Consider the following 49,266-nt stretch of genomic DNA (forward strand, 5'->3'; position numbering starts at 1 on the left):
AAACCAGCGGTCATGCCATAACCGTAGGAACCGTAACCGTAAACCAGGGCACGATGGGAGCCATCCTTTACCAGACCTTTGTTATGAATAATGGTGACCGGAATACGCTCACCGTCCCGGGCGGTGGCATACTCCCGCCTGACCTCATATTTTTCCGGGTCAAAGCTGGGTGTTTCCCGGGTATAGACCGCTGTGGTTTGCACGGTCTTCAGATCCAGCTCAAGAACGGTACTGGGCATAACCGGTGAGGAGTAATCCAGCCGGACGGTTGTGGCGTTATGATTCCAGTCACCGGAAAAATCCAGTTCATAGGCTTCGTCAGGCATGGATACCCTCTGCCGGTTACCGGATACCATGTCCTGCACCACCAGCTCATCCAGCGCTTTATCGTTATTTTTCTGCTCAATAATCAGGTAATGATTGTAGAAATGAATATCGGTAAGGCTGAGCGTGTTGCTTTCCGCCTGAACCAGATGCCAATGCTCCTGCTGCCACTGGTTTACCGATGTTTTATACAGCTGGAAGTTATTGGCACCATGAAGATTGGTGAGAATATAGAAGTCATCACTGTCGCCATCAAGATAGTGATCAAGGCTGAACACCACATCATCAGTGCCATGGGCAAACAGACGGAAATCGATCGCAGCGCGGGGAGAAACATAAACCACCTGACTGGAGCCGCTGTTGAGATACACCATAACGTATTCACGGTCGGTGGTTTCTGCCAGCGAAAGAAACATCCCGTCAAACTCATCAGGTTTGGAGAACACCAGCGCTTTCTTTTCCGGTCCCTGATGGATATTGATTTTATAGACATGTTTACCACGGGCCTGCTCATCACGCTCCACCACCAGAAGGTGCTCATCATCTATCCAGAGTATGGAGCCGGTACTGTTATGGTAGGTCCACTCACTGTCCTGCCCGGTCGCCAGATTCCGAACCCGAATGCTTCGCTCCATGGAGCCGGTGAGATTATAACCATAAGCAAGAAAAGTATTTGCCCGGTTGGTGATGGACGGGCCAAACATATAGAGGTCCTTGCCATCTGCCTCCTGGTTAACGTCCATATAAACCACTTCAGGCAGATCCATCGAGCCATGGCGACGACAGAGAATAGGATAGTTCTTCCCCTTCTCTTCACGGTAATAATAGAGAAAATCTCCCTTTTTAACCGGCCAGGACTGATAGTCTTCTTTTATCCGGGACAGAATTTCCTGATAAAGCTGCTCCTGAACGACCTTGCTGTCTTTCATTTGGGCATCTTTATAATCACTTTCAGCGTTAAGATAGGCCAGCACCTCCGGGTTTTTAAAATCCAGATCGCCTGCCACAATCTTCTGCCAGTGCTCATCCCGCAACCAGTGGTACTCATCGATACGGGTCTGGTCGTGCTGAATAATGGAGTGTGGAATTTTTTGAGCGACCGGTGCTTTCAAAGGGATCTCCTCAGAGGCAGATAATGTCAAAGCCAGTGTCAGTAAACACAATAAACGGTTTGCCAGCATAACACGGCCTATGAGGAAAAAACTCAACAGTTAAGAGCAAATGAGTTTGATGCGTACAATCTCCTTTCAAGAGCAAATGAGTTTGATACGTACAATCTCCTTTCAAGAGCAGATGAGTTTGAAGCGTACAATCTCCGTTCACCCTGAGCAGAGTCGAAGGGTGATTGGCACAGTCTTTATTAAGGGTATTGTTGAATGCCTTTCGTCCGTGCATCCTGAGCGGAGCCGGAGGACGCTCAGGGTGAACGGAGTTTGGATGTCAATGGAAGAGGCCCATCAATTACATTGAAGCCGTCCACCAGTTAACGGCGATATACAGAGATAGAGAGATTAGGAAGAAAGCATAGAATATATGATTGGATAATATCATTCAAAACCACGACAACACTTTCTCATTATCAATACATAATGAAACAAAGCGATCATAGTTGATGACTTCAAACGGCGCAGACACCACCACCCCGCGGGCCTTTGCATCAATATCCAGCACATAAACAGCGCAGCCATCCGGCAGAGCATTCAACGGGCTTGCCGGTGACAGCAGTTCATAAACAGCGTCTTCAATCAACAACACAGAATCGCCGCTGACAACAGCACGAACACAGAGAGCCATCGCCTGACCAGGCTTATTAACGGTATGCAGCGTACTCATCAGAAATTAAACACCCTGGAATGCTGTTGGATAAACAGAGACAACTCGCCCCCGGCAAGCACTGCCACCCCTGCCTGAAGCGCATCAGGACTGATACCCCGTTCCTCCAGAGACTGCTGATCCACATAAATGGTATCTATGCCATACAGAGGCAGCACCTGAAGCATGGCAGCAAGATTCTTACGGGGAATGTCACCGGCCTCCTGCCCTTGCAATAACTGATAGACCCCATCGCCCATCAGTAAAAGGCTGGTCTCAATATCATAAGAAGCGGATACCAGTGCCGTATCAAGCGCCTCACGGGCCGACTGCCCACTGTAAGGAGCCCGGCTGGAAATAACACACACAGAATGACTCATCTCAGGCTCCAAAGGTGATCAGGCGATCGGCCATCAGTGCGCCATCAAGCAACTGCCCCAGACCGGAAAGCTCATACCCCTTGCGGAGATTATGACCAGGCAGATCATAACGGTCAGATTCTGCCTGATCCACAATACCCCGCCTTAATGCCGCCGCAATACAAACCACGGCATCCAGATTATGCGCCTGGATAAACTGCTGCCACTCTTCAGGTAGGTTGGACTCATCCTGGGGTGGCTGGGCAATGGCGGTCGCCGTATTCACCCCATCCTGATAAAAAAACAACCGGACAATTTCATGCCCCCCGGCCACCACCGCCCGGGCAAAGTGCAATGCACTTTGTGGTGCCTGACTGTTGGCCGGAGCGCCATACACGGCCAGTGCAAACTTCATAACAATAACCTTGCGTTAACAGGAAAAAAATAGCCAAACAAAAAAAGCCCCACCAAATGGCGGGGCCCGCTAAAAGCAAAATCAAACATCAGTCGTCACTACTGGCACCCAGCAGGTGGAGCAGCGCAGTGAACAGGTTATAAATATCCAGGTAAAGGGAGACAGTGGCACGGATATAGTTAGTCTCACCACCGTGGATAATACGGCTGGTGTCAAACAGGATAAAACCGGACATCAGCAGTACAATCAGGGCAGACAGCGCCATGCTGGCAGCAGGGATATTAAAGAAGATCAGGGCAATACTGGCGACCACAGCGACAATCAGGCCAACCATCAGGAAGCCACCCATAAAGGAAAAATCTTTGCGCGTGGTCAAAACATAGCCAGAGAGGGCAAAGAACACCACGGCAGTTCCACCCAGGGCCTGCATGATCAGGGATGGACCATTGGCCATACCCAGGTAATGGTTAAGCATTGGCCCCAGGGCAGCACCCAGCACACCGGTAAAGGCAAAAACAGCGACAATACCCTTGGCAGAATCAGCGGTCTTGTTAACCACGAACAGCAGGCCAAAACCGACCAGAGAGAGAACCAGTGCCGTCATCTGGCTGATCTGCAGAGCCATGGCAACGCCGGCGGTGACAGCACTGAATAGCAGAGTCATACCCAGCAGCATATAGGTATTGCGCAGAACCTTGTTGATTTCAACGCCTGCACCCAGGCTGGTAGAAGCAGCGGTCATTACGGGTTTGCGATCCATCTTTGTCATTCCTCTATATAGATGTAATACCAGTCATTATATCAGACCAATTTACTGGGGCTATAGTTTTAACAATTCCTGACATTTTGCCTCCTAGTACATGGTTTCAATGAGTTTGACGTGTACAACCTCCGTTCACCCTGAGCGGAGTCGAAGGGTGCTTGGCACGATCTATCAGAGTCCGGAGTTTCCGCCCTTCGACAAGCTCAGGACGAACGGAGTGCGGAGGCACGACAACCCGTCAAACTCATTGAAACCATGTACTACATGTACTAGATGCTATCTACTATTTTTCAAATTTCCTGAGCTGGGAGCATAGAAAAAGATTACCGTTTATCAAGGCGTTGACAGAATTCTGATTTCAGGTACTATTCCTCTCGTCGCGGAGGGATGGCTGAGCGGTTGAAAGCACCGGTCTTGAAAACCGGCGAGGGTTAATAGCCCTCCCAGGGTTCGAATCCCTGTCCCTCCGCCATATCAGCACTCTTTTCTTTCATTCTTCGTGACAGAAAAATCATCCTTGGAGGGATGGCTGAGCGGTTGAAAGCACTGGTCTTGAAAACCAGCGAAGGTTAATAGCCTTCCCAGGGTTCGAATCCCTGTCCCTCCGCCACTTCTTAATTCCCCGGCTTTATCAGTCATAACCTTCTGAATTGCAAGACCTCTTCACCCCCCATCACTGTACACCACCCTATCTCGCTATATGTTTTACCCCCCCTATACCACTGAAACCCCCTTTACGGTAACCTAACGACCATTTACTACTAATGGGCCGACAGAAGCACCAGGTTAACAACCCCCCCGCTTGCCCGCCCCGCCACCGGTTACCCTTTATGTCGCAAAAACTCACCCTCGAAACCCTGGAATCCTGGCTCTGGGAGTCCGCCAATATCATGCGCGGCTCCATCGACAGCTCCGACTTCAAGAACTACATCTTCGGCCTGATCTTCCTCAAGCGGCTGAACGATGTATTTGAGGAGCGTGTCGCCGCCATCATGGACGATGAAGACTGCACCCGTTCAGAGGCCATGGCGATTGAAGAGGAAGAAGGTGACTACTTTGTGCCGCTGAATGCCCGCTGGGATTACATTATTGAGCGCACCGAGAATATCGGCGAGGTGATCGACGAAGCCTTTGGTGATATTGAAGCCCGCAACAGCTACCTGGAAGGTGTGCTCACCGCCATTCAGTTTGGTGATAAAGCCAAGCTTGGCGATGATTTGCTGGCCCGTCTGCTGCGCCATTTCAACCGCTACAATCTGGGCAACCAGCACCTGTACAAGGCCGATATGCTGGGCGATGCCTACGAATACCTGATCAAACAGTTTGCCGACGATGCCGGTAAAAAAGGCGGCGAGTTTTATACCCCGAAGCCGGTCGTGCAGCTGCTGGTGAGGCTGCTGGACCCACAGCCCGGCCACACGGTGTACGACCCCACCTTTGGCAGCGGCGGTATGCTGGTGGAGAGCGCCCACCATGTGGCCGAACTGCCCGGCGGCCAGATCATGGGGCGGCCGAACGTGGCGCTCTACGGTCAGGAGCGCAACCTGGGCACCTGGGCCATCGGCAAGCTGAACCTCTACCTGCACAATATGAACGCCGACCTGCGCCGGGGTAATACCCTGGTGGAGCCGCTGCACCTGGAACAGGACAGTGTGCGTGTATTCGACCGGGTGATTGCCAACCCGCCGTTTTCCGCCAAACAGTGGTGGACGCCGCTGGAAGTCAACCTGAAAACCAAAGTAGGCAAAGACGGCAAAGAGAAAGAGGTGGCCCCCAACTACAAGAAAGAGGTCTACGACCGCTACGGACGCTTCGGTTACGGCATCCCGCCCCGTGGCTATGCCGACCTGGCCTTTGTCCAGCATATGCTGGCCAGCCTGAAAGACGATGGTCGTATGGCGGTGGTACTGCCCCACGGCGTGCTGTTCCGTGGTGGTGAGGAGGGCAAGATTCGCCAGGGGCTGCTGAAAGGCACCAGCGAACAGCCTGGTGATCGGATTGAGGCAGTGATTGGCCTGCCGGAGGCGCTGTTCTATAACACCGGTATTCCTGCCTGTGTGTTGGTTATCAATAAGCAGAAGCCCGCCAACCTGAAGGACAAGGTGATCTTTATTGATGCCAGCGGTGAGTTTGCCGAGGGCAAGAACCAGAATAGTTTGCGGGTGCAGGATATTGACCGTATTGATGAGGCGCATAGTGCTGCTTTTCATAATGGTGTGGAGGAGGAGAAATATTGTCGTCTGGTGTCGATGGGTGAGATTGCTGGTAATGATTACAACTTGAATATTGCGCGGTATATCGATACTTCGGTGGCGGAGGTGCCGGTGGATATTGGTGCGGTGCTGGGTCAGTTGGCAGTTATCAGTGGGCAGTTGGCAGAGGTTGATGTGGAGTTGGATGGGTATTTGGCTGAGTTGGGGCTTTTGGCTACGGCGGATATGGAGCTGGTGTCATGACAGTGAACCGTCTCTCAAGCAAACCCATAGATTTCGTAGTGCAAGACTGGGACGTGGTACCGATTCGCACCTTTGTGAAAGAATTAATCTCTGGCACCAGTGTAAACTCCGAAAACCGACAAAAGTCTCAGAATGAAAAGGGTGTGTTAAAAACCAGTGCTGTCGGTCACGGCAGATTTTACGCAGGCGAACATAAAGCTGTTCTTATTGACGAGGAAGGGCGGTTAAAAAATTCCGTAATTGCAAGTCGTATAATCATTAGCAGAATGAATACACCGAATCTGGTGGGTGAATCAGGCTATGTGGATGCGACCTACTCAGATTTGTTTCTCCCAGATCGCCTTTGGATGACCGAACCCTCAGAAGTTAAACACTGCACCAAGTGGTTAGCTTATTGCCTGCAATTCCCGCCAATTAAACAGACGATACAGGCATCAGCATCAGGTACAAGCAATTCGATGAAAAATATCTCAAAAGATAATTTTTTATCGACTGAAGTACCTATGCCCCCACTCCCCGAACAGAAAAAAATCGCCCGCATCCTGTCGTCCGTCGATAGCAAGCTGGCCCTGATCGACCAGCAGATCACCACCACCCAAACCCTGAAAAAGGGGTTGATGCAGAAGCTGTTTACCCAGGGTGTCGGCACCCAGGATACTGATGGCCGGTGGCAGCCGCATACCGAGTTTCAGGAAACGGAGATGAAACTTGTAGAGAATGGTCTGATTAGTAAGACAGCCAGCAGAATCCCTGATGGCTGGAAACCCCTTAAATTGGGAGATATTTTCAGCGTTAAAAGCGGTGATTTCCTGCCCAAGAATAAAATGGAGCCAGGAACTGTGCCAGTTTACGGTGGAAATGGTATTTCCGGTTATCATGCCCAAGCTAACACTCAAGGACCAAAGCTAATTATTGGTAGGGTTGGTGCGTATTGCGGAGCGGTTTATTTGTCAGGAAGCAATTCTTGGATCACTGATAATGCGCTTTTTATCAATGAAAAACATCAATCATTCGATGATAAGTTTGGACTCTTCCTTTTGGAGCACTTAAATTTGAATTCCTATGCGGCCCAGAGTGCCCAACCACTTATATCCGGTAAGTTATTATTGGAAATTAAAGCAAATCTTCCCCCTCTTCCCGAACAACAAGAAATCGCCCGCATCCTCTCAACCGTTGACCGCAAACTGGATCACCTGCAAACCCAAAAAACCCAAACCCAACACCTAAAAAAAGGCCTGATGCAAAAGCTCCTGACCGGCCAAATCCGCGTACAGCCGGACCCGCAGGATAACTAATCATGGATAACCCGGAACTTGAAGGCGTGGAAAAACCCGCCATTGCCTGGCTGGTCAAACTCGGTTACACCCATCTCAGCGGTGCCGAGGTGGGCCGCCAGCAGGCCCACCGTCACATGGCACCCATTCTGGAGGATGTGCTGGCTGAACAGTTGCTGCGCCTTAACCCGTGGTTGGCGGCGCTGCAAAAAGAGAGCGGCAACAGCTCCACCGCCACCGTCCTGCGGGAGCTGCGCAAATTCTGGCAGGAGAACCTGTTGGAAGCGAACCAGAATGCCTGGGCGTCGGTGATTCATGGCAGCAATATCCAACTCAAGGATGCCCGTGGCCGCGCCCACAGCGTCCGCTTTATGGACCAGAGCAACCCCACCGCCAACCGCTTCCATGTGGTGGATCAGTACATTGGCAGCAACAGCGAGGGCGATGAGTTCCGGCCGGATCTGCTGCTGTTTATCAACGGTCTGCCTCTGGCAATGATTGAGTGCAAGGCCAGCCATATCAAATTGAGCAAGGGCATTAACCAGCTGCTCGCCTATCAGAACAGCCACCCGCGCCACTTTGTCTTTAACCAGGTCTGTGCGGCCATTAACCGTGGTCAGGCCCGTTACGGGGCCATCTACACGCCAGAAGCCTTCTACTTTCGCTACCGGCTGGACGACGCCGAAGAAGCCATCGTACAACAACTGCTTAGCAAAGAACCCAGCGAACAGGATCGTCTGCTGTGGGCGCTGTTTGAGCCGACCCGCTTTGTGGAGCTGGTCTGCCAGTTTGTGCTGTTTGAAGTGGAAGATGGTCGCACCATTAAAAAGCTGCCCCGTTACCAGCAGTGGCGGGCGGTACGCAAGACGCTGGCACGGCTCACCAAAGCTGACGGCAACGGTGTGGTTGGTGGTGATGGCACCGGCGGCGTGGTCTGGCACACCCAGGGCAGCGGCAAGTCGCTGACCATGGCTTATCTGGCCCGCTACCTGCGGGCTGAAAGTGTTGGCCTGAATAACCCCAGCATTCTGGTGTTAACCGACCGCACCGACCTGGACCGGCAGATTTTCAACACCTTCACCAATATCGGCCTGCACCCCCTCAAGGCACCGTCGGTGGCGGGGTTACAGCAGATACTGGGCAACGACTACGGCAGCATTTTCACCAGCACCGTGCAGAAGTTTCAGGAGCACGATGGCAAACCCATCAAAGCTGCCCGGCACGACCCGGAAGAAGACAGTGCCGACCACAAAACCCGTATCCGCCGGGTAGAAGACGGTGGCGACTATTTTATCTGTGAAGACAGCAACACTAACTTCGGCCAACTGGACAACACCGGCACACCTCTGCCACCGCTCTGGCAGGAGATCAGCCGGGAAAAGGTCGATTTTCTGGTGCTCTCCACCAAGCCCAACTTTTATGTGTTGGTGGATGAAGCACACCGCAGTCAGTACGGCTTTCTGGCGGCGTTTATGCGGGCCAGCCTGCCCAATGCCAGGTTTATCGCCTTCACCGGCACCCCCATTGCCAAACACGACAAAGACACCCTGCGGGAGTTCGGTGCCGGGGACTATATCGACACCTACCGCCTTGACGAAGCCGTGGCCGATGGTGCCACCCTGCCCATCAAATACCAGGAGGGCATGACCGAGCTGACCACCGATGCCCAGCTCGATAGCGCCTTTACCGACACCTTCGGGCAGGAGGACGAAGGTCGGCAAGCGAAACTGAAACAGTCACTGTTGAAGAAACGACGCACGGCAAGTGATCGTATCGAGGCCAATACCCGGCATCTGGTTGATCATTTTCTGTCGTCGGTGAAAGCCCGGGGGTTCAAGGGCTTGCTGGTGTGCAACGGCCGGGAGATGGCGGTGCGTTATAAAGACACCCTCGACCGGCTTATGGCGCAACGGGCCGCCAATGGCCAGGAGACTTTCGAGAGCCGGGTGGTGATCTCCCTGGGCAATATCACCGAAAGCCGCACCGGTGCCGATCAGGTGCAGGAAGCCGCTGGCCAATACCAACTGGATAAGGAATTGTCCTTAAATAATTCCGACATTTTAAACTCGGTCTCCGTTCATCCTGAGCGCCCTTCGACTCCGCTCAGGATGAACGGTCGAAGGGTGACTGGCACGATAATCGAGGCCGGAGTACACGCCCTTCGACAGGCTCAGGACGAACGGAGTTTCGAGGCTCAGAAATGTCGGAATTATTTCGGGCCAATTCCTAAAAAGCCGCTGCAAACCATCGAGGAGCGCATCAAGGCAGAGCGCAATGCCGGTCAGGTGCCGGTGGCGGTACCCAGCGATGAGATTCCCGCGCTGGTCAACAACCTGTTCAAGAAACCCTACGGCGATGAAAGCCAGAATGACAGCAATGCGCCCGATGGCCAGGGCATCCGGTTTTGCAATATTGGCCTGCTGATCGTCTCCGATATGCTGCTGACCGGCTGGGATGCGCCCATTGTCAGCACCCTGTACCTGGACAAACCCCTCAAAGAGCACACCCTGCTACAGGCCATCGCCCGGGTGAACCGCACCCGTAAAGGCAAGAATGCCGGGTACATTGTCGACTATTACGGCGTCGTCGAGTATCTGGACGATGCCCTGAAAATCTACAGCGGCGACGTGCAACCGGAGCAAATCTGGACCGATATCAACAGCGAGCTGCCAAAGCTCGAAGCAGCGCTGCAAAAGGTGCTGGACCTGTTGCCGAAAAAGCATGATCCGATCCACCAGCCGGAACTCTTCAAAAACGACGCGGAGCAATACCTTGACCCGGACGTACGACTGGATGTGGTGGATGACTTCCTCGCAGCCTTCAAGGCGTTTAATGCCCGCCTCGATACCGTACTCCCCGATCAACGGGGTGCCCGCTACAAACCGTTCTTTCAGGTGCTGGCAGCGATCAAGGATGCGGTGCGCCAAAGCCTGCCCGATGACGCTTACCAGCAGCCACTGAGCCAACTGGAGTCGGCCCTGCTGCAACAACTGCTGGATGATTACATCGCCACCGATGAGGTTCGCAGCCTGATCGGGCGAGAAGTCTCCATTCTGGATGCCGGTGATATGGAGCGCCTGCGCAAGCTCAAGGCCGCAGGCAGTCAGGCGCTGGTGATGAAGAACCAGCTTAAGCACACCATTGCCGTGGGCATGCGCAAGAACCCCGGCTTCTTCGGAAAATTGCAGGAGGCACTGGAGCAACTGCTGGCGGACGAAAAAGCCAACCGCATTGAGCAGGCTGCGTTTTTGCTGCAACTGGAGCTGTTCTGCCAGCAGGTGCGGGAGAAAGCAGCGGGCGGTCAGCAGGCCGGGTTCAATACCCCGGCCAAGGTGGCGGTTTTTGACTATCTGCGCAGCCAACTGAACGACGATGGTGAAACCGCTGCCGTGTGGACACAAGCGCTGTTTGCCGATCAGGAAATCAGCCAGACCATCGCCAGCCCGGTATGGCAGGAGAAAACGGAGATTCACAAACCACTGCAAACCTGTATTCGCAAACAGCTGCGAACCCTGGCCGGCTGGGATATGACCGTGGCTCGTCAGCACGCCACCGAACTGCTACATATATTGCTGAACAACTGACAGGACGCCCACCACCATGCCGCTGATTGCTTACGGGACAACCACCATCGAGTGGATTTTTCAGGCCGAACCGGGGCTGAAGCGGCACTACATCACCGTCGAGCGCGGTCGGCCGGTGTTGTTGCGAGGCAGAGCCATTCCTGAAGCCGAACAGCGGCAGTTAATCCGCCAGCGGGCCCGCTGGATTCGGGAACGATTGAAGGAAGTGAACCAGCCTTGCAAGGAGATGTACGTCACCGGCAGCCGGATTCTCTACCGGGGCAAAACCTGGTACTGCCAGGTGCAACCCGCTGCGGAACTGAGCAAGCCGGTGATCCGCTTCAGTAACAGCCGTTTCTTTATTCAGTCGCCCCAGGGGTACAGCATTTCCCGCAAAGCCCTGAAACCGGCGCTTGAGGGGTTTTATCGTGATAAAGCCAAAGAGAAACTGATGCCCCGCATTCGTCACTGGCAACGGGCAACGGGTTTGCAGGCGGTCTCGGCCCGGCTGTTCAAGTTCAAAGGCCGGTGGGCCAGTTGTTCCGATGATAATATCCTTGAGTTTCACCCCCGCTGTATGGAGTTGTCTCCGTCAGTGTTGGATTACGTCATTGTCCATGAACTGTGCCATACGGTGGAAAAGAGCCATAATCCGGCATTCTGGCTACTGGTGGAAAAACATTACCCACACTGGCAGCGGTGCCATGGGGAGATTGAGCGGTTGGGGGTGGAGGTTTAAACAACCCCTCACTGCTACGACAACTGAATTGTGCGCTCAATTTTAACTGCCGATTTATTCTCACAATCCTGCTTGTTAATTTCAAAGCCGCCAATCATCAATCCTTCACGGCCAAAGTATGAAAAAGCAAAAGTACCACCAGCATCCATAACTCTATTGATATCTGCATCTCTGCAAACCTTAAGGCGAACACTGGTAAGCAAATCTCCATACAGCCAATCAGGGTCAATTTCAGCCGCTTTGTAGTTAACAAACGTATGACAATAAATGAATTTTGCAGCAGGTACTGCCTTTATCCGGTCTGACCGTGTTTCTTTATTGATCATCACAGGAAGACCAATGACAGCATGGATAGACAGACCAACAGTCCTGTTTCAGCGTCTTGAACAACTACCCTGACTAATCACCAATAGCATGACATCCGTGCTATCATGTCAAAATGATCATTTCTTTCAGAGATAAGGCCACTGAGGATTTGTTTAACGGCATCGCGTCCCGTCATGCTCGTAAAGCCTGTCCTCAGTCACTGTTACGTCTTGTTCGCCGCAAGCTGGATCAGCTTGATTCGGCGGTATCGCTTGATGACCTGAAAGTGCCGCCAGGCAATCGGCTGGAGGCATTGACCGGGGATCGCAAAGGCCAATACAGCATCCGGCTTAACGATCAATACCGGATTTGTTTTGTCTGGAGCGACTCTGGTCCGGCTGATGTTGAAATCACGGATTACCATTAGGAGGCTATGATGACGCGTATTCCAACCAACCGAGCGCCCACTCATCCTGGCGAAATGTTGCGGGAGGAGTTTCTACTGCCAATGAACATCACCCAGCAAGAGCTTGCTGCTGCGATTCATGTCCCTTATCAGCGGGTTAATGAGCTAGTCAATGGCAAACGGGGGCTTACCCCGAGTACAGCCCTGCGCCTTGCCCGTTTTTTTGGCATGTCCGCAGACTTCTGGCTAAACCTCCAGCAACGATGGGATCTGTTCAAAGTACAGCAGGCTGAGCAGGATGATATTGAGCGTATAGAACCCGTCCAACAACAAAAGCAGGCCTGAACTTTTCGTCTTTATACCAGAGAACTACTAAAGATTACTGTTCGATAGTACGATGAAAGACTAACAAACCTCATGGAAAGAGATAATGAAAATAACAGAGAGAACCGAAGCCGCCAGAGGAGTCTACGCGGAAACTTTGCAGTCGCACAAAGGCCCTATGAAAAAAATGAAGGCTCTGGCCAGTGCTGCGAATTGCTTCTTCAACCGTCGGAAAGTACAAAACTGGCAAAAATCGAATACAACCACTATTTCTCAGGCTCCCACAGCTCAGGAGCCAGAAGCGCTGGTAAAGACAAACATCAAAGAGCGCACCGCAGCCCCTTCAGATATGCAGGCTGAATTAAAATCGGTATTGGCAAAAAGAGCGTTAACCGGGGAATCGCAGGGCAGTGACAGCGAGTTCGAGGCTGAATATGATTCTGCCGGTACAAAAGAAGACAATCAGGAAGCGTCTGTTACGGAACCAGAGAAAATAACGAAACAGCCTGAATCCGCAGACGACAAACTTATACCCGGCGGGGTGGAAAGGCTTAATCACCAGGCTGCGCATGACAAAATTAAAGTTCGCCCGCAAAAGCGCAGACCCCCTACCCGCAATCCCGGCCGTCACTGATGGACAAAAGGCAGGGCTTTAAATTATGAGCATTGATAGAAGAAAAATAACGTTAAGCCCCATAGGCAGCACAAAAGAGAGCAACAAAAACAGCACCTGAACGAACAACAAAGGCAGCGCCAAAGGGTGCAAGAAGGCTGCTTAGTAAAAAATCCCGTTTACGCAGAGCACTGAAGGACTCACCGAAGGGTGTTCCATAAATAAGGAACTTTAACAGGATGAAGTGGTCTTAACCTATAATTCAATAATCCAATGAACATATTTAACCCAGACCCAAATAATATTTCTGGAATTTCCTATTTTCAGGAGTTGCCGGGAAATTACTTACCAACAACTGTAGCTTCAGGTTCACACTTGGTCTGGCATGGGAATTGTGCAAAATCCATCAAATCTGGAAGGTGACAACATCTATCTTGATATAAATATTGATTGGACTGGCTCAGGCAGCAACTTTTATAATAAAAGTTGAATGGAAGCAGCAATTCAATTATTAGATAATTCACTAGATATATTTACTTTTTCTATTCAATCCTGCGCATCAACTACAAACAGCCCGCGATTCAATCTTGCACCCATATCCAACCACTCTCTTATTAAATAAGGTCTGTCATCCTCATTTATTGTCCTGAGTAATCCATCGTTCAGCTCAGCTTGTATATCAAAACAAACCTCCGCACCCAGTTCGAGGAGACATCTAGCAGAATCAGGACGATTATTAAGGATTTTTGTTAGGAGCATTGTATTAAGATCAGCCTGACTGTAAGGGTTGTTTGCACCGCAACTCACCCATTCTTTTACACCATGGGGATTATTACCTTCCGCATAACTCCGGGCGGCAAGATTTATAAATTGATTGGTTTTATCGGTTTTTTTGGCACCCAGTTCCAGCCAATGCTTAAATTGCACAATGCTATTTTCCTGGGCAACTCTTTCCAGATTTGAATCAAGAATTGTTTGAAATTCAGGTTTAATATCCGCACCAGCTTGTTTTAAAAAGATAACTTCTGTCGAGTCAGGTCTATCTTCATGAAGCTTACTGGCCAGAAGATCGTCAAGTTGTTGCTGAAGATTTTCTATGGTGGCCCCCATTGCCACACAATCTTTTACGTCAGATACATCTTTTTGCTTCAGGGATTGTTTTAACCATTCATTTAATTTCAGTTGAACGTTAGTATCTATCGAAGCTCCCAGATCGCACCATTCTTTCGCTTTATCCACTGTAGTAGCTGTTTTTAAACCTTCATTAAGTTTCTGCTGAAGGTCGGGTATCATTGCCCCCAGAGACAACCAGCCTCCGGCAAAAACGGGCTCATTACTCTTTATCATTCTTTCCAAGCCTGAATTCAGTTTATTTGTGACTTTAGCATCTATTTTCGCCCCAATATCCAGCCATACTTTCGCATGAAATGGATTTGGATTATCTTTAGCAAACTCTCGATTCAAACCGCCATTTATTTTGCGTTGAATATCATAACCATACAACCCTGAAGTATTGAGAACCACTTTTAATACACCCGGCAACTCCAGGTCTTCTATTAGAGGAACAGGAACATATTGACAGTTAGTCATAGTATCGAACTTTTTATTAACATAACTGATTGAATATTCCTCAAGCGATTTAACATGTATTTTTTCTAATTCATCAACAAGATATTTAGATAATTCCGGAGTTATATCATCAGAATCCTTGCTTAACTCTTTATACAATATTCCCTGAATACATTCTCGATAAGCTATATTACCAAGCATTATTGCCACCCTGTCATATTAATTTTTGCGTAATAATTGATATATAATTTCATTTGGTTAACTACTTAAAGCTGCTTTCACATAAAGCCAACCAACCAGTTATATTTTTACCAGAAGCCCGGATAAGGTATTTGCCAGAAAACCGGTAAATACCTTTTCCAGTCAGCTATAAAAACTTTTGTGAGTGAAATCTTAAGTGATCCTCAATAAACGTGGCAATAAAATGATAGGAATGATCATATCCCTCCTGCATTCTTATGGTCATTGGATACCCTTTGTCTGCAACTGCTTTTTTTAATGCATCCAGGTGCAACTGTTCGTGCAAAAAGGTATCACTGCTGCCCTGATCCACCAGTGTTGGAACTGCTACAGGTGATCTTTTCAACAGCTCACAGGCATCATAGTGTTTCCATTGCTCGCGATCATTACCAAGATAGCCCATAAATGCTTTTTGTCCCCATGGCGCATTGACCGGATTGCAGATCGGACTGAAAGCAGACACCGATGAGTAACGATCAGGGTTTCGCAAAGCAATCACCAGTGCACCATGCCCCCCCATGGAATGGCCGGCAATACTCCGTTTATCATTTACAGGAAAGTGCTGTTCAATGAGTTCTGGCAGCTCAGAAACCACATAATCATACATTTGATAGTGCTGACGCCATGGCTGCCGGGTAGCATTCACATAAAACCCGGCACCAAGCCCGAAGTCGTAGGCAGCGTCAGGATCATCTGGAACGTCATCCCCCCTGGGGCTGGTATCCGGTGCAACAATCGCAATGCCCAACTCTGAAGCTACCCGCTGGGCTCCCGACTTCTGCATAAAATTCTCATCGGTACAGGTCAGCCCGGACAACCAGTACAGAACGGGCACCGTTTTGCTCTGGCTTTCAGGAGGCATGTAGATGGCAAAACGCATGTTGCAGTTAAGGGTTCGTGACTCATGGGTGTACTGTTTATGCCAGCCACCAAACAGCTTATTACTGCTGATATTCTCCAAAGACATAGACCTTGCTCAATACGGGACAGGCCTTACTGAAAAAACCGTAAAGCCCCGGTGAAAAAAATAACCGATGGTGCAGTTATTGCCGGTAATGGATCACAGAGCGAATACTCTCTCCCTGATGCATCAGATCAAACGCCCTGTTAATCTCCTCCAATGCCATGGTATGGGTGATAAAATCGTCGAGTCTGAATTCACCCGCTAAATATTGCTCGACAATGCCCGGTAGCTCAGAACGGCCTTTCACCCCTCCAAATGCGGATCCACGCCATACACGCCCGGTCACCAGCTGGAATGGGCGGGTGGCTATTTCCTGGCCAGCACCGGCAACGCCGATGATAACCGACTCCCCCCAGCCTTTGTGACAGCACTCAAGTGCAGAACGCATGACGTTAACATTCCCGATACACTCAAAGGAAAAGTCAACACCACCATCGGTCATCTCGACGATCACATCCTGAATCGGTTTATCAACCAATGTTGAATTGACACAGTCAGTGGCTCCCAGCTTTCTGGCCAGTTCAAATTTTTTCTCATTAATATCAATCCCGATAATCCTGCCAGCACCGGCCATTCTGGCACCAATGATGGCCGATAGACCAATACCGCCAAGACCAAAGACTGCAACGGTGTCCCCGGGCTGTACCTTTGCGGTCTTTAATACGGCCCCCATACCGGTAGTGACTCCACAACCCAGCAGACAGACTTCTTCCAGCGGTGCATCAGGGCTGACTTTTGCCAGTGAAATCTCGGGTAACACGGTATACTCGGAAAATGTCGAACACCCCATGTAGTGATAAATGGGCTGACCATCCTTATAAAATCGGGTCGTACCGTCGGGCATCAGCCCCTTTCCCTGGGTTTCACGTATTTTCTGGCAGAGGTTGGTTTTACCTGAACGGCAAAATTTACACTCACCACACTCCGGTGTGTAGAGTGGAATGACATGATCACCAACAGCAACGCTGGTCACGCCCTCCCCCACCTGTTCGACAATCCCGCCACCCTCATGACCAAGAATGGCAGGAAATACCCCCTCCGGGTCATCACCGGACAAGGTAAAGGCATCGGTATGGCAAACACCTGTAGCAACGATGCGAACCAGCACCTCGCCAGCCTTTGGCAACATCACATCAACCTCTTCGATCGACAACGGTTGGCCTGCCCCCCAGGCAATGGCCGCTTTTGATTTAATAAATTGATCTGACATTACTATTTCCCAATATCGCTTATTGTTAGGCCACTGCCGAAAACCGTAGCTGAAACCAACAGTGTAACAATGGCAGGAGACGCTGCAAGGGGAGATCAGGATAACGGCTACGGCGGCTCAGGGTGAGCATATCATTATGCTCGCCTGACTGGATAATCGAGTGCTTGTACTTGCCTGCAGGAAGATGACCACAAAGACTATGGCTACTCTCTACCTGATAACAGGAAAACCATCAGGACAATTTTTTCTGCTTCTTATTAATGACAAAGGCCACCTTTCGGTGGCCTCCGGGACGTTGAATCCAAACTCAATTCATTACTGATTATCAAGCAGGATCTTTACCTTACCTCTCTCCTTCAGACTGGCAAGGTACTCATCAAACATTACGCGCCCATTGCCTGCTGCAATAAACTGACCCAGCCCTTTGAGCTGCTCAGGATTTGCTACTGCTTCACCGGGGTAGATGGCGCTCAGGCCAACCACTGCATAATCACCATTTGCCAAAGTGACTGAACGATAGGCGACACTGTTTCCGGGATGAGGCATTTTAAAGGCTTCCTGCAGGAGCTGTGCAGGCACACCGGGCATATTCCTGCTGGTTGCAGGACTCTCAACCACGTCCAGCTTCTGCTCATCAGCCAGCACGTTCAGCGCTGTTCCGGACTGCAGGGTCGTTACCATCTGTTCTGCACGGCTGGCCAGCTGTTCCCGGGCGCGGCTGTTCTTCAGGGCATTAACGATGGTTTCCTGCACATCAGCAAGGGGTATAAGCTCAGGTTTTTTGTGCTCCTTAACCCGGACCACAACAGCCTGTTCCGGAGTAATCTCAATCAGCTCACTATTGGCACCGAGATCCAATACATCTTCGCTGAAAGCCGCTGCTGATACGCGGGGATCGGCGGCAATACCCGATTCAGCACCCTTTCGACCAAAGGGCTCACTGGTCAATACGGTCAGGCCCAGCTGCTCTGCTGGCTGAGCCAGGTCAGAAGCCTCAAAGCTGATATCCGCGAGCTGCCTGGATTGTTCAATGAACAGGGAGTCAACTTCATTCTGCTTGAGTGCCACTTCAATATCTGCGCGCATCTCATTCAGCGATGGCACATCCGCTTTATCACGGGAAGTCACTTTCAGGATCTGTATACCGAAATCCGTTTCAATAGGCTCAGAAACCTGGCCAACGTTCAAACCTGCAACGGTATTGTCAAAAGCATCGCCAAAGAAGCCCGGCTCAACAGCCCCCAGATTACCGCCGTTCTCAGCGGTCATCGGATCATCAGAATAGGACCTGGCTAACTCGGCAAAATCGGTTCCGGCTTGCAGTTTGGCAACCACTTCATTGGCCCGTGCTTTCGCTTCATCAAGGGTGCGATCTTCACCGGTCTGAATCAAGATAACGGAAACATGGGCATTATTGCCAGACTGTTGCTGCAACTGTTCGACACGGTACTGGTATTCAGCTTCAATATCTTCAGCAGAGACGTCGATACCCCTGGCAATATCTGCCTTGTTCAGAACCACGTAGTTTACGACAACCTGCTCAGGCGTCATGAACTGATTCGAGTTGGCCTGGTAGTAAGTGCTGATCTCTTCTTCGGAAGGCGTAATGGCCTGACGAACCGGTTCCGCCGACAGCATAACCCAGGCGAGGTCACGGGTCTGACCTTCAAGACTCTGCAGTCGTTTAAGTTCTTCTGCAGTCACAAATTCGGTATTGGCAACCCCGGCGCGTAATTGCTGCAAGAGTGTTTCTTCGCGGATGGCGTCGCGGAACTGCAATGGTGTCATACCATAACTGCGAACCATCATCTGAAAACGGTCGGCATCAAAGCGGCCATTTTGCTGAAACTGCGGCATGGATACGATCAGCTTATCAATCTCGGCTTTGCCAATATCCATTTTCTGATCTTCAGCGTTTTGCAGTAACAACTGACGATCAATCAGGGCTTCAAGAACCGAGCTTTGCAGTAACTGATCGTCCAGCATGGCAGGATCAAACTGACCGCCCATTTGCTGAATCAAAACCCGCCGCTGCTGGTCAACAGCCTGAGCCAACTCTGCCCGGGTTATATCCTTACCATTGACTGACGCCACTTCCGGGTTGTTTGGATTGGGCGCAAGCGTTTCCAGACCAGTAATGGCCATCATAAAAGCGATGATGCCGACGACAACAAATGTCACCCAACTCTTCGCTTTGTCCCTCATCGATTGCAGCATAATAACCTCAGGTACCAGGGCCGCTGAGACAGCAGAGCATATCCCTTGTTCTTCTCACCCAGCCTGATGAAGACCAGGTTTAAAAAAAAAAGCGCATCATCGGATGCGCTTTCTGGTGAACCGGCAGACAACTCCCCTGGAATAATTCATGTGGAACCCTGCCTTGCCCACCTGATGAAATAGAACCGATTAAAGCACTATAACAGTGAACCGTACCAGATCAGTTCACGGCATCCTTAAGAGCCTTACCAGCTTTGAAGCTTGGAATTCTGGCAGCGGCGATTTCAATCGGCTCACCAGTCTGTGGGTTACGGCCGGTACGAGCGGCACGCTCTTTCACAGAAAATGTGCCAAAACCTACCAGAACAACCTGCTCACCATTTTTCAGTGCACCAGTGACAGAGTTAATCACGGCGTCCAGGGCTCGACCAGCGGCAGCCTTAGAAATGTCTGCAGATGCAGCGATAGCATCAATAAGCTCGGACTTGTTCACTCTATTCCCCTTCTAAGTAGGATGCGTTTTCAATCATTAACAGAGGATAGACACAGAAAGCGTGCTGGCAACTGAGTAATTTACCGGTCTTCTGTCATCTACCCTATCAGGTGCGACCGATATGCTGCTGCATTTTCCAGTGAAAAACAAGCACCATACATGCACCTTCGTCATTAATAGCCTGCCAACCAGCCAATTTGATCTAAAACCACTGAAAATAATCACCAGAATCCATTATGCCAATGGCAACCATCGAACACTGACAGCGAACGATAACACCGGGGCAGTATGAAGTCTGATAATCTGCCGTCAAGCAAATTGTCTGACTGGATTCAAGAAGTCTGGCGGGAAACCCGCTTCCCCCGGAGCTACTGAAGACAGTAGTCCGAAGGCTCATCAAATCGGGGAAGCAGAGTCATTCCTGCGTTTCTTGTCTGGAGGGTCATAGGAAAGCAAATCACCGGTTACAGTCTGTACCTGTCCGGTCATTCCGGTAAAAGAAGTCTACTTTTATCCGCATTAGCATACAGTTGTCTGACAGTTGAGCTGACAACCTGACTCTATGGCTTCGACCTGGCCCGGATATTTCATAAACATGCTCCCGCTCTCACTTGTCCGTTGCCGCTCTAAGGGAGTTTTGTTCAGTCGACCGTACTCCCCGGTACGGCGCTCCCTCACAAAATCCCTTAGAGCGACAAAGTCCTCGGCTTTGGCATCCTGCGTCGCCCTATCTCCCACATCCATGTGGTCGTGCGCGAGAATCGGGGCAGTTTATGAAAAATCCGGGCTAACTCCTGATCCGAAGTAGCGGCAATTTATACCAATCGTCCGGCCGTCATGTCAACTGAAGAATCCACCGGAAAGCCCCGTCATTACTGAACGACCGCCCAATACAGGGCGGTCTTCACCTTCAACGGTCAGTGGGTATTGACACGTTCATCGCTTTTCTGCCCGGTTTTCTGCTCGGAATCGGCAACTTCCAGTGCTTTTTCTGGCAGGGCTTCGGGCATATACGACAGCGCTACTTCCAGAACTTCATCAATCCACTGAACCGGAATAATCTCCAGGTCATCCTTGATATTGTCAGGGATCTCTTTCAGGTCGCGACGGTTCTCTTCAGGAATCAGCACCTTCTTGATACCACCACGATGAGCTGCCAGAAGTTTCTCTTTCAGACCTCCGATGGCAAGGACCTGTCCCCGGAGGGTGATCTCACCGGTCATGGCAACATCTGCCCGAACCGGAATCCCGGTCAGAATGGACACAAGGGCGGTACACATACCGATACCCGCACTTGGGCCATCTTTTGGCGTCGCGCCTTCAGGAACGTGAATGTGCAGATCGTTCTTCTGATGAAAATCAGGCTCAATACCCATGGCGGCTGCCCGGGAGCGAACCACCGTCAATGCCGCCTGGATTGACTCCTGCATCACATCACCCAGGGAGCCGGTTTTGATAATCTGCCCTTTGCCGGGAACCGCTACCGACTCAATGGTCAGCAACTCACCGCCAACCGATGTCCAGGCCAGGCCGGTTACCTGACCGATCTGATCCTGATCTTCAGCCCGTCCATAGGTGAACTTGCGAACCCCCAGGAAGTCTTCAAGCACTTCCGTGGTAACGGCGCTCTTGCGGTCCTTTTCAGACAGCGCTTCCTGTTTTACCGCCCGGCGACAGACCTTGGCAATTTCCCGCTCAAGTCCACGGACACCGGCTTCTTTGGTGTAGTAGCGGATGATATCCAGCACTGCATCATCAGCAAAGGACAGCTCGCCCTTACGGAGGCCACTGCGCTTGATTTGCTTGGGCACCAGATAACGCTTGGCAATATTGAGTTTCTCATCCTCGGTGTAACCCGGAATGCGGATCACCTCCATACGGTCCAGCAACGGCCCGGGAATATCCATGGAGTTGGAGGTACAGACAAACATAACATCGGAAAGATCGTAATCCACTTCCAGATAGTGGTCATTGAATGAGTTGTTCTGCTCAGGGTCCAGCACCTCCAGCAACGCTGAAGCCGGATCACCACGCATATCAGAGCCCATTTTGTCGATTTCATCCAGCAGGATAAGCGGGTTTTTCACTTCAACCTTAGCCATCTTCTGGATCAGTTTACCCGGCATGGAGCCAATGTAAGTCCTGCGGTGACCGCGGATTTCCGCTTCATCACGAACGCCACCCAGCGCCATACGGACAAACTTGCGATTCGTCGCCCTGGCCAGTGACTCACCCAGTGACGTTTTACCAACCCCGGGAGGTCCCACCAGACAGAGCACAGGCCCCTTCAGTTTACGAACCCGCTTCTGCACGGCAAGATATTCAAGGATACGTTCCTTAACCTCTTCCAGCCCATAGTGATCAGCCTCAAGAATATCCTGGGCACGCTTCATATCATGGCGGACTTTGCTGCGCTTTTTCCAGGGAACACTGAGCATCCAGTCAATATAGCCCCTGACCACCGTCGCCTCTGCGGACATCGGCGACATCATTTTCAGTTTGGCCAGTTCCGCCAGGGTTTTCTCCCTGGCCTCCAGGGTCATCCCCGCCTGATCAATTTTCGCTTTCAGCTCTTCCAGCTCGTTGGGTGCATCGTCCATATCCCCCAACTCTTTCTGAATGGCTTTCATCTGCTCATTCAGGTAATACTCTCGCTGGCTGCGCTCCATCTGTTTCTTGACGCGACCACGGATTTTCTTTTCCACCTGCAGAAAATCCATCTCACCCTGCATAATACCAATCAGATACTCCAACCGGTCGCCCAGGTCGATGATCTCAAGCATCTTCTGCTTGTCTTCGATCTTCATGGGCATGTGTGCACTGATGGTATCCACCAGCTTGGCCGGGTCTTTGATACCGGATAATGAGCTAAGCACCTCATTCGGTACTTTCTTGCTCAATTGCACATACTGCTCAAACTGAGACATCACAGAACGAACCAGCAGCTCACCTTCCCGGTCGCTGATCTGCTCTGAAAGCTGCTCATGAACTTTCGCCTTAACCAGCCCATCGTCTTCATAGACCGAGTCAATCGTTACCCGGGTCTCACCTTCCACCAGAACCTTGACCGTTCCGTCTGGTAACTTCAGCAACTGCAGAATGCTGGCAACGGTGCCCACAGAAAACAGGTCTTCCACCTGAGGCTCATCGGTCTGGGCACTTTTCTGGGCTACCAGCAGAATTCTCTTGTCACCAGACATTGCCAGGTCCAGCGCCTGGATGGATTTTTCCCTGCCGACAAACAGCGGGATCACCATATGCGGGTAGACCACCACATCACGGAGGGGCAACAACGGCAATTCATAGTGCTCTGATGGTTGCAGGGTATCTTTATTATCCATAGCTCAGCCCCTATATGTTCAATATCAATAAAGCCTGCCGTCCACCAGCCCGCTGGCTGGCTGAAAACTGGAAAGTGAAAACCTGGCAGGCATTCAGGACACGATCTATTACGTGTTTGATCAATGGTCAGCCTACAGCAGAACTACCTGAAACACCGTCTCAGGCATCTGTAAAACCGGCCATGGTCTCTAAGATGGGGCTTTTCCGGCTAAATTACAATAGCCACGTATTTTCGTCTCCTGAAAACGGCTAAGGGACGCTTCATCAGGACTCAAGTCCGGGATAAAGAATCTTGTAACATCAAGAACTTGCAAAAGAACTTCGTTCAGGTAACATAACAGTCATTCGGAAGAGACGTCGCATCGACTCTTCAGGAGAGTCGGAGCGTAGCGCAGCCTGGTAGCGCACCACAATGGGGTTGTGGGGGTCGGAGGTTCAAATCCTCTCGCTCCGACCAAATTATTTTTACCTATCTCTCAGATTTACCTACTCCCTGTTTTACCCAAGCCTTCAAATCCCCCATCTTCTTCAGAAGATATCCATCTGATCGGTTTGAGCCTCAATCTTCAGCGGATGCCATCCGGGCAAGTCCTGAAAACTGTCATGAAAGCGCTTGGCCAGAAGAGGAACCTCGCGATTACTTGGGCTATGCATAAAAAAGCAGGGTTGTTTTCCTGCTGATATCCATTCCCTCAACTTGTGCTGCCAGGGTATAAGATACTCTTCATCACAGGTCATATCCCCCAGGCCAATAAAACGAATCATTGGAAAATGCCCGGTAGCAATTGCATGCACAGGAAGACGGGGCTTTTTAGCCTGAGTCAGATTTCAACCTTCTTGCGGCCTGCCAGGGCATGGGCCAGGGTACCACCATCCACAAACTCAAGCTCACCACCCAGGGGAACACCATGGGCAATGCGAGTGGCCGTCACCCCGAGGGTTTTCAACTCCTCAGCAATATAGTGCGCCGTGGCCTCACCTTCCACCGTCGGGTTGGTTGCCAGGATGACCTCTTCTACCTGATTATCAGCCACCGTTTTCAACAGGTGTTCAATGCCAATATCTTCTGGCCCGATACCATCAATAGGCGACAAATGCCCCATTAACACAAAGTAACGTCCTAAAAAGCCACCGGCCTGCTCAAAAGCCATAACATCCGAAGGATTCTCGACAATACACAACAGTTTTTCATCCCTGCCGGGATTGGCACAAATCTGACAGACAGGTTCTTCTGTCAGGGTACGGCAATGCCCGCATCGCCCCACCCCTTCGGCAGCCTGCCGGAGAGCAGACGACAAGCGCACAGCCCCGTCACGATCCCTTTCCAGCAGGTGCAACGCCATTCTCTGGGCCGAACGCGGCCCCACGCCTGGCAGACAGCGTAATGACTCCATCAATTCCCTGATCATGGGGCTGAACATAAACAAAACCTGATTAACAATGATATCGCTACCCGACACGCAGTAGCTCTAAGCAACATAGCAAGCGTGTCGGGCGTAAGGAGTTTAGAATGGCAGTTTTATACCGGCTGGAAGACCGAGCCCTGAGGTCAGCTCACCCATTTTTTCCTTGTTGTTCTCTTCTACTTTGCGAACCGCATCATTAATTGCTGCAGCCACCAGATCTTCCAACATCTCCTTATCTTCCGCAAATAGACTTGGATCGATCTCCACCTTACGAACATCATAACGACCGGTCATGATGACCTTAACCAGCCCGGCACCGGCTTCACCAGTGACTACTGCATTGGCCAACTCCTCCTGGAGTTTCTCCATATCTTCCTGCATTTTCTGGGCCTGCTTCATCAGATTGCCCATACCACCTTTAAACATATTGACCTCTGCACAAAAAACACCAAACAGGGACCACCGAAATTCACCGATAATCCCGCCCGGGCTTTTTACTTGATAATATTACCAACTGGTTGAATCGAATCATCCAGAACCATGGCCGAAAAGGTCTCAATCAACCCCTTTACCCTGGCATCGGAATAAATACTCTCTTTCGCTTCCTGGAGACGCTCGGCAATTTTCCGTTCGCGCCAGGCAGCAGGAGTTTCATTAACAATACGACCAGTGTCAATTGACAGTTTAACGGACTGTTCAAAATAATCACACAGCGCCTTTTCCACACGCTGACGATGGGTGTCGTTGTAGAGCGTGCTGCGCTGTTCATCAAGTCGCAACCGGACAGCACCCTGTTCACTGTCAACAAACTCACAATGGGAACCAATGGTGCCTGTCACCCCTCCCAGGGGAAGACCGCGAAAAACCTGAATCCAGCTCACAGCATCCATCTGCGTAAATGGCACCCGGTCTTCTTTTGCCGGTAATTCCACCACAGCCCTGACCGTGGTTTCAGGGGCAACAACCGATGGCAGACTCAGAGACTGGTGAGCAGAGGCATCCGCTACAGTAGCGATTTCCTGTGAATTGACTCCGGACGACCAGTGTGCCTGCATATCATCCAGAGCACTGTCACGCTCATCATAAACAGGCGACTCAAAGGCAGCCTGGTCATAAGCTGACAGTGGAACGACCTCGGGGACTGGCGGTGTATCTTCACTGACCACTGCCCGGGAGGCTATTTCCTCTGTTGGTGTCTCAGGTGGCTCATCAGCAATAACAGGAGGCTCAAAGGTATCCCTGTGACCACCGCTCTGGACCGAAGGGTTTTCGTGCTCAACTGTTTCCCGAGCAATTTCATGAATAACAGCAGGCGCATCAACTTGCTGGGTAGCAGGCTCAGGCTCCGGATCAGAAGCACCTTCTTCATCAGACGTGCTGTTGTGAGATGAAGAGCCTTCAGCTGATGAAAAGCTTTGCGCAGATGAAGAGGCGACACTGTTTGTCGGCGGCGCTGCAACCGCCATCACATCCTGTTTTGCACCAGAAATATCAAGCGGCCTGCCAGCCGCTGGCGCACCATCGGGCCGGAACGCCAGCATACGCAACAAGGCCATTTCAAAACCACCCCGGGGATCCGGTGCCAGGGGCAGATCTTTCTTGCCCACAAGACCAATCTGGTAATAAAGCTGCACATCCTCAGCCGTCATTGATGATGCCAGCGCTATAACCTGCTCACGATCACCCTGACTGTTATCAACGGCATCGGGCACAGCCTGGGCAATGGCCACCCGGTGCAGCAGGGACAACATATCATCCAGTACCGCCAGATAATCCGGCGAATGCTCTGCCAGGGATGACACCGAACCCAGGATATGGGCCGCATTGGCGGTCGACAGCGCCACCACCATCTTCATCACCTGCCCCTGGTTAATGGTACCCAGCATCGCCCCCACCTCAGCCTCACTGACTCGCCCGTTGCCAAAAGCAATGGCCTGATCCGTCAAACTGAGGGCATCACGCATACTGCCATCCGCAGCACGGGCCAGCTGCCACAGGGCCGCCACTTCGCAGGGGATCTGTTCCTGTCCGAGGATATTCTCCAGATGACCGACAATTCGCTCTGGCGTCATATTCTTCAGGCTGAACTGAAGACAGCGGGACAAAATAGTCACCGGCAACTTTTGAGGATCGGTGGTTGCCAGCAGGAATTTCACATGGGGAGGCGGCTCTTCCAGCGTTTTCAACAGCGCGTTAAAACTGTGCGCCGAGAGCATGTGCACCTCATCGATCAGGTACACCTTATAACGCCCACGGGTTGGCGCATACTGGACGTTATCCAACAGTTCCCGGGTATCTTCTACCTTGGTTCTGGAGGCCGCATCCACTTCAATCAGGTCCACAAACCGGCCATCATCAATCTCTTTACAGGCTGAACACTGGCCACAGGGGGTCGAGCTGACACCCTGCTCACAGTTCAGACACCTGGCAAAAATACGGGCAATGGTGGTCTTACCCACACCCCGGGTACCGGTAAACAGGTAGGCATGGTGGAGACGATCCTGATCCAGGGCATTAACCAGCGCCTGAAGAACATGGGACTGCCCTACCAGCTCTTTGAAAGAACGGGGTCGCCATTTGCGTGCAAGAACCTGATAGCTCATTGAGTAGCGTCAATACCTGAGATGGGAATTAAAGAGTATCTATGCTAACCAAGAAGCCTTGAAATTGCACGATCAGGAAGCTTTAGAGAAGTATTTGAAAGCGAGTTTGGGAGTGAGGAAAATCCGGAGAACCCGAAATGATGGAGGCGAACCCTGCCAGCCACACCCCGGCACATAACGTCACTACTACCGTTGCTCCCTTCCGGGCCTGGCGGGGTTCGTAGCTGATTATTGCGGGGGGACCGGCAAGGTCCACCATAAAGACCGGGGCATCGCGTCCCGATGCAGCGCATTCTGCATAAAACCCGACCTGACGTCAACTGCCAGCGCACATCTGGCCATCATTTTATTCACAATCAGGCCCGGTTTTTTCCGGCTGGTGAGCCCGGAAAAATATTATCATTGATTCACCAGCGCCAACACACCCAACACCGCAAACAACAACGCTGCCCCACGGTGAATCCATTGCAGTGGCAGCCTCTCTGCCAAATTCTCACCAAAGAAGACCACGGGCATATTGGCCAGCAGCATGCCCAGCGTAGTGCCGGCAATCACCATGATCGTGGCAGAATATTCAGCCGCCAGAAGCACAGTCGCGACCTGGGTCTTATCGCCCATTTCGGCCACAAAAAACAGAGCCAGTGTCGTTAGAAAAACACCATAACCCGCCATTGACCCATCATTGTCATCCAGCTTATCCGGGACCAGGGCCCATACAGCAACAGCAAAAAAGGAAGCGGCAATCAGATATTGAAGAATATCGGGGGAAATCCAGGCGACCACCCAACTGCCAAACCAGACGGCAACGGCATGGTTCAACAGAGTCGCCAGCAAAATAGCCAGAGAGATCAGCCAGGGAGCGCGAAACCGCAATGCCAGCATCAGCGAGAGCAGCTGGGTCTTGTCACCGATTTCAGCAAGAAAAACAACCAGTGCGGAAAGGGAAAAGGTTTCCATAACAAGTCCGGGCAGGCGATGAATGATTGGCTCTTGAACCGGATCGGAACCAGTATTGGCCAGACTCTACTGAACCGCAGTGTTGAACACAACAGACCGGAGAATACAGAAAACATTGTAAGCTGGTGCTGATATTGAACATAACCTGCGTATTACATTTCTTACAAACCAGGGGATAGCCGAAAGACTCCCTGCCTTTTGGGACCAGGTGAGCACAAGGAGCAGCTACGCATTTTTTTGCCGATGACGGTCAGTGGGTATTTGATTTAATACCCCGGGCTGTTCAGTTATTACCGTTGACATGTTGTTTATCAGTTCATGGAGGCCCTCAATTTTCTCGCTATTCATTGTGCATGTATGATTATTTTCGGTTTGGCTCCTGCATAATCGATCAAGCTTTTTATATAGCGCTTCGTCATTTCCTTTAATCAATTTTTTAAGATCAGTAATTGCATCCCGATTTTTTTTACATCCAAGAAAAGTAGCACATTGCCTCTCGGATAATCGTTCAAGCTTTTCCTTTAACTCTTTTTTTAACTCTTTGTTGCTTATCAGCAACAGTTTGGTTTCATAGTCGCGCCGGACAATATTGCGTTGCTCCATGGCCAGACCAATGGCTGAAGCTGTGCAAAATGAAACAAAACCGATAGGAACAGCTTTAGGGAGAGTCGATACCGCATAACATAAAAGTGAGCCAATCTGACCGCAAGAACATGAGATAATTAATACCTCTTCGTTCAAAAAGTAGTCTTTCAGATGGCAGGACGGCGCACCTGGGCATGATGTAGACTGCATTATTCAATTCCTGTTGACCAGTATGGGAAATAAGTTATTGCTGCCGGGTCAGCTCACATGAAAAACGAATTTCTGAAGAACAAATTCCAACTCATATTTTCTAGACTTTCTTTCCAAAAAAAAGTTCAACACGTATCGATTGAAAGGCCTATGATTCCCTGAAACACTTGTTTTTTCCTGACAGTCATTATTTGACAGGTATTTAATAATGTTTACCCCATCAGCAATTTCACCACCAATAGCAACCACACTGACAAATCAATTATCGAATGAATGTTCAAGAGAGTTTGATAGCAGCAAAACACAAGCAGTCAAGCCAGAAACCCAAGTAAAGATCAATGAAGGGACATATACGACAACACCTGAGAAAAAATGCCTTGATGATTATGGAATAACGGTAAATTATGAGGCCGAAGGAAGCCAGCTCGGTTTCAGGTATTTTAACTCGATAATCGGTTCCAGAACGGATCAGGAAAAACACAACCGATTCATGTCTGAATTGCGATCAATCAATGAAGTGGATGTGGATGCACTTAAATGTGTAGCAACAGAAAAGCACGATGGCATTAACACCACCATTAAAGTCGACAGGAATGGCAACGTTTGTTTATACAAAAGACTGACCAAGGTACATAACAAAAGTGATCCTTTGGCAGGGCTTATCGAGAAAAAGTACACTGAAGATATTTTTGCTGTTAATCGCTGGATGAATAAAAATAACATCGATACTGTCTTCCTCCGCTGTGAAATGGTGGGCTTTAATATTCAAAACAGACAGAATTACGGTTTGAGTCATCACTTGATTGCATTTGCCCTGGATATAGAGGGGGAACAACTCCCTTTCGATCAGTTCAGTCAGTTGTGGGATAAGGAAATTCGTCCTCCAAACATGCATAAGGTCAATGTGCTGGCAGAAGGAACATTCAAAGAACTCTGTAATTTCAAGGTTAATCATGTTCCCGGAACATCGGCTGCGATGCTTGCCAGTCAAGTGAATAACATCGAGATCATGCCTTCAGAACTGACTACGGATATTGAAGGGGTAGTGATTCAGCCCGAGCATGAATTATTGTATGTGCCCACTTTCAGGGATACGGAAGCCAGCAACGCCATTCAGGAAAAAAAGAGAAACAATGAGCCGCTACCCTGCTTTGTTGAGGGGACAGATACCAGACGACGCTTTTGTTATAAACTCCTGGCAGACTGGGTTGTCGGGGAAGCCGGGGCATCGTCTGCTGGCGGAAAAGTTGAAGATCAGGTGAGAAAGAAACTGGCTAACCAGTTACTTGACATTATTGAGCAGAGGGACCTGATTAAAGAACAGGGCACGCTGAATAATCGAAAGGAGTTGAGCCAGAAAATATCAACAGTTTTCGATATGGCAAGGGATGAGTTGATCTACACGCACCCGGGAAGCGAGGAGATCCTGGCGTGGGGAAAAATGAAAGGATACGTTAACAAAAGGCTGGTTGAACTGATAAAACAGGCCAACCCCCAGCTTTTTCCAGTCAAATCCCCATGACCGGCATGATTGGTCATGAGTATCCGTAATCTGACTGATAGCCAAACGTTTTCTTTAACCGCTCAATATAGTCCTTATCACGGCACAGTGTTTTACCCGGGCTGTCTGAGAGTTTGGCGACGGGAGCCCCATTCAGCTCGGTTAATTTCAGAACAATATTGGGCGCATTAAAGCCCATATCGTTGGTGAGATAGGTACCAATCCCAAAGCTGACATTAATTTTGCCAGCGAACCATTGGTAAATAGCCAACGCTTTATCAAAGTTCAGCTTATCACTGAACACCAGGCTTTTGCTGCGCGGGTCAATGCCCAGTCGGCGATAATGATCAAGGGCCAATTCCCCCCAGACGAAAGGGTCACCGGAATCATGGCGCATCCCCTGGTAGGCGCTGGCCAGCTCAACATCAAAGTCCTTCAGAAACGCTGCCATGCTGATGGTATCCGTAAGCGCTATGCCGAGCTGACCTTGATACTCATCCAGCCATACCCTTAACGCATCTTTCTGACTGGTCCGCAGACTCTGACCGAGAACCTGATGGGACTGCAGCCACTCATGGGCCATGGTGCCTACCGGTTTCAAGCCAAGGGTTCTTGCCAGATTCAGGTTGCTGGTGCCCGCAAAGTTATCTGGCAGGCGGTGCTTCAGGGTTTCCACGACGTGGTAATGCCAGTCCCTTGAAAACCGCCGACGCGTACCAAAATCGACCAGAATAATACCACTATCGCCCGGAAGCTGGCTCAGCTTTTCATCAAGGCGACGCTGGCCTTGAGTAATTACATCATCCTGAGCTCCCTGACCATAAAAGCTATGACCATGAAGCTCACTGACGATTGCCAGCAGGAAAATTTCAAAGTGGGTAATTTCACTCCAGAGCCCCTCAATCACCAACGACAATTGACCACTGGTCTGTTCAATGGCAACCGCATGTGGGTCAAGCCGGAAACCCTCAAGATACTCGATAAAATCATCCGCAATAAACGGCAGAGTAGACAGCCACTCAAGTTCTTCCGAACCCAGGCGCAGCTCTCCCAGAAATTCACACTGCCTTTTCAGTTGCTTTTTTGACAGGGCTAACGGCTGGTCACTCCGGCAATGAAACTCCATGCGAGCCCAGGCATCCGGATAGCGATGCACCATGGACTGCTGCATGGTGTATTTATACAGGTCGGTGTCGAGGAGGGTTGGTATAATCGGGCTATCCATACTTCTTTCCTTCAGAGAGCGTCGGCATCACTGACCGCATCAGCAATGATCAGATCGCTGGCACTCTCTACCAAAATAACTCCGCCGGCATTCAGTTCGGCAATAGCATCAGCCACTGATGATTCAGCCAGGCCACGGGTGGCGGCAAGATTGACATACACCTGAAAACCAGCCCGCTGCAGTTGCAATGCCGTGGTTTTTACACAGAAATCAAGCGCCAGACCACCAACCAATACGGTGGTAATGCCTTTATTGGTTAAAAATTCGATAACTCCTGTACTCAACCGTTCTACCAGATCATGAAAACAGGCACCATAGGGATGAATATCCATCTCGACCCCCTTCCAGACAAAATAATCATAATCCGTCACGTCGGGAAGCCCACTCACCAGCTCAAACCCCTGTGTGCCGGGGACAGCATGTCGATTCCAGCGAAGATCAACATTTTTATGACCGGTTACCGGCGTCAACTGCGGATACTCTGCCCCAGCCACCCATACTGCATTGGCCGGATGCGCATCCTTGGAACCCACACGAACACCAGCCAGCCGGGCCTGGCGATTCAACTCGGCAGCGATATTATGACCATCCGGAACCGGTAGCTCATCTGGACACAACGGGGTGAAACAGTTCTGGGCATCCACATCAAAAGCAGCAATGGTCTCCCTCGACCCAATGGCATACATTATTTTCACCGTGACAAAAGGAATCTGATTCACTAACATAGTGAATTATGTTCTCTAACCTGTCAACCAGAGTATCTGCCATCAGGATTTGTCCATGGGCCCCAAGCCGACCAAGAGCCTTCAGCCAATTAAAAGCCTCAAGACAATCAAGAGCCTGAACACGGCACTTATATCTGTCGATCTGGTCGTATTTCAGCTCAGCGCCAACAACAGCCTCCAGGTACTTGTTCATCAGTTACCGGAAAATAAGTGCCCCCAGCTCCCGGCAGGCAGAATAGAGCCTGAATTTGATCACTGCCTTGAAGATACGGCAAAACGACAACTGAGCCGACTGACGTCAGAACCTGCCACCTATTTCGAGCAGGTCGTCACCATTGGCGATAACCAGAGAGACTCCAGGGGCTGGTCATTAACCGTCGTTTACTACGCACTCCTTCGTCCGGGTAATGAACAGCCATTACAGGCCCAGGCGGCATGGGTTGATGTTGTGAATGATCAACCAGTAACCAGATTGGCCTATGATCATAACCAACTGGTTATGGAAGCGCTGGACAGACTGAAAAATAAAATACAGTACAGTGCGCTGCCTGTTTATCTGCTTCCAACAGAGTTCACGTTATCCGATATTCAAAATGTCTTTTCTGTTATTCTTGGCAAAGCCCCACCCATGCGCTCGATCCGCAACCGTTTCCTGAATTACAATCTGCTTGAGGATACCGGCAAAAAGCGCTATGGAAGCAACCGGCCCGCTACGCTTTACCAGACAAACCGACAGTCAGAAAACTGGTTATTTGACAGGCTCTATTTAACAACTAAAGTTTGAAAAATCTTCTGGTGAGAATTCATATTATATCCGGATTGTCACACATTAACCCCTGCAAATTGATTAGTAAAATTGATTAACAGCTACAAAAGTGCATTAAATGACAAGTGGCAGGAATAATAATGAAATATTGAATCATCTTTCTATTAATTTACTCAGATAAAGCCTTCCCCTGTGAATGCGCTATCCATTAAAAAGTAATTTTAATCGTCCACTTACTCCAAGAGAGCAATTTTCAAAGATGCATGTTAATTCGCTTCGATCTGGTACAGATACTAACAATATCATCATACAACCAACAGCAAATAACCCATTACTGGTAAAACCAGTAACAATATGGCGGCAGAGAGAAGTTGCCCTGCCAGACCAGCCAACGCAACAAAAAGTTCATTATTCACAGGCGCTCAACCCACCTCCTCAAACGGTTTTTTACCCGGTACCGCTACCAGTTGCAGCAGCACCACTACCAACGGTATCCGCACAGAGTGACACCTACCCCATTGCTGTTGTGTCAACACGCCGAAGAATTCCTGCTTTTATCCCCGCGCAAGAGCCAGGGCTTTACCTTTGTCGACCAACCTTTTGCGCTCCTCCCCCCACTTTTAGTCCATTCCAGGCCAGCCTGACGCCCTGCTACATCCCCCAACCGGCCTGCCCAGACACTGCAATTCAATTTTTGCCCCGGTTTCCGGCAGGATCAGCAGGAATAACACCAGCAAAAGCATCTGAAGCCCCGGAAGTCATGGAACTCATTACCGAAAACCGGGGAAGATACTTCACTTCAACCATTGACGACATTGCCTGCCATCGAAGAGCTGGTACTGGCAATATACAACTGGGGATTTTTAATCTGAAGGTTGGCCTGCGCTTTCCATTAGATCTAATGGCCAGCGATATGATCTCGTCACCAATACAGGGAAAGCTATGCTTCTCATCATGGAAGGCTCTGACCCAATACTTATCCAGACAACCCGCCGGCTGCTTTTATACTAAAGACCAGCAAAGAGAGCCCATCAGCAGAATCCCTATTTTCCTGAAATGTGATGAAATGAAATCATCTTCATCTACTCAGCTGGCAATCTCTCAGGAGACCATTGACCCATTGGAGGCAGAGCAGGAAATACCAAAAATTATCGATCACCTGAAATCCCTGAATGAGAAAAGAGTCACTGCCAGAATAGTATTCTTTGACTCCAAACAAGTTGGCGGAATAGCTTGCCATAGAGACCCGACAACAGGCTATCTTGCCTATTTTATGTTTAACACACCTACAGTGTATACGTCACTGTCAGTATCATCGCTCAGGGGGCTGTTTTGCGAACTGGAAGCTACCATAGAGCATTCCATGAATGACAGTGAGTTATCAGATTATATTGAATCTTTGGGTGTAGGCTGCTTTCTTAGACGAGGCATTCGCAGAAGGGGGAGCATACAGTTATTTTCTCACACTGTTAGTTTTCTATCAGATGATTAGTCCGGGAGATAATAAGACATCACGCTTCTTAATCCAGCTATTTAACAATTTAATCAGGCAAAGTGACTCACAATGAACAACAATCCATACACAACAAACGCCACTGCACAAGGATACCCCAGATACGGTGTGCCAGTACCAGCTCAACTGGCTTCTCCTTATCGACAGCCCTCCTTTACAGGAATGCCCCATTGGCAGGGACGAAATATAAGTCACACAGCTCATCTGGCACAGCGACTTCAACTCCCATACTTTACAGGTCAACAGGGGCAGATGTTCACCTCATATTTAAACCCGGATTTCACCGGTCCTGGCAGCACCAGCATTGCCGATGTGCAACCGCACATGCGACAAAGGAAAAAGTCGGCACCCGTACATGTCCCAACACCCCATACTTCAGAACATACCCCCAAATCTACAGCAACAGGCAATCCGAATCGGCCCCACCCCAGAAAATCTGAGCACTGCCCCGACGATGGAAAAAGACACACTGATAGCTTTTCTCAAACATCATCCGCCAACGGGATTAATGAATCAGCTGAAAGTGCTGAAGCATCGTTATCAGAAGACAACGGAATGTTACCCGGAGCATTCGCTGGCAGCTCAATCAATCCTTATTCCAGCCTGCAAAATAATGCCCATGTACAAGTGCTTATGGCCGAATTATGGGCAGCCACCCTCAACTATGAAAATACTTTTGGGATCCCCCCCTCTAACACCTTGCTGGCAAGAGCTTTTCATTTATTTTTACAGCAAAACCAAAATCATAAGACACCCTTGCTGCCTACTCCGACCACTTTCAATCAGCCAACCGTGAACTGGATGCCTTCCCACAGCCAGCAGTGCCTTGATGTAATAGAATGTTTAAACCTTTATCGAAACCAACGCATATATGGCGATATCATTCATGTTACAGACCATAAATCCGCTGGTCTTGGCAGAGCTTACATCTACCCACTACACATTAAATTCCGCATTTGGTTCCCTGAGGCGTTTAAAGCACTGCCCAACCAACAAATCAAGGCAATGAAGTTAGAAGGGAATCTGAAATTTAATCAGAGCGAAGTGGCAGCGTATGTCAAAAAACATTCTGAAGGAGCTTTTTATGACCTACGGCTTCAGAATGTAAAGCATGCAAAAGAAATTCCCATCTATTTGATAGCTACCGCCTTGATTGATGAAGCCCGTAGAAGAATTACACCTGAATCCCAACAGGTGCTGACTCATATTAAATCGCTTTTCGGACAGCCAATCACTGCAGATATCCTGATATTTTTTAGCAAGCACCAGGGAGGTATTGCCTGCCATTATGATGAAGCAAGTGGCATCAGTACCCGCTTCCTTTTCAGACTGCCTGATCAAGAATTCAAGAGTGTCCCGATCGCAGAATTGTCGAATAAATACCGTAAATTGCAGGCAAAAATAAAACCAATCGATGATGAAAAATTAAAAAGCTATGTTTTTGGCTTTGGGGCTGAAGCCTTTATGAGAGACTTTAATATAAATAACATAAAACTGCGCTCCAACGAGGTTTCTCTCCTTCCGAAAGAGGACTGACAGCAAAAAGCCGCCAGCCGTATAAAATGACGTTAACGCTCAATCCGCCATGTTGTACCTTCTCTGCTGTCCTGAAGAATAACTCCCCGGGCAGCAAGCTCATCACGGATACGATCTGCTTCAGCAAAATCACGATGCCTTTTGGCATTGTTGCGTTGCTCAATCATGCTTTCAATCATGGCTTCATCCACATCCGCACCGGATTTCAGAAACACTTCCGGATCCCGCTGCAGAATACCCAGAACCCCACCAAGCTTAACCAGCAGGGCAGCCAGTGACAGGGCAGCAGATTCGTCCTGACTGCGCACGGTATTGAGGTGACGCACCAGCTCAAACAATACGGCCAGCCCTTCTGCAGTATTGAAGTCATCGTCCATAACCTTGAAGAACCGCTGCTCGAACTCATTATTTTCTGCTGCGGACACCCCTTCCAGGTCAAGCCCTTGTAACGCGGTGTACAGACGCTCAAGACGTACGCCCGCCTCTTTCAGGCTATCTTCGGAATAGTTGATCGGGCTGCGGTAGTGGCTGGAGATCATAAAGTAGCGAACCACTTCTTCATCGTACTTATCCAGCACTTCCCGGATAGTAAAGAAGTTACCAAGGCTCTTGGACATCTTCACATTATCGATGCGGATTGCGCCAGAGTGCATCCAGGTATTCACAAACCTGGCATCGTTACACGCTTCGCTCTGGGCAATCTCATTCTCATGATGAGGGAACTTCAGATCTGAACCGCCACCATGAATATCAAAGGTATCGCCCAGACAGCATTTACCCATAACAGAGCACTCAATATGCCAGCCCGGACGCCCCTCACCCCAGGGCGATGACCAGCTGGGCTCACCGGGCTTGGCAGCTTTCCACAAAACAAAATCCAGTGGATCTTCTTTTTGCTCTTCCACCTCAATTCGGGCACCCGCTTCCAGCTCTTCAAGCACCTTGCCGGACAGCTTGCCGTAATCCGCAAACTTATGAACGCGGTAATAGACATCCCCGTTACCTGGTGCGTAGGCAAACCCCTTACCGATCAGCTGCTCGATCATTGCCACCATGCCCGGTACAAATTCGGTGGCCTTGGGCTCCTGGTCTGGTGGCAGGTTACCCAATCGCTGGAAGTCTTCCTGCATGGCGGCGATCATACGACCGGTCAGGGCCATAAAATCCTCACCATTTTCGGCCGCCCGGCGAATAATCTTGTCATCTACATCCGTAATATTGCGAACATAGGTCAGATCATAACCACGGGCACGGAGATAACGAGCCACCACATCAAACGCCGTTACCGTACGAGCGTGACCAATATGACAGTAGTCGTACACCGTCATACCACAAACGTACATGCGCACGTGATTGCCATCCAATGGGGTAAACGGCTCTTTCTTACGGGTCAGGCTGTTATAAATCTGCAGCACTTTATCGGTATCCTTTCTTCAAGCCTTATTGGCCCAGGTATCTTTCAAACCAATGGTCAGGTTAAACACCGGGTGTTCGGCGCAGTGGTCACGGCGGTCTGCAACAAAGTAACCTTCACGCTCAAACTGGAAGGACTGTTCCGGTGCCGCATTGACCAGCGATGGCTCAACCCACGCCTGAGTCACCTTCAGGGAGCCCGGATTCACATGACTCAGAAAGTCCTCTTCACCACGATCCGGTGCCGGATGGCTGAACAGACGATCATAAATTCTCAATTCAGCCTGTTGGCCGTGAGTCGCCGAAACCCAGTGAATAACGCCACGAGGACGAATACCTTCCGGTGGATCTTCCCCTACCGTACCCGGCACATAAGAGGCATGAACTTCAACAATATTGCCACTCTCATCACGGATCACTGCTTCCGCCTTAATGACATAGGCACTTCTGAGACGAACATAATCACCAATCACCAGACGCTTGAACTTTTTGCGGGATAAGGTGGTATCTTCGGTGAAGTCTTCCTGATCGATGTAGATTTCCCGGGTAAACGGCAGGGTTCTCTGCCCCAGCTCCGGACGATTAGGATGTGCTGCCGCCGCCATCTCCTGCACCTCGCCTTCCGGCAGGTTCTGAATCACCAGCTTCAAAGGCGAGAGTACCGCCATGGCTCGGGCGGCATTGGTGTTCAGGTCATCACGAATGGCATGCTCCAGCATGGACACATCAGCCGTGCCATCGGATCGGCTTACACCCAACATCTCGGAAAAGCGGCGGATGGAAGTCGGGGTATAACCACGACGACGCATACCGGAGATGGTTGGCATTCGGGGATCGTCCCAACCATTCACCACACCTTCATCCACCAGCTTTTTCAACTTGCGCTTGGAAGTCACCGTGTAATTCAGGTTGGTACGGGCAAACTCATACTGTCGGGGTCTGGCCGGAACCGGCAGGTTATCCAGGAACCATTCATAGAGAGGACGGTGATCCTGGAACTCCAGGGTGCAGATAGAGTGGGTAATATGCTCAATGGCATCTTCCTGGCCATGGGCAAAGTCATAGCTGGGGTAAATGCACCACTTGTCGCCGGTCTGATGGTGAGGCACCTTGCGAATCCGATAGAGAACCGGGTCCCGCATGTTCATATTGGGGCTCTGCATATCGATTTTGGCCCGCAGGGACGCCTTGCCTTCTTCATAGTCACCGGCCCGCATTTTGGCAAATTCAGCCAGGTTTTCTTCGACAGACTTGTTTCTGTCCGGGCTCTCAACACCGGGCTTATTGAAATCACCCCGGTTAACGCGCATGGCTTCAGCGTTCTGATGATCCACGTAGGCCTTGCCTTCACGAATCAGGTGCAGAGCCCAATCATAAAACTGGTCAAAATAGCTGGAGGCATAACGAACCTCACCAGACCACTGGAAGCCCAGCCAGCGGATATCTTCCTGAATGGCATCCACATAGACCTGTTCTTCTTTCTCCGGGTTGGTATCGTCAAAACGGAGGTTGCACTCACCCTGGTACTTTTCTGCCAGACCAAAGTTCAGACATATGGAAGTAGCGTGGCCAACATGGAGAAAACCATTCGGCTCTGGAGGAAAGCGGGTATGAATACGGCTGACCCGGCCTTCTGCCAAGTCTTTTTCAATAATCTGTTCCAGAAAGTTTCTGGCTTTTTCGGTAGCAGTCATTGTCACTGATGCATCTATGAGAGGTTACTGGCGAACAGGGTTTAGATACCTGCGCCATAATCGGCTGAGACTACCATATCTGCCAATGCTGGAAAATAACTCATTATCCTGCCAGGAGGATTTACCAGGTATGGTTTCACTTTTTACCGACAGACAGGCCTGACAGACAATAATAGATCGTATTGACTATCAGTATTCGGCCCCTGGTTTAACGAATAGGTTTTACACAGGTACGAGAAACACCTAGAATCCCTGGTTTTCCTGACGCTCCCAGAGTCTGCGGACGTTATGTAACAGACGTTATTTAACAAGAGTGGTGACCCACATGATGGTCGTATTACACACCAATTTCGGTGATATCAAACTGGACCTGGATGCTGAAAAAGCACCAAAAACCGTTGCCAATTTCATTGAGTATGCGAATAGCGGCCATTTTAATGGCACCATTTTCCACCGTGTTATCGATGGTTTTATGATCCAGGGCGGCGGCTTTGAGCCTGGCATGGTGCAAAAATCAACCAGGATGCCCATCGACAATGAGGCCGATAACGGCCTGAAGAATGAAACCGGGACGATTGCCATGGCCAGAACCATGGACCCGCACTCGGCATCTGCCCAGTTCTTTATTAATGTCAAAGACAACCACTTCCTTAACCACAGCGCCAAAACCAGTGATGGCTGGGGCTACTGCGTCTTCGGCAAAGTGACTGAAGGCATGGATATCGTCAACAAGATCAAAGGGGTTAAAACCACTTTCCGTGCTGGCCACCAGGATGTTCCGGTAGAAGACGTGGTGATTGAGTCCGCAGAAGTGCTTGAGAACGTGGAAACCGCCTGATGAAGGCGCTGTTTATTTCAGACCTTCACCTGACACCAGAATGCCCGGCGGTTGCCCGGGCGTTCTGCCATTATCTGGCCGATCGGGCCCCGCAGGCTGATGCCCTCTATATTCTGGGTGACTTCTTTGAATATTGGGTCGGGGATGATGCCATGGATGACTTTCAACACGATATTGCCCAGCGACTCAGACAGTATACCAACAGCGGCAAGGCCCTGTACCTGATGCCCGGCAACCGGGATTTCGCCATCGGGAAAAGCTTCCTGCAGGCCACCGGCGCACAGTGGCTGAAAGACCCGACACTGATCACGATTAATAACCAGAAAATTCTGCTGATGCACGGTGACTCACTCTGCACTGAAGACAAGCAGTACCAGCGCTACCGAAAAATTATCCGTAATCCCCTGGTGATGGCTTTACTGCGTATGACTCCCTTGACTTACCGCAAGAATCTGGGCCACAAAATCCGCCAAAAAAGCAAAGCGGCCAAAATCGGAAAAGCGCTGGACATTATGGATGTTACGCGATCCGAAGTGGTTGAGGCGATGGAAAGGTTCGAGGTAGATACCTTGATCCACGGCCATACGCACCGCCCGGACATCCATGAAGTCACCTTAAAACATGGGATCGGCAAACGCTTTGTATTGGGCGACTGGACGAATAAGGGCTGGGAGATTGAACTGGACAGCAATGGTATAACGCTGGATGCTTTCCCGATCAAACATCCATGATCCGCGAGTAAAAAAGTGACTGCACCTGATGCCCTGGCATGAAAACCATAATTTTTTTCAAAAATTGAACAAATGATCCTCTGATATTGTCAATAGAAATAATCTTACATTCATTAAGAGGATTTGATCATGTTTTCCAGTCTCATCACCAATACTCCTGACACAAGACTGCCAATTAATTCCCAAGAGCCTCGGTCCTCAGCATCAACAGCGGCTGCCAAGGCATTTAAGTTCGCTACGTATGGTGTTTTGGCGTGTAGTTACGGATGTTTGACCAGCATAGCGATCCACAGGGTCCAATCATACTACAATCAGCCTGCCGACGATTTTTTAGACCAATACTACTTTGGTAACGATACAGGTCAATGGATCAACTATCAGCAACTACGTAGCGAACATCAAACCCTGTCTTTCTTTGCTCAGGCAGTGATTTCAGGAACCATCACATTGGCTGCCCACATGTTTATGAACAAAATTTTTCCCACTCAAACGTCAGCCCCACCTACCCCCCTCTAACACTGAAAACCAGCCTGCACAGAGTCAATCCGCTGCAGGACTTATCATCCCGAATAAACCCTCAGATATAGTCTGACGAAAAATCAGGTACCACTGTGACATCGGATGTCACTTATTTTTGACTTATCGATGGCACCCCCGGGTTTCCGACTAAAACTGCTGGTCACATTAAATTGCTGCAGATATTGAACAACATCCAGATGACCCATTTTCTCAGCAATGGAAAGTACATCCGTATTGTTGGCAGGGTTTGAGTAGCGAATGTCGGCACCCTGTTGATGCAGGTACATAACGGTATCCAGATGACCATAATCTGATGCAGTCCAGATCGCGCTGCCAAAGTTCCGGCTTTCCACATTAACGTCAGCCCCCAGTTCAACAAGATACTTCACCACATCAACATGCCCACCTTGGCACGCCTTCCAGAGCAGTTCAGAGATGTCAGGCTTGGGCGCAGTACTGAAATGGGTCTCGAATGCGCTGAGCAGATACTTTACCGCTTTCAGGTGGCCTTGACTTGACGCATGAATGAGCGCCGATGAAACGTGTGACGGTTTGATAAGCTGCTGTATGGTGTACTCTTCAAACAGGTATTCCAGTACGTGGCAGTGACCTCCCAGGGCGGCGACAAAAAGCAAAGAATCCGCATCAATTGCTGCGGATTTATGAACCAGAAGCATGACCAGCTCAAGGTGCCCCTTCGATGCAGCCTCAACAACAGGCGTATCGAGCGTGACGTTGGCGTTGATATCTGCGCCTTTTTCCAGCAGGAGTTTGACCAGTTCAAAGTGCCCGCCGGCGCAGGCCTGACACAACGGAGTTTGCTGGCCTGAGCAATTGGCTTCAATGTCTGCCCCCCTGTCAAGTAGCCACGTTACAGCTTCAATTGAGCCACTGCGGGCCGCAGCAGAGATCGGGGAATCGTAACCCGCCCCATTAACGTTGATGGCTGCCCTGCTGGCAATGTAATTCATCATCACCACCTTGCCACCCTCAGCCGCTTGCCGGAACAGAGTGGCGCTGAGGTGGGGAGTGTCAAGATTCAGATTCAGGTGCCTAAGCAGGAACCTCAACAGTTGCACATTACCAGAATGGGCCGCTGCCTCAAGAGGGTGCGGGTTTGTCTGGGAGTATGTGTTACCGCATCCGGCGTTGATATCCGCCCCCTGATCAAGCAGATATTTGACCATTGGCAGATTGCCGCTGCGACAGGCAGCCCAGATCAAGGTTTTACTGCCGGTTTCGCCATGGCTATTGTTTGCACCTCGTTCGAGCAGTAACTTGACCTGCTCGAAATGGCCATTGATTGCCGCAACATGAACCGGGGTACGATGACCGGTACTGTGGTTATCAATATGCTCGCCGAGATTGAGCAGATACTCGATTAGATTGGTCGATCCCATTCTGGCCGATTGGTAAATCAGAGCATCCATGCCCCGGCAACCGACTTGCAACTGGGCACCGTTCTCTTTCAGAAACTTCACCACATCCTGATGGCCTGCATGAATGGCCCAGTACAGTGGAGAGATAAAACCTGTGGTACTGCCAGCCTGAATGTCTGCATTATATTCCAGCAGAACCTTGACTATCTCCAGATGCCCTGAAACGGCCGCCATCACAAGAGGTCCATAAAGAGAACCCTTTGCGTCAGGGAGTGCCCCCTTAGCCAGCAGAAGTTTTACCACTTCAAGCTTGCCAGCCCCGACTGCCAGCCAGAGTGGGGTGCACTGAGCCCCCATCTTAATAGTCCTGCCCAGACGGGCTATAACATAAGGGGACGTCCCGTGAATGCTGACCGGTTGTTGATCCAATGTTGCAATCTGCTCGGAGAGGTCGCCATTAACATCGGCACCCCGTTGCAGCAATCCTGAAATGGCGAGGATTTTTCCATTCAGGATTCCAGAGACAAATTGTCTTTGCCAGTTGTCCGGCAAGGCGCGTGGGTTATGATTCCATGATGGTGCAATGGCTCTTTTCGTCAGGGAAGTGACGGGAACAGCGCGATTGCAGGCAGGCGCTTTTGGCAAGGCAGGAAAAACAGGGGCTGACGACTTATCCCTGGCACCAGGGCCAGAGAGCGTTGTACCGGCGAATGTGCTCTGGCTATCAGGACTGGAAACTGCACTATACATTTTGTCATTCCAATTCAGATTTCGAGAACCCTGTTGGACAATTATTTCCCTTTTTTTATCCGCCAGACGTTTATTTAACAACAAAGACAGCCAGAGATTTTAAAACCACGACAATGTAGAGCCGGTTTATCAAGTTTTATGCACAGTGGTCACAGCGGCGAAGACTCTGCTACCAATATTCTCAGACAGGCACCCCGCTGTGAAATCGGATTTCACTCATTTTTTGACTCATCGATCGAGGAAAAGTGCTCCCCGGGCTTCCGACAAAGACTGCTGGTCATTGGGAGAAAATGATTAAGCTGCTGCAGGTATTGAGCAACATCCTGATGACCCATTTGCTCCGCTATGGAAAGTACATCCGTATTGTTGGCAGGGTTTGAGTAGTGAATGTCGGCACCCTGTTGATGCAAGTACATGACGGTATCCAGATGACCATACTTTGATGCAGTCCAAACCGCGCTGCCAAAGTTCTGGCTTTCCACATTCACGTTAGCCCCCAGCCCAGCAAGATACTTCACCACATCAACATGCCCACTTTGGGCCGCCATCCAGAGCGGTTTAGAGATGTCAGGCTTGGGGGCAGTACTGAAATGGGTCTCGAATGCGCGGAGCAGGTACTTTACTGCGTTCAGGTGGCCATGAAAAGACGCTTGAATGAGTGCCCCTGAAAAGTGTGACAGTTCGATACGCTGCAGTATTGTGTTCTCTTCAAACAGGTATTCCAGTATGGGGCAGTTACCTCCCAGGGCGGCACCAAAAAGCAAAGAACCTGCATCAATTGCTGCGGATTTATGAACCAGACGCTTGACCAGCTCAAGGTGCCCATTAAATGCAGCCCCAAAGATAGGCGAGTGGAGACCTTCGTCAGCATTAACATTAGCATTAACCTCTGCGCCTTTATCCAGCAGGTATTCCACCATCTCCACAAGCCCCTTCTGCGCTGCTATATAGATAGGGGTACGAAAACCTGAAGCATCGGCATTGACGCTGACGCCCCTGTCAAGCAGGTATGCCACGGTATCAATACTGCCAGCTCTGGCCGCAAAATAGATTGGCGAATCCAACCCTGTATTGCCGTCAAGTCTTGCGCCCTTGCTGACCAGGAATTTGACCAGTTTAAAGTGCCCCCGGGCGCAAGCCTGACACAGTGGAGCTTGTGGGCCTGAGCAGTTGGCCTCAATGTTTGCACCCTTTTCAAGTAGCCACTTCACCGCTTCGATAGAGCCACTGCGAGCCGCTGCTGAGATCGGGGAATCGCAACCCGTTTCATTAATGTTGATAGTTGCCCTGTTGGCAATGTAATCCATCATCACCACTTTGTCTCCCTCAGCAGCGTGGCGGAACAGAGTAGCGCTGAGGTCGGGGGTGTTGATAGTCAGATTCTGATGCTCCAGCAAGTACGCCAACAGTTGGCAATTGCCAGAATGAGCAGCAGCCTCAATGGGGTGGGGTTCTGTCCAGGGGTAGGTATTACCGCCGCCAGCGTTGATGTCCGCCCCCTGATCAAGCAGATATTTGACCATTTGGAGGTTGCCGCTGTAACAGGCAGCCCAGATCAAGGTTTTGCCACCGGTTTCGCCATGGCTATTGTTGGCACCTCGCTCAAGCAGTAACTTGACCGGCTCAAAATGGCCATTGATTGCCGCAGCATAAACCGGGGTATGCTGACCGGTACTGTGGTTATCAATGTCCTCGCCGAGATTGAGCAGATACTCTATTAAATTGGTCGATCCCCTTCTGGCTGATTCGTGAATCAGAGCATCCATGCCCGGGCAACCAACTTGCAAATGGGCACCGTTCATTTCCAGAAACTCCACCACATCCTGATGGCCAGCATGAACGGCCCAGTACAGTGGAGAATTAACACCTGTGGTACTGCCAGCTTGTATGTCTGCCTTATATTCCAGCAGGACCCTGACTATATCCAGATGCCCTGCAACGGCTGCCATCTCAAGAGGTGCAAAGCGATAGTCCCTGGCGTCAGGGAGTGCCCCCTTAGACAGCAGAAGTTCTACCACTTCAAGCTTGCCAGCCCCGGCTGCCAGCCAGAGCGGGGTGCACAGAGCCCCCAGTCCGGCAGTCTTGCCCAGGCGGACTGTAACAGAGGGGTGCGTCCCATGAATGTTGACAGGTTGTTGAGCCAATTTTGCAATCTGGCTGGAGAGGTCGCTATTAACATCTGCACCTTGTTGAAGCAATCCTGAAATGGCCTCGATTTCTCCATTCAGGATTCCAGAGACAAATTGCCATTGCCAGTTTTCCGGCAAGGGGAGTGGGTTATGATGCCCTGATGGTGCGATGGTTCTTTCCGTCAGGGCAGCGGCGGGGACAGGGCTGTTGTGAGCAAGGGAAGTTTCTTTTGGCAAGGCAGGAAGAACAAGGGCTAACGACTTATCCGTGGCATCAGGGCCAGAGGGAGTTGTACCGGCGAAAGTGCTCTGGCTATCAGGACTGGAAACTGCACTATACATTTTGTAATTCCAATTCAGTTTTCGATAGCCCTGTTGGACATTTATTTCCCTTTTTTTATCCCCCGTACGTTTATTTACAAGCAAAGACGGCTAGAGATTTTAAAACCACGACAATGCAGAGCCGGTCTATCACGTTTTACGGACAGTCGTCACAGCGGCGAAGCCCCTGGCACCAATATTCTCAGACAGGCACACCACTGTGAAAACGGAATAGTTTGTCCGGAGACTCAATGGCATCCTGTTCAATCCCGGCGAATATCGCCACCCGGTCAGCCACTGACCCGCCATTAATGGCCTCTGCCAATGCCAGATAGTCCTGAAAATGTCGACTTTCAGACTTCAATAATGACTGATAAAACTTCTGCAATTCATCGTCCAGCCATGGCGAGAGTGCCGCAAAACGCTCACAGGAACGGGCTTCAATAAACGCCCCCATCACCAGGGTATCGACCAGCCTGAATGGTTCAAACGTTCTGATGGCAGCACTTAACTGCCCCGCATAGCGACCGGCTCCAAGGTGAACATAGGGAATATCCCTGCGTGCCATAATGGCCAGAACCTGCTCATAGTGCCGCAACTCTTCACGGGCCAGTCTGGACATTTTGTTCAGCAGGCTTAACTGATCTTCTATTCTGAGTTGCAGCCCACCTTTCTGCTGTTCACAGCGGCCATTACCCCGGACGAACGTCCCGGTGCGATAACGGCTCATAATCGCCATCGCTGATTGAGCGGCCTTCAGTTCATTATTGGCATGATCAACCAGAATCACCGCAAGATTCTCTGGTTTGCGCGCTTCATCAATCCATGCCTCAGGGGTTGGACAGGGTAAGAATTCAAGAATGGGCGAAATATTGGTCATAACTGGCTCACCTGGCTGAGCCAGCATGGTAACACGAGCGACAGGAGGGCGTTAAAGTGAGGCATCAATGTCTTTTTCTTATGAAGCAGGAGATCAAGCAGACCCATAAAGCACGCTGAAGCTACAAAGGTCAGATTCACCAATGCGCAGAATAAAAAACGCTGTCAGACAACTGACAGCTTTTTTTATTCAACTTATTGCCATGGCTTTAGAAACGGTATGCTACACCGGCCATATATACCCAGGGATCCAGAGATACATCAATTTTGTAATCATTTGAGCCATCTGTGAAAGTACCCGTTGTATCTATGTCCATATACCAGACGGCAGCATTCACACTCCAGTTATCAGCAACCTGGTAATCAAAACCGACCTGAGCCGCCAGACCAAGGGAGTCATCCAGCTTCAGATTCCGAAAACCAGCATTCGAACCAGCACCAACAAACTTTTCACTGAAAAAGATAGTGTAATTCAAGCCCGCGCCAAAATAGGGCTGGAACGCTGACGCATTACCCATTGGATAATACTGAACACTCAAAGTAGGTGGTAAGTGCTTTACTTCAGCGAAATCACCAAGACCAGAAAGCCCACCCTTACCCTGCAACTTGTGTGAGAATGGAGTAGCTGCAAGCAACTCAATACCGAAATTATCCTGAATCATATAAGTCAATGATAATCCCAGTTGAGTCTCATTATTGACATCCACTTTTGAGTCAGGCTGTTCGACCCCTGCTACATACAGATTTCCACTATCCACATCAGGATTTACACTGGCCAGACCACCACGAACAATAAAGTCACCAGCCTCATAGGCCTGTGCGGCACCAGATAGCAATACAGTTGCACTGATAATAGCGAGAGAAAGCGATTTGATTTTCATTCCTTACCTTTTTTGTTATTTATCAACCGGAAATGTAATATGCTGTTATTATATAAAGTTCGCCAGCACATTTATTGACCCAGATCAATTCTTCAAAAAACACAACGGTTTCCATAAGATCTCTTTTATAAATACAAATATTCATGGAATAACATTCCACATACTCCTAACTGCACAGCATTCTATTGACCCAGATCATAAAAACATCAGTTCCGCTCATGCATGATGGAACTATAACAAGCAGAATATTCAGCAAGAGAGGAAACATTATGCGTGGAATTACCAAGGTTCTGGCCGTTGTTGATACCAGAAAGGAACAGCAGCTTGCCCTTGAACGGGCCAGCCAGATCTGCCGGGTAACCGGTGCTGCCCTGCATATTCTTGCGCCAAACCCCAGGGCCGATGGTGAATCAATGGTTCGCCTGGAAGCACTGGCTGAGCCACTGATGTCTGAGGGTCAGGAGGTTTATCTGCATGAAACATGGAATGGCTCTGTTATTGAAACCATTATCCATGTGCGTCAGATGGAACGCTGCCACCTGGTAGTCAAAGATGCCAAGTTAATCACCGCCCTCAAGAAAGCCTTCTCTACGCCTGAAGACTGGAGCCTCCTCCGCCGCTGCCGGGTTCCTGTACTGCTGGTGCAGGATAATAGTGACTGGACTAAAGGCAAAATCCTCGCGGCCATTAACGCCGACCCGAGAGACCATTATCACAGCATTCTTAACCAGGCGATCCTGCAATATGCGACGGACATCGCCAGTGAGTTCTCATCAGAGCTGCATCTGGCCACCGCTTACCCGACAACGATGCTGGCGATTCAGGATCACGGTGATGGACGGACTGACAAGGACTACTACGAAAAGCATTGTCAGGAATATGCCCGGGAGTTCAATCTCAATGAAGACTATTTCCATATTGAACCCGGTCCAACCGAGACCATGATCCCCGCGCTGCTGCAAGACATTGATGCCAAACTTCTGATTCTTGGCACTCACGCAAGAACCGGCATCAGCGCCCTGGCTATTGGCAATACCGCCGAACAGCTGATCTCCGAGGTCAAAACCGATATTCTGGTACTGCAGCCAAAACATCACATGATCCCACTGGAGCGCGAACTGGGTAAATAAGCCGACACCATAGCTGCCAGCCCCCATCCTGGCAGCCACCTCAAAATATTTCAGTCACGAAACCGGATAAAGCGGCTAAAAACTTCTATATTGTCCTAGGAGCCTGTCGGACTTAAGCGTCCGTAGCGAGGATTGCGAGAAATTGAGGATAAAAATTTCTGCTTCTGAGGAGAATAGCGGGGCTAT

At 50.1% G+C, this 49,266-nt stretch carries 41 protein-coding genes, 3 tRNA genes and 1 other RNA gene (1 of these 45 running past the window's edge); 18 read left to right on the forward strand and 27 right to left on the reverse strand.

Features of this window, described 5'->3' with window-relative positions; all coding sequences use genetic code 11:
- From ACO6VE_RS03875 to ACO6VE_RS03895, 5 genes are all read right to left on the reverse strand, one after another.
- Positions 1-1,436 carry the 5' portion of a S9 family peptidase gene (locus tag ACO6VE_RS03875; RefSeq protein WP_422459810.1) on the reverse strand. The gene continues 655 nt to the left of window position 1, outside the view, so only the first 1,436 of its 2,091 coding nucleotides appear in the window; the start codon lies at positions 1,434-1,436; its stop codon lies beyond the left edge, outside the window.
- Positions 1,437-1,875: 439 nt separating this feature from the next.
- Positions 1,876-2,157, reverse strand: coding sequence for a sulfurtransferase complex subunit TusB (tusB, locus tag ACO6VE_RS03880; RefSeq protein WP_422459812.1), 282 nt, complete (start codon positions 2,155-2,157; stop codon positions 1,876-1,878).
- Entirely contained in the window at positions 2,157-2,516 is a 360-nt protein-coding gene (gene tusC, locus ACO6VE_RS03885) for a sulfurtransferase complex subunit TusC (protein ID WP_422448194.1), read from the reverse strand. The genes tusB and tusC overlap by 1 nt, the downstream gene beginning before the upstream one ends.
- 1 nt (position 2,517) lies before the next feature.
- Positions 2,518-2,910 (reverse strand): sulfurtransferase complex subunit TusD, encoded by a 393-nt coding sequence (tusD, locus tag ACO6VE_RS03890; protein WP_422459814.1) that lies wholly within the window; start codon positions 2,908-2,910, stop codon positions 2,518-2,520.
- Between the two features lie 88 nt (positions 2,911-2,998).
- Positions 2,999-3,670, reverse strand: a complete 672-nt coding sequence (locus tag ACO6VE_RS03895; RefSeq protein WP_209201278.1) for a Bax inhibitor-1/YccA family protein — start codon at positions 3,668-3,670, stop codon at positions 2,999-3,001.
- 384 nt (positions 3,671-4,054) lie between these two features.
- On the opposite strand from ACO6VE_RS03895, the gene ACO6VE_RS03900 reads away from it, so the two are divergent.
- From ACO6VE_RS03900 to ACO6VE_RS03925, 6 genes are all read left to right on the forward strand, one after another.
- Positions 4,055-4,145 (forward strand) — tRNA-Ser (locus ACO6VE_RS03900).
- A gap of 47 nt (positions 4,146-4,192) precedes the next feature.
- Positions 4,193-4,283: transfer RNA gene (locus ACO6VE_RS03905), tRNA-Ser, on the forward strand.
- A gap of 220 nt (positions 4,284-4,503) precedes the next feature.
- Positions 4,504-6,129: an N-6 DNA methylase gene (locus ACO6VE_RS03910; RefSeq protein WP_422459816.1), complete on the forward strand. Its 1,626-nt coding sequence runs from the start codon at positions 4,504-4,506 to the stop codon at positions 6,127-6,129.
- Positions 6,126-7,424 carry a restriction endonuclease subunit S gene (locus ACO6VE_RS03915; protein WP_422459818.1) on the forward strand — a complete coding sequence of 433 codons (1,299 nt, stop codon included), beginning with the start codon at positions 6,126-6,128 and terminating at the stop codon, positions 7,422-7,424. The genes ACO6VE_RS03910 and ACO6VE_RS03915 overlap by 4 nt, the downstream gene beginning before the upstream one ends.
- Before the next feature lie 2 nt (positions 7,425-7,426).
- Positions 7,427-10,987, forward strand: coding sequence for a type I restriction endonuclease subunit R (locus ACO6VE_RS03920; protein ID WP_422459820.1), 3,561 nt, complete (start codon positions 7,427-7,429; stop codon positions 10,985-10,987).
- A gap of 16 nt (positions 10,988-11,003) precedes the next feature.
- Positions 11,004-11,705 (forward strand): M48 family metallopeptidase, encoded by a 702-nt coding sequence (locus tag ACO6VE_RS03925; protein ID WP_422459822.1) that lies wholly within the window; start codon positions 11,004-11,006, stop codon positions 11,703-11,705.
- A gap of 14 nt (positions 11,706-11,719) precedes the next feature.
- On the opposite strand, the gene ACO6VE_RS03930 is transcribed toward ACO6VE_RS03925, so the two are convergent.
- Entirely contained in the window at positions 11,720-12,031 is a 312-nt protein-coding gene (locus ACO6VE_RS03930; protein ID WP_422448207.1) for a hypothetical protein, read from the reverse strand.
- Between the two features lie 113 nt (positions 12,032-12,144).
- Between ACO6VE_RS03930 and ACO6VE_RS03935 the strand changes: the two genes are divergently transcribed.
- The 3 genes from ACO6VE_RS03935 to ACO6VE_RS03945 all read left to right on the forward strand — a co-directional run bounded on the left by ACO6VE_RS03935 (position 12,145) and on the right by ACO6VE_RS03945 (position 13,375).
- Positions 12,145-12,438: a type II toxin-antitoxin system RelE/ParE family toxin gene (locus ACO6VE_RS03935; protein WP_422448209.1), complete on the forward strand. Its 294-nt coding sequence runs from the start codon at positions 12,145-12,147 to the stop codon at positions 12,436-12,438.
- Positions 12,439-12,444: 6 nt separating this feature from the next.
- On the forward strand, positions 12,445-12,762 hold the full coding sequence (locus ACO6VE_RS03940; protein WP_422448211.1) for a HigA family addiction module antitoxin: 318 nt from the start codon (positions 12,445-12,447) through the stop codon (positions 12,760-12,762).
- Positions 12,763-12,847: 85 nt separating this feature from the next.
- The gene (locus tag ACO6VE_RS03945) at positions 12,848-13,375 is read left to right on the forward strand and encodes a hypothetical protein (protein ID WP_422459824.1); all 528 of its coding nucleotides are present in this window, start codon (positions 12,848-12,850) and stop codon (positions 13,373-13,375) included.
- A gap of 525 nt (positions 13,376-13,900) precedes the next feature.
- Here ACO6VE_RS03945 and ACO6VE_RS03950 read toward each other — a convergent pair.
- From ACO6VE_RS03950 to hupB, 5 genes are all read right to left on the reverse strand, one after another.
- Complete coding sequence (locus ACO6VE_RS03950; protein WP_422459826.1) at positions 13,901-15,124, reverse strand: hypothetical protein; 1,224 nt, start codon at positions 15,122-15,124, stop codon at positions 13,901-13,903.
- 166 nt (positions 15,125-15,290) lie between these two features.
- Complete coding sequence (gene fghA, locus ACO6VE_RS03955; protein WP_422448217.1) at positions 15,291-16,130, reverse strand: S-formylglutathione hydrolase; 840 nt, start codon at positions 16,128-16,130, stop codon at positions 15,291-15,293.
- Positions 16,131-16,206: 76 nt separating this feature from the next.
- On the reverse strand, positions 16,207-17,337 hold the full coding sequence (locus ACO6VE_RS03960) for an S-(hydroxymethyl)glutathione dehydrogenase/class III alcohol dehydrogenase (RefSeq protein ID WP_422459828.1): 1,131 nt from the start codon (positions 17,335-17,337) through the stop codon (positions 16,207-16,209).
- Between the two features lie 315 nt (positions 17,338-17,652).
- The gene (locus ACO6VE_RS03965) at positions 17,653-19,554 is read right to left on the reverse strand and encodes a SurA N-terminal domain-containing protein (protein WP_422459830.1); all 1,902 of its coding nucleotides are present in this window, start codon (positions 19,552-19,554) and stop codon (positions 17,653-17,655) included.
- 220 nt (positions 19,555-19,774) lie between these two features.
- On the reverse strand, positions 19,775-20,047 hold the full coding sequence (gene hupB, locus ACO6VE_RS03970; RefSeq protein ID WP_101746322.1) for a nucleoid-associated protein HU-beta: 273 nt from the start codon (positions 20,045-20,047) through the stop codon (positions 19,775-19,777).
- A gap of 121 nt (positions 20,048-20,168) precedes the next feature.
- On the opposite strand from hupB, the gene ACO6VE_RS03975 reads away from it, so the two are divergent.
- Complete coding sequence (locus ACO6VE_RS03975; RefSeq protein ID WP_422459832.1) at positions 20,169-20,339, forward strand: hypothetical protein; 171 nt, start codon at positions 20,169-20,171, stop codon at positions 20,337-20,339.
- Positions 20,340-20,964: 625 nt separating this feature from the next.
- Here the strand turns inward: ACO6VE_RS03975 and lon are convergent.
- On the reverse strand, positions 20,965-23,388 hold the full coding sequence (gene lon, locus ACO6VE_RS03980; RefSeq protein ID WP_422448225.1) for an endopeptidase La: 2,424 nt from the start codon (positions 23,386-23,388) through the stop codon (positions 20,965-20,967).
- Between the two features lie 381 nt (positions 23,389-23,769).
- Between lon and ACO6VE_RS03985 the strand changes: the two genes are divergently transcribed.
- Positions 23,770-23,846: transfer RNA gene (locus ACO6VE_RS03985), tRNA-Pro, on the forward strand.
- A 71-nt stretch (positions 23,847-23,917) separates the two neighbouring features.
- Here ACO6VE_RS03985 and ACO6VE_RS03990 read toward each other — a convergent pair.
- From ACO6VE_RS03990 to ACO6VE_RS04020, 7 genes are all read right to left on the reverse strand, one after another.
- Positions 23,918-24,214, reverse strand: a complete 297-nt coding sequence (locus ACO6VE_RS03990; RefSeq protein ID WP_422449553.1) for a DUF72 domain-containing protein — start codon at positions 24,212-24,214, stop codon at positions 23,918-23,920.
- The gene (recR, locus tag ACO6VE_RS03995; RefSeq protein WP_422459834.1) at positions 24,211-24,810 is read right to left on the reverse strand and encodes a recombination mediator RecR; all 600 of its coding nucleotides are present in this window, start codon (positions 24,808-24,810) and stop codon (positions 24,211-24,213) included. The genes ACO6VE_RS03990 and recR overlap by 4 nt, the downstream gene beginning before the upstream one ends.
- Before the next feature lie 84 nt (positions 24,811-24,894).
- Positions 24,895-25,221, reverse strand: a complete 327-nt coding sequence (locus ACO6VE_RS04000; protein WP_101746317.1) for a YbaB/EbfC family nucleoid-associated protein — start codon at positions 25,219-25,221, stop codon at positions 24,895-24,897.
- Between the two features lie 68 nt (positions 25,222-25,289).
- On the reverse strand, positions 25,290-27,398 hold the full coding sequence (gene dnaX / locus ACO6VE_RS04005; RefSeq protein ID WP_422459836.1) for a DNA polymerase III subunit gamma/tau: 2,109 nt from the start codon (positions 27,396-27,398) through the stop codon (positions 25,290-25,292).
- A 151-nt stretch (positions 27,399-27,549) separates the two neighbouring features.
- An RNA gene (ffs, locus tag ACO6VE_RS04010) (signal recognition particle sRNA small type) lies at positions 27,550-27,646 on the reverse strand.
- Between the two features lie 151 nt (positions 27,647-27,797).
- The gene (locus ACO6VE_RS04015; RefSeq protein ID WP_422448232.1) at positions 27,798-28,355 is read right to left on the reverse strand and encodes a TMEM165/GDT1 family protein; all 558 of its coding nucleotides are present in this window, start codon (positions 28,353-28,355) and stop codon (positions 27,798-27,800) included.
- Positions 28,356-28,580: 225 nt separating this feature from the next.
- Entirely contained in the window at positions 28,581-29,150 is a 570-nt protein-coding gene (locus ACO6VE_RS04020) for a hypothetical protein (protein WP_422448234.1), read from the reverse strand.
- Positions 29,151-29,358: 208 nt separating this feature from the next.
- Here ACO6VE_RS04020 and ACO6VE_RS04025 point away from each other — a divergent pair, with 208 nt between their 5' ends.
- Entirely contained in the window at positions 29,359-30,672 is a 1,314-nt protein-coding gene (locus tag ACO6VE_RS04025; RefSeq protein ID WP_422459838.1) for an RNA ligase family protein, read from the forward strand.
- Positions 30,673-30,685: 13 nt separating this feature from the next.
- Here the strand turns inward: ACO6VE_RS04025 and pncB are convergent, their stop codons facing one another.
- Positions 30,686-31,876, reverse strand: coding sequence for a nicotinate phosphoribosyltransferase (gene pncB / locus ACO6VE_RS04030; protein ID WP_422459840.1), 1,191 nt, complete (start codon positions 31,874-31,876; stop codon positions 30,686-30,688).
- An 11-nt stretch (positions 31,877-31,887) separates the two neighbouring features.
- Entirely contained in the window at positions 31,888-32,601 is a 714-nt protein-coding gene (locus ACO6VE_RS04035) for an isochorismatase family protein (protein ID WP_209199741.1), read from the reverse strand.
- Positions 32,602-32,656: 55 nt separating this feature from the next.
- Between ACO6VE_RS04035 and ACO6VE_RS04040 the strand changes: the two genes are divergently transcribed.
- The 3 genes from ACO6VE_RS04040 to ACO6VE_RS04050 all read left to right on the forward strand — a co-directional run bounded on the left by ACO6VE_RS04040 (position 32,657) and on the right by ACO6VE_RS04050 (position 36,416).
- The gene (locus ACO6VE_RS04040) at positions 32,657-33,385 is read left to right on the forward strand and encodes an NUDIX hydrolase (protein WP_422448240.1); all 729 of its coding nucleotides are present in this window, start codon (positions 32,657-32,659) and stop codon (positions 33,383-33,385) included.
- A 241-nt stretch (positions 33,386-33,626) separates the two neighbouring features.
- Positions 33,627-34,859 (forward strand): hypothetical protein, encoded by a 1,233-nt coding sequence (locus tag ACO6VE_RS04045; protein WP_422448242.1) that lies wholly within the window; start codon positions 33,627-33,629, stop codon positions 34,857-34,859.
- Between the two features lie 72 nt (positions 34,860-34,931).
- Entirely contained in the window at positions 34,932-36,416 is a 1,485-nt protein-coding gene (locus ACO6VE_RS04050; protein WP_422459842.1) for a hypothetical protein, read from the forward strand.
- A gap of 32 nt (positions 36,417-36,448) precedes the next feature.
- Here the strand turns inward: ACO6VE_RS04050 and cysS are convergent, their stop codons facing one another.
- Together cysS and ACO6VE_RS04060 are read right to left on the reverse strand one after the other, a co-directional pair.
- Positions 36,449-37,828 (reverse strand): cysteine--tRNA ligase, encoded by a 1,380-nt coding sequence (gene cysS / locus ACO6VE_RS04055; RefSeq protein ID WP_422459854.1) that lies wholly within the window; start codon positions 37,826-37,828, stop codon positions 36,449-36,451.
- A gap of 21 nt (positions 37,829-37,849) precedes the next feature.
- The gene (locus tag ACO6VE_RS04060) at positions 37,850-39,523 is read right to left on the reverse strand and encodes a glutamine--tRNA ligase/YqeY domain fusion protein (RefSeq protein ID WP_422459844.1); all 1,674 of its coding nucleotides are present in this window, start codon (positions 39,521-39,523) and stop codon (positions 37,850-37,852) included.
- Positions 39,524-39,851: 328 nt separating this feature from the next.
- Between ACO6VE_RS04060 and ACO6VE_RS04065 the strand changes: the two genes are divergently transcribed.
- Together ACO6VE_RS04065 and ACO6VE_RS04070 are read left to right on the forward strand one after the other, a co-directional pair.
- A complete protein-coding gene (locus ACO6VE_RS04065) occupies positions 39,852-40,361 on the forward strand; it encodes a peptidylprolyl isomerase (protein ID WP_422449555.1) in 510 nt (169 codons plus the stop codon).
- Entirely contained in the window at positions 40,361-41,092 is a 732-nt protein-coding gene (locus tag ACO6VE_RS04070; protein ID WP_422459846.1) for a UDP-2,3-diacylglucosamine diphosphatase, read from the forward strand. Before ACO6VE_RS04065 ends, ACO6VE_RS04070 begins: the two co-directional genes overlap by 1 nt.
- A gap of 599 nt (positions 41,093-41,691) precedes the next feature.
- Here the strand turns inward: ACO6VE_RS04070 and ACO6VE_RS04075 are convergent.
- The 4 genes from ACO6VE_RS04075 to ACO6VE_RS04090 form a co-directional block, all read right to left on the reverse strand.
- Positions 41,692-43,740, reverse strand: a complete 2,049-nt coding sequence (locus ACO6VE_RS04075) for an ankyrin repeat domain-containing protein (RefSeq protein ID WP_422459848.1) — start codon at positions 43,738-43,740, stop codon at positions 41,692-41,694.
- 212 nt (positions 43,741-43,952) lie between these two features.
- Complete coding sequence (locus ACO6VE_RS04080; protein WP_422459850.1) at positions 43,953-46,211, reverse strand: ankyrin repeat domain-containing protein; 2,259 nt, start codon at positions 46,209-46,211, stop codon at positions 43,953-43,955.
- A 181-nt stretch (positions 46,212-46,392) separates the two neighbouring features.
- Positions 46,393-47,070 (reverse strand): tRNA-(ms[2]io[6]A)-hydroxylase, encoded by a 678-nt coding sequence (locus tag ACO6VE_RS04085; RefSeq protein WP_422459852.1) that lies wholly within the window; start codon positions 47,068-47,070, stop codon positions 46,393-46,395.
- 208 nt (positions 47,071-47,278) lie between these two features.
- Positions 47,279-47,950: an OmpW/AlkL family protein gene (locus ACO6VE_RS04090; RefSeq protein ID WP_422448256.1), complete on the reverse strand. Its 672-nt coding sequence runs from the start codon at positions 47,948-47,950 to the stop codon at positions 47,279-47,281.
- 269 nt (positions 47,951-48,219) lie between these two features.
- On the opposite strand from ACO6VE_RS04090, the gene ACO6VE_RS04095 reads away from it, so the two are divergent.
- Entirely contained in the window at positions 48,220-49,080 is an 861-nt protein-coding gene (locus ACO6VE_RS04095) for a universal stress protein (protein WP_422448258.1), read from the forward strand.
- The last annotated feature ends 186 nt before the right edge of the window (positions 49,081-49,266 follow it).

The sequence above is a fragment of the Endozoicomonas sp. ALB115 genome, from assembly GCF_049310245.1.
Taxonomy (GTDB): domain Bacteria; phylum Pseudomonadota; class Gammaproteobacteria; order Pseudomonadales; family Endozoicomonadaceae; genus Endozoicomonas.

What these genes read in the sequence shown, in the direction of transcription:
- tusB (WP_422459812.1), bottom strand. Translation starts at nt 2,157, where the DNA reads ATGAGTACGCTGCATACCGTTAATAAGCCTGGTCAGGCGATGGCTCTC.
- tusC (WP_422448194.1), bottom strand. Translation starts at nt 2,516, where the DNA reads ATGAGTCATTCTGTGTGTGTTATTTCCAGCCGGGCTCCTTACAGTGGG.
- tusD (WP_422459814.1), bottom strand. Translation starts at nt 2,910, where the DNA reads ATGAAGTTTGCACTGGCCGTGTATGGCGCTCCGGCCAACAGTCAGGCA.
- ACO6VE_RS03895 (WP_209201278.1), bottom strand. Translation starts at nt 3,670, where the DNA reads ATGGATCGCAAACCCGTAATGACCGCTGCTTCTACCAGCCTGGGTGCA.
- ACO6VE_RS03910 (WP_422459816.1), top strand. Translation starts at nt 4,504, where the DNA reads ATGTCGCAAAAACTCACCCTCGAAACCCTGGAATCCTGGCTCTGGGAG.
- ACO6VE_RS03915 (WP_422459818.1), top strand. Translation starts at nt 6,126, where the DNA reads ATGACAGTGAACCGTCTCTCAAGCAAACCCATAGATTTCGTAGTGCAA.
- ACO6VE_RS03920 (WP_422459820.1), top strand. Translation starts at nt 7,427, where the DNA reads ATGGATAACCCGGAACTTGAAGGCGTGGAAAAACCCGCCATTGCCTGG.
- ACO6VE_RS03925 (WP_422459822.1), top strand. Translation starts at nt 11,004, where the DNA reads ATGCCGCTGATTGCTTACGGGACAACCACCATCGAGTGGATTTTTCAG.
- ACO6VE_RS03930 (WP_422448207.1), bottom strand. Translation starts at nt 12,031, where the DNA reads ATGATCAATAAAGAAACACGGTCAGACCGGATAAAGGCAGTACCTGCT.
- ACO6VE_RS03935 (WP_422448209.1), top strand. Translation starts at nt 12,145, where the DNA reads ATGATCATTTCTTTCAGAGATAAGGCCACTGAGGATTTGTTTAACGGC.
- ACO6VE_RS03940 (WP_422448211.1), top strand. Translation starts at nt 12,445, where the DNA reads ATGATGACGCGTATTCCAACCAACCGAGCGCCCACTCATCCTGGCGAA.
- ACO6VE_RS03945 (WP_422459824.1), top strand. Translation starts at nt 12,848, where the DNA reads ATGAAAATAACAGAGAGAACCGAAGCCGCCAGAGGAGTCTACGCGGAA.
- ACO6VE_RS03950 (WP_422459826.1), bottom strand. Translation starts at nt 15,124, where the DNA reads ATGCTTGGTAATATAGCTTATCGAGAATGTATTCAGGGAATATTGTAT.
- fghA (WP_422448217.1), bottom strand. Translation starts at nt 16,130, where the DNA reads ATGTCTTTGGAGAATATCAGCAGTAATAAGCTGTTTGGTGGCTGGCAT.
- ACO6VE_RS03960 (WP_422459828.1), bottom strand. Translation starts at nt 17,337, where the DNA reads ATGTCAGATCAATTTATTAAATCAAAAGCGGCCATTGCCTGGGGGGCA.
- ACO6VE_RS03965 (WP_422459830.1), bottom strand. Translation starts at nt 19,554, where the DNA reads ATGCTGCAATCGATGAGGGACAAAGCGAAGAGTTGGGTGACATTTGTT.
- ACO6VE_RS03975 (WP_422459832.1), top strand. Translation starts at nt 20,169, where the DNA reads ATGCTGCTGCATTTTCCAGTGAAAAACAAGCACCATACATGCACCTTC.
- lon (WP_422448225.1), bottom strand. Translation starts at nt 23,388, where the DNA reads ATGGATAATAAAGATACCCTGCAACCATCAGAGCACTATGAATTGCCG.
- recR (WP_422459834.1), bottom strand. Translation starts at nt 24,810, where the DNA reads ATGTTCAGCCCCATGATCAGGGAATTGATGGAGTCATTACGCTGTCTG.
- ACO6VE_RS04000 (WP_101746317.1), bottom strand. Translation starts at nt 25,221, where the DNA reads ATGTTTAAAGGTGGTATGGGCAATCTGATGAAGCAGGCCCAGAAAATG.
- dnaX (WP_422459836.1), bottom strand. Translation starts at nt 27,398, where the DNA reads ATGAGCTATCAGGTTCTTGCACGCAAATGGCGACCCCGTTCTTTCAAA.
- ACO6VE_RS04015 (WP_422448232.1), bottom strand. Translation starts at nt 28,355, where the DNA reads ATGGAAACCTTTTCCCTTTCCGCACTGGTTGTTTTTCTTGCTGAAATC.
- ACO6VE_RS04020 (WP_422448234.1), bottom strand. Translation starts at nt 29,150, where the DNA reads ATGCAGTCTACATCATGCCCAGGTGCGCCGTCCTGCCATCTGAAAGAC.
- ACO6VE_RS04025 (WP_422459838.1), top strand. Translation starts at nt 29,359, where the DNA reads ATGTTTACCCCATCAGCAATTTCACCACCAATAGCAACCACACTGACA.
- pncB (WP_422459840.1), bottom strand. Translation starts at nt 31,876, where the DNA reads ATGGATAGCCCGATTATACCAACCCTCCTCGACACCGACCTGTATAAA.
- ACO6VE_RS04035 (WP_209199741.1), bottom strand. Translation starts at nt 32,601, where the DNA reads ATGTTAGTGAATCAGATTCCTTTTGTCACGGTGAAAATAATGTATGCC.
- ACO6VE_RS04040 (WP_422448240.1), top strand. Translation starts at nt 32,657, where the DNA reads ATGGGCCCCAAGCCGACCAAGAGCCTTCAGCCAATTAAAAGCCTCAAG.
- ACO6VE_RS04045 (WP_422448242.1), top strand. Translation starts at nt 33,627, where the DNA reads ATGCATGTTAATTCGCTTCGATCTGGTACAGATACTAACAATATCATC.
- ACO6VE_RS04050 (WP_422459842.1), top strand. Translation starts at nt 34,932, where the DNA reads ATGAACAACAATCCATACACAACAAACGCCACTGCACAAGGATACCCC.
- ACO6VE_RS04060 (WP_422459844.1), bottom strand. Translation starts at nt 39,523, where the DNA reads ATGACTGCTACCGAAAAAGCCAGAAACTTTCTGGAACAGATTATTGAA.
- ACO6VE_RS04065 (WP_422449555.1), top strand. Translation starts at nt 39,852, where the DNA reads ATGGTCGTATTACACACCAATTTCGGTGATATCAAACTGGACCTGGAT.
- ACO6VE_RS04070 (WP_422459846.1), top strand. Translation starts at nt 40,361, where the DNA reads ATGAAGGCGCTGTTTATTTCAGACCTTCACCTGACACCAGAATGCCCG.
- ACO6VE_RS04075 (WP_422459848.1), bottom strand. Translation starts at nt 43,740, where the DNA reads ATGTATAGTGCAGTTTCCAGTCCTGATAGCCAGAGCACATTCGCCGGT.
- ACO6VE_RS04080 (WP_422459850.1), bottom strand. Translation starts at nt 46,211, where the DNA reads ATGTATAGTGCAGTTTCCAGTCCTGATAGCCAGAGCACTTTCGCCGGT.
- ACO6VE_RS04085 (WP_422459852.1), bottom strand. Translation starts at nt 47,070, where the DNA reads ATGACCAATATTTCGCCCATTCTTGAATTCTTACCCTGTCCAACCCCT.
- ACO6VE_RS04090 (WP_422448256.1), bottom strand. Translation starts at nt 47,950, where the DNA reads ATGAAAATCAAATCGCTTTCTCTCGCTATTATCAGTGCAACTGTATTG.
- ACO6VE_RS04095 (WP_422448258.1), top strand. Translation starts at nt 48,220, where the DNA reads ATGCGTGGAATTACCAAGGTTCTGGCCGTTGTTGATACCAGAAAGGAA.